Annotated in this window: 54 protein-coding genes (1 of these 54 running past the window's edge); 24 read left to right on the top strand and 30 right to left on the bottom strand. The window is 72.6% G+C overall.

Annotated elements, in window-relative coordinates:
• Positions 1-103: 103 nt before the first annotated feature.
• The 8 genes from FHY05_RS12440 to FHY05_RS12475 form a co-directional block, all read right to left on the bottom strand.
• Entirely contained in the window at positions 104-1513 is a 1410-nt protein-coding gene (locus tag FHY05_RS12440; protein WP_183944710.1) for a M20/M25/M40 family metallo-hydrolase, read from the bottom strand.
• A gap of 61 nt (positions 1514-1574) precedes the next feature.
• The gene (locus tag FHY05_RS12445) at positions 1575-2549 is read right to left on the bottom strand and encodes an aspartyl protease family protein (RefSeq protein WP_183944711.1); all 975 of its coding nucleotides are present in this window, start codon (positions 2547-2549) and stop codon (positions 1575-1577) included.
• A gap of 86 nt (positions 2550-2635) precedes the next feature.
• Entirely contained in the window at positions 2636-4318 is a 1683-nt protein-coding gene (locus FHY05_RS12450) for an ATP-binding protein (protein WP_183944712.1), read from the bottom strand.
• Positions 4319-4396: 78 nt separating this feature from the next.
• Positions 4397-5161 (bottom strand): TIGR02186 family protein, encoded by a 765-nt coding sequence (locus FHY05_RS12455; protein ID WP_183944713.1) that lies wholly within the window; start codon positions 5159-5161, stop codon positions 4397-4399.
• Positions 5158-6072, bottom strand: a complete 915-nt coding sequence (locus FHY05_RS12460) for a sulfite exporter TauE/SafE family protein (protein ID WP_183944714.1) — start codon at positions 6070-6072, stop codon at positions 5158-5160. The genes FHY05_RS12455 and FHY05_RS12460 overlap by 4 nt, the downstream gene beginning before the upstream one ends.
• A 52-nt stretch (positions 6073-6124) precedes the next feature.
• Positions 6125-6703, bottom strand: coding sequence for a hypothetical protein (locus tag FHY05_RS12465; RefSeq protein ID WP_183944715.1), 579 nt, complete (start codon positions 6701-6703; stop codon positions 6125-6127).
• Positions 6704-7146: 443 nt separating this feature from the next.
• Positions 7147-8472, bottom strand: a complete 1326-nt coding sequence (locus tag FHY05_RS12470) for a glycosyl transferase family protein (RefSeq protein WP_183944716.1) — start codon at positions 8470-8472, stop codon at positions 7147-7149.
• 322 nt (positions 8473-8794) lie between these two features.
• Positions 8795-9268 (bottom strand): outer membrane protein assembly factor BamE, encoded by a 474-nt coding sequence (locus tag FHY05_RS12475; protein ID WP_183944717.1) that lies wholly within the window; start codon positions 9266-9268, stop codon positions 8795-8797.
• Positions 9269-9400: 132 nt separating this feature from the next.
• Between FHY05_RS12475 and FHY05_RS12480 the strand changes: the two genes are divergently transcribed.
• Together FHY05_RS12480 and FHY05_RS12485 are read left to right on the top strand one after the other, a co-directional pair.
• A complete protein-coding gene (locus tag FHY05_RS12480; protein ID WP_311732469.1) occupies positions 9401-9922 on the top strand; it encodes a ubiquinol-cytochrome C chaperone family protein in 522 nt (173 codons plus the stop codon).
• On the top strand, positions 9919-10446 hold the full coding sequence (locus FHY05_RS12485; protein WP_183944718.1) for a DUF177 domain-containing protein: 528 nt from the start codon (positions 9919-9921) through the stop codon (positions 10444-10446). Before FHY05_RS12480 ends, FHY05_RS12485 begins: the two co-directional genes overlap by 4 nt.
• 12 nt (positions 10447-10458) lie before the next feature.
• Here FHY05_RS12485 and FHY05_RS12490 read toward each other — a convergent pair whose 3' ends face one another.
• Positions 10459-11925 (bottom strand): S41 family peptidase, encoded by a 1467-nt coding sequence (locus FHY05_RS12490; RefSeq protein WP_183944719.1) that lies wholly within the window; start codon positions 11923-11925, stop codon positions 10459-10461.
• Positions 11926-12054: 129 nt separating this feature from the next.
• Between FHY05_RS12490 and FHY05_RS12495 the strand changes: the two genes are divergently transcribed.
• A complete protein-coding gene (locus FHY05_RS12495) occupies positions 12055-12411 on the top strand; it encodes a hypothetical protein (RefSeq protein WP_183944720.1) in 357 nt (118 codons plus the stop codon).
• Between the two features lie 17 nt (positions 12412-12428).
• On the opposite strand, the gene FHY05_RS12500 is transcribed toward FHY05_RS12495, so the two are convergent.
• Positions 12429-13898 carry a M23 family metallopeptidase gene (locus FHY05_RS12500; RefSeq protein WP_183944721.1) on the bottom strand — a complete coding sequence of 490 codons (1470 nt, stop codon included), beginning with the start codon at positions 13896-13898 and terminating at the stop codon, positions 12429-12431.
• A gap of 202 nt (positions 13899-14100) precedes the next feature.
• Between FHY05_RS12500 and FHY05_RS12505 the strand changes: the two genes are divergently transcribed.
• The 4 genes from FHY05_RS12505 to FHY05_RS12520 all read left to right on the top strand — a co-directional run bounded on the left by FHY05_RS12505 (position 14101) and on the right by FHY05_RS12520 (position 18162).
• Positions 14101-16596 (top strand): helicase-related protein, encoded by a 2496-nt coding sequence (locus FHY05_RS12505; protein WP_183944722.1) that lies wholly within the window; start codon positions 14101-14103, stop codon positions 16594-16596.
• A gap of 14 nt (positions 16597-16610) precedes the next feature.
• Positions 16611-16901, top strand: coding sequence for an RNA-binding S4 domain-containing protein (locus FHY05_RS12510; RefSeq protein ID WP_183944927.1), 291 nt, complete (start codon positions 16611-16613; stop codon positions 16899-16901).
• A 54-nt stretch (positions 16902-16955) separates the two neighbouring features.
• Complete coding sequence (gene fdxA / locus FHY05_RS12515) at positions 16956-17297, top strand: ferredoxin FdxA (RefSeq protein ID WP_183922656.1); 342 nt, start codon at positions 16956-16958, stop codon at positions 17295-17297.
• Positions 17298-17361: 64 nt separating this feature from the next.
• Positions 17362-18162, top strand: a complete 801-nt coding sequence (locus FHY05_RS12520; protein WP_183944723.1) for a glutaminyl-peptide cyclotransferase — start codon at positions 17362-17364, stop codon at positions 18160-18162.
• A 37-nt stretch (positions 18163-18199) separates the two neighbouring features.
• Here FHY05_RS12520 and FHY05_RS12525 read toward each other — a convergent pair whose 3' ends face one another.
• The gene (locus tag FHY05_RS12525) at positions 18200-18979 is read right to left on the bottom strand and encodes a sulfite exporter TauE/SafE family protein (protein WP_311732470.1); all 780 of its coding nucleotides are present in this window, start codon (positions 18977-18979) and stop codon (positions 18200-18202) included.
• Between the two features lie 117 nt (positions 18980-19096).
• Positions 19097-20239 carry a non-hydrolyzing UDP-N-acetylglucosamine 2-epimerase gene (gene wecB, locus FHY05_RS12530; protein ID WP_183944725.1) on the bottom strand — a complete coding sequence of 381 codons (1143 nt, stop codon included), beginning with the start codon at positions 20237-20239 and terminating at the stop codon, positions 19097-19099.
• A gap of 93 nt (positions 20240-20332) precedes the next feature.
• Between wecB and gnd the strand changes: the two genes are divergently transcribed.
• Genes gnd through FHY05_RS12550 form a run of 4 tightly spaced genes read left to right on the top strand, consistent with a single transcriptional unit; the run spans position 20333 to position 23233 of the window.
• Positions 20333-21322, top strand: a complete 990-nt coding sequence (gene gnd / locus FHY05_RS12535) for a phosphogluconate dehydrogenase (NAD(+)-dependent, decarboxylating) (protein WP_183944726.1) — start codon at positions 20333-20335, stop codon at positions 21320-21322.
• Complete coding sequence (locus FHY05_RS12540) at positions 21322-22128, top strand: Cof-type HAD-IIB family hydrolase (RefSeq protein ID WP_183944727.1); 807 nt, start codon at positions 21322-21324, stop codon at positions 22126-22128. The genes gnd and FHY05_RS12540 overlap by 1 nt, the downstream gene beginning before the upstream one ends.
• Positions 22129-22881, top strand: coding sequence for an HAD-IIB family hydrolase (locus FHY05_RS12545; RefSeq protein ID WP_183944728.1), 753 nt, complete (start codon positions 22129-22131; stop codon positions 22879-22881).
• A gap of 25 nt (positions 22882-22906) precedes the next feature.
• Positions 22907-23233: a hypothetical protein gene (locus FHY05_RS12550; protein ID WP_183944729.1), complete on the top strand. Its 327-nt coding sequence runs from the start codon at positions 22907-22909 to the stop codon at positions 23231-23233.
• Positions 23234-23416: 183 nt separating this feature from the next.
• Here FHY05_RS12550 and FHY05_RS12555 read toward each other — a convergent pair whose 3' ends face one another.
• Together FHY05_RS12555 and FHY05_RS12560 are read right to left on the bottom strand one after the other, a co-directional pair.
• Complete coding sequence (locus tag FHY05_RS12555; RefSeq protein ID WP_183944730.1) at positions 23417-24211, bottom strand: 3'(2'),5'-bisphosphate nucleotidase CysQ; 795 nt, start codon at positions 24209-24211, stop codon at positions 23417-23419.
• Positions 24204-25550 (bottom strand): TldD/PmbA family protein, encoded by a 1347-nt coding sequence (locus FHY05_RS12560; RefSeq protein WP_183944731.1) that lies wholly within the window; start codon positions 25548-25550, stop codon positions 24204-24206. The genes FHY05_RS12555 and FHY05_RS12560 overlap by 8 nt, the downstream gene beginning before the upstream one ends.
• A 248-nt stretch (positions 25551-25798) precedes the next feature.
• On the opposite strand from FHY05_RS12560, the gene FHY05_RS12565 reads away from it, so the two are divergent.
• The 3 genes from FHY05_RS12565 to FHY05_RS12575 are packed head-to-tail and all read left to right on the top strand — an operon-like array spanning position 25799 to position 27344.
• On the top strand, positions 25799-26110 hold the full coding sequence (locus FHY05_RS12565; RefSeq protein ID WP_183944732.1) for a hypothetical protein: 312 nt from the start codon (positions 25799-25801) through the stop codon (positions 26108-26110).
• A 14-nt stretch (positions 26111-26124) separates the two neighbouring features.
• A complete protein-coding gene (locus tag FHY05_RS12570; protein ID WP_260181530.1) occupies positions 26125-26973 on the top strand; it encodes a hypothetical protein in 849 nt (282 codons plus the stop codon).
• Positions 26970-27344 (top strand): Rap1a/Tai family immunity protein, encoded by a 375-nt coding sequence (locus FHY05_RS12575; protein WP_183944733.1) that lies wholly within the window; start codon positions 26970-26972, stop codon positions 27342-27344. The genes FHY05_RS12570 and FHY05_RS12575 overlap by 4 nt, the downstream gene beginning before the upstream one ends.
• Positions 27345-27368: 24 nt before the next feature.
• Here FHY05_RS12575 and FHY05_RS12580 read toward each other — a convergent pair whose 3' ends face one another.
• From FHY05_RS12580 to FHY05_RS12595, 4 genes are all read right to left on the bottom strand, one after another.
• Complete coding sequence (locus tag FHY05_RS12580; RefSeq protein ID WP_183944734.1) at positions 27369-27752, bottom strand: hypothetical protein; 384 nt, start codon at positions 27750-27752, stop codon at positions 27369-27371.
• Between the two features lie 160 nt (positions 27753-27912).
• Complete coding sequence (locus tag FHY05_RS12585; RefSeq protein WP_183944735.1) at positions 27913-28869, bottom strand: phytoene/squalene synthase family protein; 957 nt, start codon at positions 28867-28869, stop codon at positions 27913-27915.
• Between the two features lie 24 nt (positions 28870-28893).
• Positions 28894-29475 (bottom strand): TIGR00730 family Rossman fold protein, encoded by a 582-nt coding sequence (locus tag FHY05_RS12590; RefSeq protein WP_183944736.1) that lies wholly within the window; start codon positions 29473-29475, stop codon positions 28894-28896.
• 60 nt (positions 29476-29535) lie between these two features.
• On the bottom strand, positions 29536-29931 hold the full coding sequence (locus FHY05_RS12595; RefSeq protein WP_183944737.1) for a hypothetical protein: 396 nt from the start codon (positions 29929-29931) through the stop codon (positions 29536-29538).
• A 106-nt stretch (positions 29932-30037) separates the two neighbouring features.
• Here FHY05_RS12595 and FHY05_RS12600 point away from each other — a divergent pair, with 106 nt between their 5' ends.
• Positions 30038-30382, top strand: a complete 345-nt coding sequence (locus FHY05_RS12600) for a hypothetical protein (RefSeq protein WP_183944738.1) — start codon at positions 30038-30040, stop codon at positions 30380-30382.
• A gap of 27 nt (positions 30383-30409) precedes the next feature.
• Here FHY05_RS12600 and FHY05_RS12605 read toward each other — a convergent pair whose 3' ends face one another.
• From FHY05_RS12605 to crtY, 3 genes are read right to left on the bottom strand one after another with little or no spacing between them, the layout of a single operon-like run.
• Positions 30410-30760, bottom strand: coding sequence for an energy transducer TonB (locus tag FHY05_RS12605; protein WP_183944739.1), 351 nt, complete (start codon positions 30758-30760; stop codon positions 30410-30412).
• Positions 30761-30769: 9 nt separating this feature from the next.
• Positions 30770-32242, bottom strand: a complete 1473-nt coding sequence (locus tag FHY05_RS12610; RefSeq protein ID WP_183944740.1) for a phytoene desaturase — start codon at positions 32240-32242, stop codon at positions 30770-30772.
• Positions 32239-33399 (bottom strand): lycopene beta-cyclase CrtY, encoded by a 1161-nt coding sequence (gene crtY, locus FHY05_RS12615; protein ID WP_183944741.1) that lies wholly within the window; start codon positions 33397-33399, stop codon positions 32239-32241. The genes FHY05_RS12610 and crtY overlap by 4 nt, the downstream gene beginning before the upstream one ends.
• 253 nt (positions 33400-33652) lie before the next feature.
• Between crtY and FHY05_RS12620 the strand changes: the two genes are divergently transcribed.
• Entirely contained in the window at positions 33653-34198 is a 546-nt protein-coding gene (locus FHY05_RS12620) for a peroxiredoxin (protein ID WP_183944744.1), read from the top strand.
• Between the two features lie 162 nt (positions 34199-34360).
• Positions 34361-35395 carry a diguanylate cyclase gene (locus tag FHY05_RS12625; protein WP_311732471.1) on the top strand — a complete coding sequence of 345 codons (1035 nt, stop codon included), beginning with the start codon at positions 34361-34363 and terminating at the stop codon, positions 35393-35395.
• A gap of 319 nt (positions 35396-35714) precedes the next feature.
• On the opposite strand, the gene FHY05_RS12630 is transcribed toward FHY05_RS12625, so the two are convergent.
• Positions 35715-36932 (bottom strand): argininosuccinate synthase, encoded by a 1218-nt coding sequence (locus FHY05_RS12630; protein WP_183944747.1) that lies wholly within the window; start codon positions 36930-36932, stop codon positions 35715-35717.
• A 117-nt stretch (positions 36933-37049) separates the two neighbouring features.
• Here FHY05_RS12630 and FHY05_RS12635 point away from each other — a divergent pair, with 117 nt between their 5' ends.
• Positions 37050-37484: an EF-hand domain-containing protein gene (locus tag FHY05_RS12635; protein ID WP_183944748.1), complete on the top strand. Its 435-nt coding sequence runs from the start codon at positions 37050-37052 to the stop codon at positions 37482-37484.
• Positions 37485-37596: 112 nt separating this feature from the next.
• Here the strand turns inward: FHY05_RS12635 and FHY05_RS12640 are convergent, their stop codons facing one another.
• On the bottom strand, positions 37597-38823 hold the full coding sequence (locus tag FHY05_RS12640) for a cyclopropane-fatty-acyl-phospholipid synthase family protein (RefSeq protein WP_183944750.1): 1227 nt from the start codon (positions 38821-38823) through the stop codon (positions 37597-37599).
• Positions 38824-38921: 98 nt separating this feature from the next.
• Between FHY05_RS12640 and thrC the strand changes: the two genes are divergently transcribed.
• The 3 genes from thrC to FHY05_RS12655 all read left to right on the top strand — a co-directional run bounded on the left by thrC (position 38922) and on the right by FHY05_RS12655 (position 42312).
• Positions 38922-40319, top strand: coding sequence for a threonine synthase (gene thrC / locus FHY05_RS12645; RefSeq protein ID WP_183944752.1), 1398 nt, complete (start codon positions 38922-38924; stop codon positions 40317-40319).
• 5 nt (positions 40320-40324) lie between these two features.
• Positions 40325-41194 (top strand): class I SAM-dependent methyltransferase, encoded by an 870-nt coding sequence (locus FHY05_RS12650; protein ID WP_183944754.1) that lies wholly within the window; start codon positions 40325-40327, stop codon positions 41192-41194.
• Between the two features lie 692 nt (positions 41195-41886).
• A complete protein-coding gene (locus FHY05_RS12655; protein ID WP_183944755.1) occupies positions 41887-42312 on the top strand; it encodes a DUF1810 domain-containing protein in 426 nt (141 codons plus the stop codon).
• Positions 42313-42319: 7 nt separating this feature from the next.
• Here FHY05_RS12655 and FHY05_RS12660 read toward each other — a convergent pair whose 3' ends face one another.
• The 4 genes from FHY05_RS12660 to FHY05_RS12675 all read right to left on the bottom strand — a co-directional run bounded on the left by FHY05_RS12660 (position 42320) and on the right by FHY05_RS12675 (position 49393).
• Positions 42320-43717: an efflux transporter outer membrane subunit gene (locus FHY05_RS12660; RefSeq protein WP_183944758.1), complete on the bottom strand. Its 1398-nt coding sequence runs from the start codon at positions 43715-43717 to the stop codon at positions 42320-42322.
• A gap of 26 nt (positions 43718-43743) precedes the next feature.
• Entirely contained in the window at positions 43744-46926 is a 3183-nt protein-coding gene (locus FHY05_RS12665) for an efflux RND transporter permease subunit (RefSeq protein ID WP_183944760.1), read from the bottom strand.
• A gap of 78 nt (positions 46927-47004) precedes the next feature.
• A complete protein-coding gene (locus FHY05_RS12670) occupies positions 47005-48261 on the bottom strand; it encodes an efflux RND transporter periplasmic adaptor subunit (RefSeq protein ID WP_183944762.1) in 1257 nt (418 codons plus the stop codon).
• Between the two features lie 604 nt (positions 48262-48865).
• Positions 48866-49393 carry a sterol desaturase family protein gene (locus FHY05_RS12675; protein WP_183944763.1) on the bottom strand — a complete coding sequence of 176 codons (528 nt, stop codon included), beginning with the start codon at positions 49391-49393 and terminating at the stop codon, positions 48866-48868.
• Positions 49394-49443: 50 nt separating this feature from the next.
• Between FHY05_RS12675 and FHY05_RS12680 the strand changes: the two genes are divergently transcribed.
• Positions 49444-51063, top strand: coding sequence for a lysine--tRNA ligase (locus tag FHY05_RS12680; protein ID WP_183944764.1), 1620 nt, complete (start codon positions 49444-49446; stop codon positions 51061-51063).
• Between the two features lie 12 nt (positions 51064-51075).
• Here the strand turns inward: FHY05_RS12680 and FHY05_RS12685 are convergent, their stop codons facing one another.
• The 3 genes from FHY05_RS12685 to hemC are packed head-to-tail and all read right to left on the bottom strand — an operon-like array spanning position 51076 to position 53530.
• Positions 51076-51906 (bottom strand): hypothetical protein, encoded by an 831-nt coding sequence (locus tag FHY05_RS12685; RefSeq protein WP_183944766.1) that lies wholly within the window; start codon positions 51904-51906, stop codon positions 51076-51078.
• A 43-nt stretch (positions 51907-51949) separates the two neighbouring features.
• Positions 51950-52609: a uroporphyrinogen-III synthase gene (locus tag FHY05_RS12690; protein WP_183944768.1), complete on the bottom strand. Its 660-nt coding sequence runs from the start codon at positions 52607-52609 to the stop codon at positions 51950-51952.
• A 6-nt stretch (positions 52610-52615) separates the two neighbouring features.
• Positions 52616-53530, bottom strand: coding sequence for a hydroxymethylbilane synthase (gene hemC, locus FHY05_RS12695; RefSeq protein ID WP_183944929.1), 915 nt, complete (start codon positions 53528-53530; stop codon positions 52616-52618).
• 137 nt (positions 53531-53667) lie between these two features.
• Here hemC and tsaD point away from each other — a divergent pair, with 137 nt between their 5' ends.
• Together tsaD and FHY05_RS12705 are read left to right on the top strand one after the other, a co-directional pair.
• Positions 53668-54693: a tRNA (adenosine(37)-N6)-threonylcarbamoyltransferase complex transferase subunit TsaD gene (gene tsaD / locus FHY05_RS12700; protein WP_183944769.1), complete on the top strand. Its 1026-nt coding sequence runs from the start codon at positions 53668-53670 to the stop codon at positions 54691-54693.
• Positions 54690-54730, top strand: the beginning of a protein-coding gene (locus FHY05_RS12705; protein WP_311732472.1) for an NAD(P)H-dependent glycerol-3-phosphate dehydrogenase. Its footprint extends 937 nt past the window's final position; the window shows 41 of its 978 coding nt (coding positions 1-41); its start codon is at positions 54690-54692; its stop codon lies beyond the right edge, outside the window. Before tsaD ends, FHY05_RS12705 begins: the two co-directional genes overlap by 4 nt.

The following is a 54730-nucleotide window of genomic DNA, read 5'->3' on the forward strand; positions in this document are numbered from 1 at the left end:
GTCCAGCGACGGAAGTGGTGTGCGATCCACCACGGCCTTCCCGGCTCGACCACGGCGATCGCCGGGGACGGTTTGTGCTAGGTAACGTGTTCTCTCGCCGCGCTCAGCCCGCGTACGTCTTGGCCAAGTCGTACAGATAGTCCCGCGCGGCGTAGAGCGACTCCACCCGGATCCGCTCGTCGAGCCCGTGGACGCCGTTGAAGTCGGGTTCGAGGAAGGTACCGGGCACGCCATAGACCGGGATGCCGATCGCCTCGAGGAACACGCCGTCGGTTGCCCCCGTCGACATCGTGGGCAACAGCGGCACGCCCGGGAAATGCTTCTTCGCCAACGCCTCCATCGGGCCGATGATCTTGGGGTCGAGCGTCGGCGGCACCGCGGTGGGGCGGATCGGCTGGTTCGCGGTGACGGTCACCTTGCTGCCCGCCAACTCGCGCAGCTTGGCGAGCGTGCCGTCGACCGTCTCGCCCGGGAAGATGCGGCAGTTGACGTTGGCGGTGGCGCGCTGCGGCAGCGCGTTCTCGGCGTGACCCGCGCTCAGCAGCGTCGTCACGCAGGTGGTGCGCAGTGTCGAGTGCATCACCTTGTCGCGGCTGACGATCGCGTCGGCGGCGCGGTCCTGCGGGTTGGCCAGCAGCCGCGTGATCGCCGCGGCCTGCTCGCCGCCGACGCGCCGCGCGGTGGCGGTGAAATAGGCGCGCGTAGTGTCGGTGAAGCGCACCGGGAACTCATAGTTCTGCACCGCCTTGATCGCGTCGGCGAGCTCGTAGATCGCGTTCTCCGGCACGGGCGTGGAGCTGTGCCCGCCCGGGTTGGTCGCCAGAAGCGTGAAGTTCTGCGCCGCCTTCTCGCCGACCTGCACCGCCAGCAGCTGGCGCTTGCCCTGCGCGTCCAGCCGTCCGCCGCCTCCTTCGTTGAGCGCGAACTCGGCCGCGATCAGCTCGGGGCGGTGCTGCGCCAGCCACTGCGCGCCGTTGAAGGCGAAGGTGGTCTCCTCGCCGCAGGTCAGCGCCAGCTTGATCGTGCGCTTGGGACGGTAGTTCTGCTGCCGGAAGCGCACCATCGCGTCGGCCCAGATCGCCGCCATCGCTTTGTCGTCGACCGCGCCGCGCGCGTAATAAAAGCCGCCCTCCTCCACGAGCTTGAACGGGTCCCGCTGCCAGTCGGCGCGCTTGGCCTCGACCACGTCGAGGTGGCCGAGCAGCAGCATCGGCTTGAGCGCCGCGTCGCTGCCGCGCAGCACGGCGACCACGCCGCCGTCCTTCGGATGCTCCGGAGTGGAGAAGAGCGTCACGTCGGCGTCGGCATAGCCCGCGCGCTTCAGCCGCGCCGCGACCTGCTCGGCCGCCTGGGTACAGCTGCCGACGTTCACCACCGTGTTGGTCTCGACCATCTCGCGATACAGGTCGTAGAAAGCCTTCTCGTCCGGCCGCGCCTGCGCCGCCGCCCCGCTCGCCGTCGTCGTCCCCGCCAGCAACCCGGCGAGCAGTGCCGCCACCCCGATCCCGCGCATCGATCCTCCCGCGTCCGTTCACCGCCAGCCTCGCAGCGAAGCGGACGCTGCGCAACCGGGCTCAGCCGCTGCGGCGCAGGTCGCGCGGCAGGAGGAGGCGCAGCTCGCGGTTGGCGAAATCGATGTGGACGCGGCGGAACAGCCGCAGCGCGTCCATCCCCAGCATCAGCGCGGGCTTGTCGTCGATGCCGAAGACGCGGAACGGTGCGGCATCGGCGAAGGCGATCGGCAGCGCGCGGATCTTGGCCGGCCCCAGCGTCATCTCGGGCAGCAGCGCATAGTCGGCGGAGATCTGCACCCCGAGCACGCTGGTCAGCACCGTGGTCTCGCCGCGTCGTCCCGCCAGCAGCCGGCGTAGTGCCAGATTGCCGAGGCTGACGCTGGTGCCGGTATCGAGCACCACCCGCACGCGCCGCCCCGCGACGGTGGCGCTGGTGACGACGAGCTGGCCGAACAGGCTGCGCGCCTGGATCACGATCTCGCCGGGTTCGCGCTTGAGCCGCTCGCGCTTGCTCGACGGCGTGACCTGCATCCGCTGCGCGTCGAAGTCGATCGTCAGCGCCTGTCCCTGCAACGTGTCGATCCCGAGCATGCCCGGTGCGCCGAGGTGACGCGCCTCGAACATGGGCGCCTCGATCCGCTCGCCGCCGACTCTCGCGACCGGCTTCGGGCTCACCGAGATCGTGGGGAGGATGGCGGTGTCGACGTCACTCGTCCCCGCCATCGCGACCACGCGCACGCGTCGCCCGGCGGCGAGGCCGAGATGCGCGGCGAGCTGGCGCGAGATCACGCTGCGCTGCGCGCCGGTGTCGATGATGAAGGGAAAGGGCCCCGCGCCGGCGATCTCGACCGGCACGGTCATGCGATCCTCGGCGGTGAGGAAGTCGAGCGCGTCGCCGGCGTCGGCGGGCAGGTCGTCCGGCAGGGTCACCGGGACGACGCCGAGCGCGGCTGTCGGCGCAGGCGAGGGCGCTCCCGCCTGCGCCGACGCGGGCAGGGCGATGCTGGCCAGCATGAGCGCGAGCCACCTCTCCATGACAGGTACGTTACGCCCGATCCGGACGCAGCGCCAGCGGAGATACCGACGGGTGGGATGGTGCGGGGCGGTGGTTGCCCCGATGCTCAGCGTCCCTGACCGCGCCAGCGCTGGATCGTGCGCGCGACGATCTGCTCCTCGCCGCCGCCCTCGCGCCATAGCTCCGAGAAGACCGGATCGTCGGAAGCGGGCCGCTTGCCGTCCTCCAGCGTGTCGAAGGCGACGCGGATCGGGATGGCGACGCCCTCGCCGCACACGATCGCCTCGCGGTTGCGCAGCGCCGGCAGCGCGTCGAGGAAGCCGCGCGCGCCCTCGGGCATCGCGGCGCGGACGAACGCCTGGTCGCGCTCGTTGTTGAGCCGCATCGAGATGATCGTGCCGCACTGCGAGAGCACCCCCTCGGCGAGGTCGGACGGGCGCTGCGTCACCAGCCCGAGCGACACGCCGTACTTGCGCCCCTCCTTAGCGATGCGGCCGAGGATGCGGCCGACCGCGGTGCGCTCCTCGCGCCCGGCGGGGACGTAGCGGTGCGCCTCCTCGCAGACGAGCAGGATCGGGCGCTGCGGCTCGGCCCGCGACCAGATCGCGAAGTCGAACACCATGCGGCTGAGCACCGCCACCACCACCGCGGTGATCTCGCTCGGCACGCCCGAGACGTCGATGATCGAGATCGGCTTGCCGTCGCCGCAGAAGCGGAAGATGCGCTGGACGAACGCCGCCATCGTGTCCGCCACCAACATGCCGGAGAACATGAAGCCGTAGCGCGGGTCGGCCTTGAGCTCGTCCAGCTTGTTCTTGAGCCGCAGATAGGGCGCGGTGTCGCCGGCGCGGTCCATCTTGCCCATCTCCTGCTGCAGGATCTGGGTGAGGTCGCTGAGCAGATAGGGGATCGGCGCGTCCACCGTCAGCCGCGCGATCTCCTGCCCGAGCCGGCTCTTGCCGCGCGCGGCGAGCAGGCATTTGGCGAGGATGTCGGCGTCGACCTGGCGCTCCGGGCCGGCGCTGGTGAGCAGCACCTCGCAATGCTCCTCGAAGTTCATCAGCCAATAGGGCATCTGCAGGTTCGAGACGTCGAACAGCGCGCCCTCGTCGGCGAAGGCGGTACTGTACTCGCCGTGCGGGTCGATCATCACGACGTGCGCCTGCGGCGCGAGGCGACACAGGCGATGGAGGATCAGCGCCGCGGCGGTCGATTTGCCGGTGCCGGTCGAGCCGAGCAGCGCGAAATGCTTGCCCAGCAGCGAGTCGACGTACAGCGAGGCGCGCACGTCGCGCGTCGGGTGGACGGTGCCGATCGCGATCGCGGCCCGACCCGAGGCGGCGTGGACCTGCTCCAGGTCCGCCCCGGTCACCGCGAACACCTCCGCGCCCGGCAGCGGGAAGGCGGTGACGCCGCGGCGGAAATGGTGGAGGTGGCCAGTCAGCCGCTCGACCTCGCCCTCGCCGATGAAGTCGACCGCCGCGATCACCTGGTCAGCCTGGCCGCGCGCCAGCCGCACCGTCCGCACCGTTGCCACCAGCCAGATCGCGCCGGCGCGCACCTTGAGCTGGCCGCCGACCTGCCCCGCGCTGGCGACCAGCGGGTCGGGGTGGCTTGCGAGCGCGGCGAGCGAGGGCGAGTCGAGCACCAGCTCGCCCTGCCCGCCCGCGATCTCGAGCACATAGCCGAGCGGCTCCGGGCCGGCGGGCGAGGGCGCCGCGAGCGGCGCGTCCGGGAAGGCCGCGGCGAGTGCCGCGCGGAACTCGCCCTGGCCGACGATGTCGTTCATACGAAGCTACTTTTCCCTGCGAGTTCGCGAAGGCCAGCGGTACGGGAGCTTCGTAAAGATAGGATGGAGGCGGGCGCCTCAGGCGCGCTGCGCGAACCGTCCCGCGGCCCAGCCGAGCAGCACCGACAGCGCCACCGCGGTGAGCCCGTAGAGGACCTCGTGGCGCTGCGCCGCGGCGGCCACAAAACGCTCCAGGCCCGATTTGCGGATGTCGATGTCGCGCACCGCCGCGGCGAGCACGCGACCGTCGCGGATCAGGAAGGTCTCGGCGGTGAAACGGCCCACGGGGACGCGCGCCGGGATCGCGACCCGCGCGCGGTAGAGCACGCCGTCGGTGATCTCGACCGCGCCCGGCGCCTCGTAGAACAGCCCGGCGCGGCGGCGCTGCTCGACCAGCCCGCGGGTGAAGCGGTCCTGCACCTCGGTCGGCGCGGCGGAGGCGGGCGAGAGCTGGAGGCTGTCGAGCCCGAGCTCGTAGATCGCGCGGGTGCGCGCGTCGACCAGCTGGCCGAGCGGGCGCGACGACGCCAGCGCGTAGAAGGACGGCGCCGAGCGATAGCGCAGCCGCCCCGCGTTGACCCAGATGCCCGCCACTTTCTCCTTCTCGCGGATGGTGATCGACTGGGTCGGCCCCTTCACCACGATGACGATGTCGGCGGGGCGCTCGCCGGTGGGGACTCGGCCGCCGGGATAGAGGATGGCGCCGAACAGCAGCAGCTCGGCGCCGGTGAAGCTGTACGCGATCTCGATGTCCCGCTGCGATACGTCGGGCACCAGTACTGGCTTGCTCTGCGCGGTGAGCAGCGGCGCGACGAGCGCCAGCGCCCAGGCGGCGCGCCTCACGACAGCTCCACCGCGTAGATCTCGTCGGGGCGCCAGCCGAGCCCGAGCGCGATCCGCGCCGCCACCAGCAGCACCATGATCGCCAGCGCGAGCCGGAGATACTCCGGCCTGGCGCGTGCGGCGAACCGCGCGCCGACCTGCGCGCCGACGACCGAGCCGACCAGCAGCAGCGCCGCGAGCACGATATCGACCGCGCGCGTGGTGGTGGCGTGGACCATCGTCGCCGCGGCGGTGACGAACAGGATCTGGAACAGGCTGGTGCCGACCACCACCGATGTCGCCATGCCGAGCAGGTAGATCATGGCGGGGACCAGCACGAACCCGCCGCCGACGCCGAGCAGGATCGTCAGGATGCCGGTGAAGAAGCCGAGCAGCAGCGGCGCCAGCGGGGAGATGTACAGCCCCGAGGCGTAGAAGCGCATGCGAAACGGCAGCGACGCGACCAGAGGGTGGTGGCGGCGGCGACGCGGCGGCGCGGCGCGACGACCGCGCGCCACCAGGATCGCGCTCACCGCCTCGCGCAGCATCAGCAGCCCGATCGACCCGAGCAGCAGGACATAGGTGATGGCGATCGTGGTATCGATCTGTCCCCAGCGCTGCAGCAGCCGGAACAGCCAGGCGCCGAACAGCGAACCGAGTACGCCGCCGATCACCAGCACCGTGCCCATGCGCGTGTCGACGCCGTTGCGGCGGACGTGCGCGAACACCCCCGAGACGCTCGCGCCCGTCACCTGAGTCGCGGCCGAGGCGGCGGCGACCGTGGGCGGGATGCCGTAGACGATCAGCAGCGGGGTCGTGAGGAAGCCGCCGCCGACCCCGAACATGCCCGAGAGGAGCCCGACGCCCGCGCCGAGCGCGATCATCACGAGCGCGTTCACCGACAGGTTCGCGATCGGCAGGTAGATGTCCATGGCGCTCCCAGCCGCTAGCCGGTTCGGCGCGCCGACGCCACCGCATCCGCCGCTAATGGTCGATCCCGAACGTGAGCGTCGCGCCCGAGCCCGGCCGCGCGTCCCCGGCGACACGCGCGCGCCACGCCAATGAGGCGCGCGCGCGGCCTAGCCGCAGCGTCGCGGTCGGGCCGAGGTCGAGCCGCTCGGCGCCGCGCTGCGCCCCACCCCAGGCGCCGAGACCGAGCCGCAGCATCGTGTCGCCATGCCGCGTCACCGGGCGTTCGAGCGTCACCGCGCCGTCGACGTAGCCGCCGCGTCGCTCGATCAGACCCGCCTGGACATAACCGTCGAGAAGCGCGTCGTGTCTCAGCGGACGATCGCTCACCCCACCTGTCGCACCCAATCCCCAGCCGCCGCCCAGTCCGACCAAGCCGACGCGCCGCTCGGCGAGCAATCGGAACGGCAGCGCGCGCGGGTGCCACTCGACCGCCGCGATCGCCTCGCGCTCGCGCGCCCGGAGCGCCGACACCAGCCGCAGCGAGACCGCGAGCCGTCCCCGGTCGTCGAGCGCCCGTGCGACGCGTACGCCCAGCTGCGCGCCGCCGAGCTGCGGTGCGGCGGTGCTCGTCGCCGTGCCGGCACGGAGCAACAGCCAGCCGGTCTGGGACCATCGCGGGATCGGTCCGGCTGCGGCCGGGAGAACGCCGACGCCGACTGGCGCCGGCGGCGCGATGAGCGTTCCGCTCCCCCGCTGAGCGGGCGGGCTGACCGGGCCCGGATCTCGCGGCGTCACGCCGTCCGCGACGACGATCAGCCTGGATGCGCCGGCCCGCCGACTCGATGCGATCGGGCGGGGCGCCGCGATCGGACGGGAGGAACCCCGAGCAAGGAGTCGCTCCGCGCTGGGCGCCAGCCGTGCTGCGATGGCGGCGTGATGGGGCGCGGGGGACTGTATATCTCGACGACCGGCGACCGCCGCCACGTTCATCGCCGGTCGCCGCGGCGGCGTCCGCTCCTGCCACAGCCACGTGGCGCGTTGGCCGACCCATAGCGCGAGCAGCAAGCCCCAGCAGCGCAACGCGCGGCCCCGTTTCACGGCAGGTCCGGGAAGCGGTGCACGGTCTTGTCCCACTGGAGCGGCGTGCCCCGCAGCGACGCGACGTGGAGCCGCAGTGCGCGCCATGCCGACAAGACCAGCACCGCGTTGGCGACCACGATCCGCGGCAGCGCCCGCAGCCCCTCGCGCCAGCCATAGGCCGCGGCGGTGAGCCGCACGCGCGCGATCAGCCGCCAGCCGAGCAGCACCGCGTTGATCGCGAGCAGCATGCGGAGGCCGAGGCGCGGCGCGGGCGGCGGGTCGCCGCGCCAGCGATGAACCACGGTACCCAGCGCGGCGAGCGCCCCCGCGGCATAGCCGGTGGCCACCGCGGCGGCGGCGAGCGGCGCGCGGCGGTCGCGCCAACGCATCCAGCGCTCGGCGACGCGGCGACTCCCCCAGCCGGTGCGATCCCAGCCGGCCAAAGCGATGCCGCCGATCCAGCGCGCCTTCTGCCGCACCGCGGCCGCCAGCGTGTCGGGGAAGTAGGCGCGGGTCGCGATCAGCGCGCCGGTGTCGTCGCGCGGCCGAATGAAGCGCACTGCCAGGCCGAGCGCGGCGGCGCGAAGCCCCAGCTCATAGTCCTCGGTGAGGCTGTCGGCCGCGAACGGCAGGCCGGTGGCGGCGGCGAGCCGCTCCAGCGCGTCGTATCGGATCGCGCAGCCGACTCCGGCGAGCGGCAGCGCGGCCCCCAGCGCGGCGCGCGCCACCAGGTCGCGCGCGTGGGTCTCCGCGAATTCGTCGGCGTAGTGGCCGGTGAGCCAGCGCCGCGCGGGATCGATCAGCGGCAGCACCGGTAGCTGCACCAGCGCCGCGCCGCTTAGCGCCTGCTCGGCCGCGTGGAGCTCGAGCGGGTGGACCATGTCCTCGGCGTCGTGGAGCACCACCGCGTCGGGGCGCCACCCCGGCTCGAGGGCGAGGGTGTGCCACAGCGCGTTGAGGCAGTCCGCCTTCGTCGTGGGACCGTCACGGCCTCCCACCACCAAGCGGACGCGGGGATCGGCGACCGAGCGCACCGCGACGGCGGTGGCGGGATCGTTCCGGTAGCAGCCGACGTAGAGGCGATAGGAGGGATGGTCGTAGCGCGCGAGCGCCGCGCGGAGCATCGCCCCGATCACCTGTGCCTCGCTCCAGGCGGGGATGAGCACCGCGAAGCGAAGCCGCCGCGTCTCCGGGCCCGTTCGGATCGTCGCGTCGGAACGCCGTGCCGCACCGGCGATCAGGTCGAGCACCAGGTCGTCCACGCCGAGGACGAGGAGCACGACGGCGGCGAACAGCGCGAACTCCACCGCGACGTGATCGAGCAGTCCGAGCGTTGTCATCGCCGCGGCGCCGCTGCCGAGGCTTGATCTATGGCAGATTTTGTCGCGGAACTGTGGCCGATCGGCAACGCTCGCGAGAAAGCGTTGACCGTCGCGAACAAAGCGGCGGGGCACGCGTTAGCCGCCGCGGTCCCTTTCCCCCTTTCGGGACCGGTGCCGACCCCAAGCCGGTACTGGCCGCGTCGCGGCGTTCGTGGCGACGCGGCCGAACCGCGGGGGAGGGCCGGCCAAGTCGCGTCGTCGCTGCACACCGGCTCGTTATAGTGCGATCACGCACTCCGGCGTTCGCGCGGCCGGCGACACTCAGCCCGGAACGGTGAGTTCAGGGGCCCGTACCGCCGCCGCCCGGGCCACCGCCGCCGCCCGCGCCGGCGGCGCCGACCGTGCCGATATTGCCGAACAGATCCTGGAAGAAGCCCCGCTTGCGCCCCAGCGTCGGCGTGGTCTTGCCGTCGGGCTTGAGCGCGACGACCTGGTCGATCCCCGACTTGCGCACCGCCGTCACGTTGCCGGCCTGGTCGAAGCTGATCTGCATCGTCAGCTGGTCGCGCGGCTTGGGCGGCGTGAAGGCGAGATTGCGGCTGTCGCGCGACACATAATACCAGTCGCCCTTGTTGAACTGGCTGGCGAAGCTGGGTGTGCCGAGCGTGGCGAGCACCGACTGGCGGTTGTCGACCCCAGGCTGGATCGAGTTCACCAGGTCGGCGTCGACGATATAACCCTGGTGCGAGCGCAGCGGCGTGCACCCGGCGGCGAGGACGCCGGCAGCCAGGGCGAGGGGGAGAAGGGGGCGCATCGATACTCCGCGGAAACCCAGCCGTTCGCCCGCGCGGCACGCGCGCGTGGACATTGCGGCCTCGCGCCTCAATATGCCGCCGTGCGGGGCGAGACAAGCGCCGCGCCCGATGGTCGAGAGGAAGAGCGTCAGGTGGGTTGGTTGAGTGGGTGGCTGCGGCGGCGCGGGCCGCGCGACGAGGCGTTGCCGCTGTACGACGCGGTGGTCGCGCGCGCGCGCCGACCGCATTGGTATCTCGACGGCGCGGTGCCGGACACGCTGGACGGTCGCTTCGACATGGTCGCCGCGGTGCTCGCGATGGTGCTGCTCCGGCTCGAACAGGCGCCCGACGGTACCGACGCCTCGGTGCGGCTCACCGAGCGGTTCGTCGACGACATGGACGCTCAGGTGCGCCAGATCGGCTTCGGCGACATGGTCGTGGGCAAGCATGTCGGCAAGATGATGGGGATGTTGGGTGGCCGGCTCGGCGCCTATCGCGACGGCATGGCCGCGCCGGACGACGGCGTGCTCGAGGCGGCGCTGGTGCGCAATCTCTACCGCGGCGTCGCACCCGGCGCCGACGCGCTGGCGCATGTGCGCGGCGAACTCAAGGCGCTGCGTCGCGGGCTCGACTCGTCGAGCGTGGCCGAGCTGATGGAAGGACGGTTGGCGTGACGGTCGAATTCTCTCGCATCGAGCGGCTCGACACGATCGGCGGCGAGGATCGCCGCGTGACGGTGACGGCCGATCCCGACGAGCGCGCCGCGCTCGCCCGCCGCTTCGACCTGGTCGCGGTCGAGCGGCTCGAGGGCGAGTTCGCGGTGCGGCGCGATCCCGTGGGCGTGCTGGTGCGCGGCACCGTCCGCGCCGCGGTGGTGCAGGCCTGCTCGGTGACCAGCGACCCGTTGCCAGCGACGATCGACGAGCCCGTCGCCTTGCGCTTCGTCGCGCCCGGCGCGGGCGAGGAGGACGAGATCGAGCTCGGCAGCGACTCGATCGATACGGTCGAGCTCGACGGAGGCGGCGTCGATCTGGGCGAGACCGCGGCGGAGACGATGGCGCTCGCGCTCGATCCGTTCCCGCGCAGCCCGCGAGCCGAGACCGTGCTGCGCGAGGCAGGCGTGCTCAGCGAGGAGGAAGCGGGGCCGTTCGGCGCGCTCGCCGGGCTCAGGGCCAAGCTCGCCGCGCCGAAGGACTGACGCCAGGGCCGATCAGAACAGGCCCGGCTGATCGCGCTGCGCGGCGTTCGGGTGTGCGACGGTGAGCGGCCGATTGGCCGGCGCGAACAGCTGAGTCGAGCGTCCCACGCTCGCGCTGGTGCCGATCGGCGTGCAGCTGCGCCCGGCGATATAGTCGAGCGCGGTGCGCAGCGAGGTCTCCGCCGGGTCGCCGAGCGCGTGCGAGACGTCGTCGTCGGCCTGGCAGCTCGCCTCGACCTTGGTGGCGAGGCCGTAGAAATAGTCGCCCTGCCGCGCCGCATTCTGCAGCGCGAGCGAGACCGCGAGCAGCCGGTCGTCGCTGCACGACGGATTGTCGAACGGTAGCTGACCGACCGGCTTGCCATAGGTGTTGCTGCCGATCAGCGCGACGTCGCCGTGCAGGTAGGGGATCAGCGCGTTGATGACATATTCGCTCGCCGAGGCGGTGGCGCCGGTGCCGATGAAGGCGACGCGGGTGGGCGCGATCGCCTGCGCCTCCTGCTGGAAGTAGCGGATCCGGTCCCGGCTCGATTTGGACGCACGATAGCTGGTGTACGCCTGCACGTCCGAGGTGGAGCGCGCACCGCCCAGCAGGTCGGTGAAGGTCTCCGCGGTGGAGAGGAGACCGCCGCCGTTGTAGCGCAGGTCGATCACCAGATCGGTCACGCCCCGCGCGCGGAAGGTGGCGAAGGCGCTGCGCAGCTGGTCGTCGGCGCTGGCGATGAAGGTGCGCAGGTTGATATAGCCGACCTTGCGACCGCCCGAGTCGAGCACCTTGGCGCCGTAGCGCGATGACACCGGCGCCAGCGAGTAATTGGCGGTGGTGAGCGTCACCACGCGCGTCCCGGCGGCATCGCTGACGCGCACCACGCGCGTGCTGCCCGGGGTCGTATCGTCGAACGCGGCGTTGAGCGCGTCATAGTCGTTCTTGGCGATCATGTCGCTGATGTCGCGGAGGTTGGTCGTGGACGTCCCGACCGCCAGGATCTCGGTGCCGCGATCGATCCCGGCGGTGAGGGCGGGCGTATCCTCGAACGCCTCGCGCACGAACAGCCGGTTGCTCGCGGTGAGCGCGAGCCGCACCCCGAGGCCGGCGGTCTTGCCCGACGCGAAATAGGCCGCGTCCGCCGCCGCCGACGTGACATAGGTGAAATACCGATCACGGTTCTGCGCGCGCGCGGGGGCGGTGAGCGCGTCGACGTAACCGTCCAGCGTCGTGTAGCTCGCCGGGTCGACGTTGCTGGCGAGCAACTCGGGATAGCGGTACCATTCGTTGAGGATCGAGAAGGCCCAGTCCTGTCGCGCGCGCAGCGTGCAACCGCCGGTGCTACCGGTCGCGCCGGTGCCGGTGCCGGTGCCGCCGCCGACCGCGGCCGATCCTCCGCCCGTGCCTACCGCGCTGCCACGATCATCGCCGCCGCCGCACCCCGCCAGCAACCCTGCCAGCGCGAGTGCGCCCACCCACCGCGGTGTACGCATCACCTACTCCTATGAACCGACGCCTTTGGTATAGTGGGGCTCGCCTCTTGTATATGGCGGCGCGGCGCGGCGCGGACGGAGATCGCCCCGGGATGGCGACATCGTGCCGCGATCTGCTAGCGTGCCGCCATGACCGCGCGCCCGCTCCTCCCGCTCGCCCTTCCCGTCCTGCTCGCGCTCGCCGGCTGCGGCGGCGGCGAGACCGCCGACCAGGCCGCCGCCGCGGCGCCGCGCGGCGACTATGTCGCCAAGATGCAGGCGCTCAACGAGAAGGAGCGCAACGTCGCGCTGTTCCGCGCGATCCGCGACGCCGGCCGCTCGTGCCAGCAGGTCGACCGCTCGGTGCCGACCGACCCAGTGGCGGGCAAGGCGGCCTGGGTCGCCACCTGCGACGACCAGTCCGCTTGGCTGATCACGCTGGACGACTCGGGCACGGCCACCGTCACCGACGCGCGCGCGATCGCGGGGCGCAGCGCGACCGGCTGAGCCGTCCGCCGGCGCGCTTATCCGATCAGCCGCGCGATCTTGGCGCGCATCGCCCGGATCGTCTCCGCGGGCAGCGTCTGCACGCTCGACAGCGACAGGGTGCGCGGGTTGACCGGCTGGCCGTTCTTCCACACCTCCCAGTGCAGGTGCGGCCCGGTCGAGATGCCGGTCGAGCCGACGTAGCCGATCACCTGGCCGCGCCGCACGCGCGCGCCCTGGCCGACGCCGAAGCGGCTCATGTGGCCGTAGCCGGTGACGAGCCCGCCGCCGTGCGCCAGCTTAATGAAATTGCCGTAGCCGCCAGCGCGCCCGGCGAACTGCACCACCCCGTCCATCGCGGCGTAGATCGGGCTGCCGTAGGGCGCGCCGATGTCGGTGCCCTTGTGCATCCGCATGAAGCCGAGCAGCGGGTGCATCCGCATCCCGAAGGTGGAGGTGATCCGACCCGCCACCGGCATCCCCATCGCGCCGCGGCGCTCGATCGTGCCGGAGGGGTCGAGCATCTGCCCGCCCTCGCCATCCTTGTCGCCCCAGCGCACCAGCCGCAGCTGACGGCGGCCGTGCGCCAGCCCGGCATATTGCAGCTGACCGACCTCGACCTCACCGGTCGCGGCGCGCGCCTGATCGGCGACGATGTCGAAGCGATCGTCGCTGGCGAGCTGGCCGATCGGCAGCTGCGCCGCGATCGCCTTGATGAACGTCTCCACCACGCGCGCCGGCACGCCCGCGGCGCGCGCCGAGCGGTAGAGCCCGGCGCCGACCGTGCCGGTGACGTGGAGCGGGGTACGGTCGATCGCGATCGACTGACGATCGAGCACCAGGCCGTCGCCGGCGCGTTGTACCACCAGGTTCAGGTCGAACGCGGCGCGAAAGGCGAGGCGCTCGAGCGGGCGCGGCTGGAACCTGGTCGGGCGGCGGCCGAGCGTCAGCGCCAGCACGGTGCCCGGCTTGAGCGAGTCGAGCGCCACCGCATCGCCCACCAGACCGGCGATCCGCCCCGCCTCGCCGCCGCCGACGCCGGCGCGCTGCAGCGCGGTGCGCAGCGTGTCGCCGTCGGCCAGCGCGGCGCTGAGCTCGATCTGCGGGCGCTCGGGCGTCTCGGCGAGCGGGCGCACCAGCGCGGTCGCCGCCATGCGCCGACCGGTGGTGGCGCCGAGCGCGAGCGGCGCGATCCCCTGGGTGCGCGCCTCCTCGAGGCTGGCGCGATCGCCCCGCGCGGCGACGTCGCCGGTGATCGCGGGCAGGCCGGGGTTGAGCTGCCACGCCCCCCAGCACAGCGCCGCGCAGGTCGCGAGACCGCGCCACCAGGTGCGGCTGCCGATGTCGTGGCCGAGATCGGGAACCCAGTCGGTGCGCGCCAGCGCCACACGGGCGCGGTCGACCGCGCCGCGCTCGGCGAGCGGCACCAGCTGGCGCCCGAACGCGCGACCGCCGCTGCGTCCGCCGGCGCCCGCGAGCTCCATCCCCTGATCGTCGCGCAAGAACACGTCGGCCGCCGCCTTCCGTCACGCGCCGGACCTACCCCCCGGCGCTTGGGTCACAGCGTTGTGGAGAAGAGGTGCTAAAGTCAAATTAACCGCGCTCCGCCGCCGCGATCGCTGCGGCGGACCGGTCGTGTCCGGCGGCGGGCCGCGGCGCAGACTGAGCGCGATTGCATCCGGTGGACACAGACCCGATGTAGTCTGGGTCATGTCGCTCACCCCTCGCCCGCACGACAGCTCGCGCGTGATCGCGGTGCTGGGTCCGACCAACACCGGCAAGACGCATCTCGCGATCGAGCGGATGTGCGCGCATGCCAGCGGCATGATCGGCTTCCCGCTGCGGCTGCTGGCGCGGGAGGTGTACGACCGGGTGGTCGCGATCAAGGGGCCGGAGCGGGTCGCGCTGATCACCGGCGAGGAACGCATCGTCCCCAAGGACGCACGCTGGTTCCTGTGCACCGCGGAGAGCCTGCCACTCGAGCGCGACGTCGCCTTCGTCGCGCTCGACGAGGCGCAGCTCGGCGCCGACCGCGAGCGCGGCCACGTCTTCACCGATCGCCTGCTGCGCGCGCGCGGGCGCGAGGAGACGATGATCCTCGGCTCCGAGGCGCTCCGCCCGGTGCTGCGCGCGCTGGTGCCCGAGGCCGAGATCATCGAGCGGCCGCGCTTCTCGACGCTGAGCTATGCCGGCGCTAAGAAGCTGTCGCGGCTGCCGCGGCGCTCCGCGATCGTCACCTTCTCGGCTGAGGAGGTCTATGCCACCGCCGAGATGCTGCGCCGGCTGCGCGGCGGCGCCGCGGTGGTGATGGGCGCGCTCAGCCCGCGGACGCGCAACGCGCAGGTGGCGATGTTCCAGGCGGGCGAGGTCGACTATCTCGTCGCCACCGACGCGATCGGCATGGGGCTCAACCTCGACGTCGGCCACGTCGCCTTCGCCGGCCTGTCCAAGTTCGACGGTCAGCAGCGCCGCCGCCTCACCGTCGCAGAGATGGCGCAGATCGCGGGCCGCGCCGGGCGCCACCAGCGCGACGGCACCTTCGGCGGGCTCACCGAGGAAGGGCCGGAGGCGTTCGAGCCCGAGGAGGTGGCGGCGATCGAGGCACATCGCTTCCCGCGCCTCGACTGGCTCTACTGGCGCGACGGCACGCCCGACCTCTCCTCGATCGACGCGCTGCTCGCCTCGCTGGCGCGTCGCCCCGAGCACGAGCGGCTGCGCGCCGCGCCCGAGGCGACCGACCTGCGCGTGCTCAGGCGGCTCGCCGACGAGGCGGGGGTGCGTGACCGCGCGCGCGGCAACGTCGCGCGGCTGTGGGCGGCGTGCGGCATCCCCGATTTCGCCAAGCTCGGCATCGACCCGCACGCGCGCTTCGTCGGGCGCGTGTTCGGCTATCTCGCGCAGGGGTACGTGCCGCACCAGTGGTTCGCCGACGAGGTGGCGCGGCTCGACCGCGTCGAGGGCGACGTCGAGACGATCGCGGGGCGGATCGCGGCGATCCGCAGCTGGGCCTATATCGCGCAGCGACCCGACTGGCTCGCCGATCCGGCGCACTGGGCGGCGCGCACGCTCGCGGTGGAGGAGCGGCTGTCCGACGCGCTCCACGAGAAGCTGACGCAGCGCTTCGTCGACAAGCGCACCACCGCGCTGGCCAAGAAGATCGGCAGCGGCGTGGGCGCGCTGCCGGTCTCGATCGACGCCGAGGGCGAGGTGACGATCGACACGCACGCGATCGGGCGGCTGGAGGGCTTCCGCTTCGTCGTCGCCCCCGACGCCACCGCCGCGGACAAGCGGCTGCTGCTCGCCACCGCGGAGAAGAGGCTCGGCGCCGAGCGGCGGCGTCGCGCCGACGCGCTGGTGGCGCGCGACGACTCGGGCTTCTTGCTCGACGACTCGGGGGTGATCCTGGCGGACGGGCTGGCGGTGGCGCGGCTCAAGCGCGGCGCGTCGCTCGCCCGGCCGCAGCTCGCGCTCGACGCGGCGCTCGACTGCCTCGATCCCGGGGTGCGCGACTCGATCATGGCGCGGTTGCGCGCCTGGCTGGCGGGAGCGATCGGCCGCGCGCTGCGCAGCGTCGCGGCGGCGGCGGAGGCGGCGCGCGCGCCCGCGGCGAGCCCGGCGCTGCGCAGCGTCGCGGCGGCGCTGGAGAGCGGTGCTGGCTTCGCCGAGCGGCTGCCGCTGCGCGCCGCGATCGAGTCGCTCAGCGCCGGCGACCGCCACTGGCTGCGGCGACAGGGCGTGACGATCGGCGCGCTCGACCTGTTCGACCCGCGGCTGCTCAAGCCCGCGGCACAGGCGTGGCGCCGCGCGCTGCTCGCCGCGGCGGGGGCGCCGCCGCCGCCGCTGCCGCGCGCCGGCGCGACGACGCTGCCGCGCGGCAGCGCTGGCGCGGTGCCGCTGATGGGCTATCGCCCGCTCGGCGCCCAGGCGGTGCGGATCGACCTGGTCGAGCGGGTCGCGCGTGCCGCGCACGACGCGCGCGCCGCCGACGGCCGCGCGCCCTTCGCGCCCGACCCCGCGCTGGCGGTGTCGATCGGGCTCGAGCCGGCGACGATCGCTCGGCTGATGGCCGAGCTCGGCTTCCGCCCCGCGTCCGTCAGCGCCGAGGGGCCACCGCTCTATGTCTGGCGCGGCCGCACCCGCGCGCGCGAGTCGCGCCCCGCGCCAGACAACGCCTTCGCCGTTCTCGCCGAGCTGGTGCGGCGGTGAGCGGGGGCGAGGCGATGCGGCTCGACCGCTATCTGTGGTTCACCCGGCTCGCCAAGACGCGCGACGTCGCGCAGGCGCTGGCGTGCGACGGCCGGCTGCGCATCGACGGGCGGGCGATCGACCGCGCGCATGCGCCGGTGCGCGTCGGCAACATCCTCACCTTCTTCCACGCCGGGCGCGTGCGCGTGCTGCGGGTGGAGGCGCTGCCGGGACGGCGCGGGCCCGCGCCCGAGGCGCAGGCCTGCTACCAGGAACTGGTCGCCGGCGCGGGTGAGAACGGGTCGCAACGCGGTGACGAGCGTTGACGCGGGCGTGATGCGGCGCAAAAGCGGCGCGCGAGAAGCGAGGATATCCCGATCATGACCTACGTCGTCACCGACGCGTGCATCCGCTGCAAGTACATGGACTGCGTGGAGGTCTGCCCGGTCGACTGTTTCTACGAGGGCGAGAACATGCTCGTCATCAATCCGTCCGAGTGTATCGACTGCGGCGTGTGCGAGCCGGAATGCCCGGCCGAGGCGATCCTGCCCGACACCGAGAGCGGGCTGGAGCAGTGGCTCGAGCTGAACAACACCTTCTCGGCGCAATGGCCCAACGTCACGCGCAAGCTCGATCAGACCCCGCCCGACGCCGATTCGTTCAAGGGCCAGGACGGCAAGTTCGACAAGTTCTTCTCGCCCGAGCCGGGCAAGGGCGACTGAGTCGCGGCGGACGGGGTGGCGAGCGCGGTTGCCCGTCACGGCGCGCGGGCGTACCGCTGCGCGTATGATCCGCCGGCCCGTCTCCGCGCTCCTCGCGCTGCTCCTCCCGCTCGCCGCCGCGGCCCCGGCCGCACGCGCGCTACAGGCGGCACCAGCCGCGGCCGAAGCCCGGCCACCGGTGGTGGTGCCGACCGTCGTCGCACGCTTCCCGCATGACCGCGAGGCCTTCACCGAGGGACTGATCTGGCACGGCGGCGCGCTCTACGAGAGTGTCGGGCTGGAGGGCCGCTCCGATGTCCGCCGCGTCGAGCTCGCCACCGGCAAGGCGGTGAGACGCGCGGTCATCCCGCCGGCGCAGTTCGGCGAGGGGCTGGCGGCGTGGAAGGACCAGCTCGTCAGCCTCACCTGGCACGACGGGATCGCGCATCGCTGGGCGGCGGCGACGCTGCGGCCGCTCGGCACGGCGCGCTACAGCGGCGAGGGCTGGGGGCTGACGAGCGATCGCACCGCGCTGATCCGCTCCGACGGCAGCGCGACGCTGACCTTCCACGATCCGGTCACGCTGGCGGTGAAGCGGACGCTCAAGGTGACCTACATGGGTCAGCCGGTCGACCAGCTCAACGAGCTCGAGTGGGTGGACGGCGCGATCCTCGCCAACGTCTGGCACCAGCCGATGATCGTGCGGATCGACCCGGCGAGCGGGCGAGTCACCCAGGTGATCGACCTGCGCGCGATCGTCGCCGAGGTCGGCGCGCGCGACCCCGAGGCGGTCGCCAACGGCATCGCCTGGGACGCCGCCGGGCGCCGCCTCTTCGTCACCGGCAAGCGCTGGCCCACCCTTTTCGAGATCCGGCTGCCGCGCTGAGGATCGCGCGCGTCGCCGCTGCGGGCGTGAGCGCGGCTCAGGCCAGCAGCCGCACGCCGACGATCAGCAGCACCAGCGCCAGCGCCGGGGTGACGACCCGCTCCGGCAGCCGGTCGGTCAGCTGCGCGCCCAGGATCACGCCGGGGATCGACCCGAGCAGCAGCGCGGCGAGCAGGTGCAGGTCGATGTTGCCGATCAGCGCGTGGCCGATCCCGCCGAGCAGCGCGACCGGCACGGCGTGGACGATGTCCGTCCCCACCAGCTTCTTGGCGGTGAGCCGGAAGGGATAGAGCAGCAGCAGCAGCGTCGCCCCCAGCGCGCCCGCACCGACCGAGGTGAGCGTGATCAGCGTGCCGAGCAGCGCCCCCGCCGCGACCGTCAGCGCGGGCTGGTAGCGCAGCAGCGCCTCGGTGCGCGCGCCCTCGCGCCGCGCGAAGCGGCGTGCCAGCGCGGCGCGGAAGGGCGTGAGCAGCGCCGAGATCACCAGCGTCGCGCCGAGCACGCGCACGATCAGCCCGCCGCTCTCCGCGCGCTCGTGGTGACTCCACAGCCACCACAGCGTGATCGCGACCGCGGGCAGGCTGCCCAGGCAGAGCCGGCGCACCACCGTCCAATCGGCATTGTCGCGGCGGTGATGCACTGCGCCGCCGACCAGCTTGGTGAGCGCGGCGAACCACAGGTCGGTGCCGACCGCGGTGGCGGGCGCCACCCCGAACAGCAGGATCAGCACCGGCGACATCAGCGACCCGCCGCCCACGCCCGTGAGCCCCACGGTCGCGCCGACGAAAAATCCCGCGAGCGTGCTCAGCCAGTCCACGTCGCGCGTGCCCCCATCGCATGTCCCGGCGTCATCGCGCCCGATGTGCGATGCCGAGGGGGCGCGCGGCAAGCGCAGAAAAGCTTGGGGCGGCCGTGGCGGCGGGCGCATCGGGGGTCAGGCGTGGGCCGCGCCCGCATGCAGCCGCGCCACGATCGCCGCGATCCGTTCGCCGGCGGCGCCGTCGCCATAGGGATTGCGGGCGCGGGCCATCGCGGCGTGCGCGGCGGGATCGTCGAGCAGCCGCTCCGCCGCCGCGACGATCCGCCCTGGATCGGTCCCGACCAGTCGCGCGCAGCCGGCCGCCACGCCCTCGGGCCGCTCGGTGGTGTCGCGCAGCACCAGCACGGGGAGGTCGAGCGCGGGCGCCTCCTCCTGCAGGCCGCCCGAGTCGGTGAGCAGCAGGCGGCTCATGCGCAGCAACCGCACCATCGCCGGATAGTCGAGCGGCGGCAGCACCGTCACCCGCCGCTCGCGCGCGAGCAGCCGCGCCAGAGCGCGCGTCCGCGGCGCCGGGTGCGCGAGCAGCGCGACGGCGACGTCGTCGCGCCGCGCGAGCGTGGACAGGGCTAGCGCCACCCGCGCCATCGCCGCCGGGTCCTTCTCGCGGCGATGCACCGTCACGGTGACGATGCGCCGCGGGCCCGCCGAGGCGGCGAACGGCGCCACCGCTGCCCCGAGCGACGGGATGGCGGCGACCTGCGCGGCCATCCCGAGCAGCGAGTCGATCCCGCTATTGCCGGTGACGTGGATCGCATGCAGTGGGACGTTCTCGGCGGCGAGCGCCGCCGCCGCCGTCGCGGTGGGCGCGAAGTGGCAGTCGGCCACCGCGGTGACCGCGCGGCGCCAGCCTTCCTCGGGGCGCGGTGCGGCGAGATCGCCGCTCCGCAGTCCCGCCTCGACGTGCGCGAGCGGGACGCCGCACAGGTTCGCCGCCATCGCCCCCGCCCAGGCGCTGGAGGTGTCGCCCTGCACCACCAGGCGCGCCGGCCGCTCCGCCTCGAGCAGCGCGGCCACCGAGTCGAGCATCGCGCCGAGCATCCGTCGATGCGGTTCGCCGGCGCGCATCAGGTCGAGGTCGATGTCGGGCACGAGCCCGAGCGCGGCGAGCGTGTGGTCGAGCAGCTCGCGGTGCTGCCCGGTCACGGCGACGCGCACCTTCAGCCGCGGCCGGCGTCGCAGGGCCGCGACCACCGGCCCCATCTTGATCGCCTCCGGTCGCGTGCCGAATAGAAGCAAGATAGGCGGCGCGCTGCGCATGTCTTCCCATTGTAGCGCGGGGTGGGGCATGCTGCGGCGCGGAACCTAGCGGCCGTGCCGCGCGATTCAGCGGCGAGCGAGGAGGGTAGCAGAATGCGACTGGTGATGATCGGCCTCGGCCGGATGGGCGGCAACATGGCGCGTCGCCTGATGCAGGCGGGGCATGAGATCGTCGCCTATGACCGCGACACCGACGCGGTCGCCAAGCTCGCCGACGCCGGCGCGATCGCCGCCGCCTCGCTCGACGAGGCGCGCGCGCGCTGCCAGGACGGCGGCGCCGCCGCGATCTGGTGGGTGATGCTGCCGCACGGCGCGGTGACCGACGGCGTGATCGAGCAGATCGCCGGCGGTGCGAGCCCGGGCGAGGTCGTGATCGACGGCGGCAATAGCTTCTACAAGGACGATATCCGCCGCGCCAAGGCGCTCGCCGAGAAGGACGTCCACTACGTCGACGTCGGCACGTCGGGCGGCGTCTGGGGGTTGGAGCGCGGCTATTGCATGATGATCGGTGGCCCCGACCAGGTCGTGCGCGACCTCGACCCGGTCTTCTCCGCGCTGGCGCCGGGCGCGGGCTCGATCGAGCGCACGCGCGGCCGCGCCGAGGGGATCGATGACCGCGCCGAGCGCGGCTACATCCACGCCGGGCCGGCGGGCGCGGGCCATTTCGTCAAGATGATCCACAACGGCATCGAATATGGCCTGATGCAGGCCTATGCCGAGGGCTTCGACGTGCTCAAGGGGAAGGCGTCGGAGAAGCTACCCGAGGACGAGCGCTACGACCTCAACCTCGCCGACATCGCCGAGGTGTGGCGCCGCGGCAGCGTGATCTCGTCCTGGCTGCTCGACCTCACCGCCCAGGCGCTGGCGAGCGACCCGCACCTGGACAAGTTCAGCGGCAACGTCGCCGACTCGGGCGAGGGCCAGTGGACGATCGAGGCGGCGATGGAGGAAGCCGTGCCGGTCAACGTCCTCACCACCGCCCTGTTCGCGCGCTATCGCAGCCGCGTCGAGCACACCTTCGGCGAGAAGGCGCTGTCGGCGATGCGCTTCGGCTTCGGCGGCCACGTCGAGATGCCGCAATAATGCCGGTCCGACTGCTGGTGTCCGACGTCGACGGCACGCTCGTCGACAAGGAGAAGCAGCTCACCGCGGCGACGATCGCCGCGGTGAAGCGACTGCAGGACGAGGGCGTCGGCTTCACGCTGATCAGCGCGCGGCCGATGTCGGGCATTCGCCCGCTGCTCGATCAACTCGGCTTCGACGGCGACGTCGCCGCCTTCAACGGCGGCATCGTCTTCCGTCGCGACGGCACGATCGTGCATCACGAGACGCTTCCCGCCGATGTCGCGAGGGAAGCGCTGACGATCGCGGCCGAGTTCGAGGTCGACACCTGGCTGTTCGCCGACGACCGCTGGTACGCCACCGACCCCGACGGCCCGCACACGACGAGCGAGCGGCGCAGCTCCGCGCAGGAGCCCGTGGTGGCCGAGGACCTCGGCGCGTTGCTCGACCGCGCCGACAAGCTCACCTTCGTCAGCGACGACGAGGCGATGCTCCACGCGCTCTACGCGCGCGTCCACACCGCGATCGGTGACCGCGCCACCGTGGCGCAGTCGCAGGTCTATTATCTCGACGTCACCGCCAAGGGCGCCAACAAGGGCGACGGCATCGCCGCGCTGAGCCGGGCGCTCGGCGTCGCGCTGGAGGACACCGCCGCGATCGGCGACCAGGCCAACGACCTGCCGATGCTGCGCCGCGCCGGCCTGCCGATCGCGATGGGCAACGCGCCCGAGGCGGTGAGACAGGCGGCGCAAGAGGTGACTCGCGCGAACGACCAGGATGGCGTAGCGCACGCCATCGAAACGATTGTTCTGCCGCGGAGACAGTGAATGAAGAAGCTCGTCGCCTTCGATCTCGACGGTACCCTCGCGCTCAGCAAACAGGCGCTCAAGGACGACATGGGTGAGACGCTGGCGGACCTGCTTACGGTCGCCGACGTCGCGGTGATCTCGGGCGGTGACTGGCCGCAGTTCGAGAAGCAGGTGGCGAGCCGCCTGCCCGAGCGCGCCGATCGCGACCGGCTGTGGCTGATGCCGACCACCGGCACCAAGCTGTACGTCCACCGCGATGGCGCGTGGAAGACAATCTACGCCGAGCTGTTCGACGACGCCGAGAAGCAGAAGATCATCGATGCGTTCGGCCAGTCGCTCGAGGCGACCGGCTTCGTCCCCGAGCAGACCTGGGGCGAGCGGATCGAGGACCGCGGCAGCCAGATCACCTTCTCCGCGCTCGGCCAGCAGGCCCCGCTCGAGGCCAAGGAGACCTGGGACCCGGATTTCGCCAAGCGCAAGGTGATCCAGGCCGACCTGCGCCAGCGGCTGCCGGGCCTCGCGATCAACATGGGCGGTGCCACCTCGATCGACATCACGCGCGAGGGCGTCGACAAGGGTTACGGCCTGCGCAAGCTGGCGGCGGAGAGCGGCATCCGGCTCGGCGAGATGCTCTTCATCGGCGACGCGATCTTCCCGGGCGGCAACGACTATCCCGCGCACGAGGCGGGGGTGGACTGCGTCCGCGTGCGCGACCCGCAGGAGACGATCAGCGTGGTGACCGCGATCGTCGCGTGCCAGAAGCAGGGCTGAGCGCGGCCTCCGCGGGACGCGCGCGATGATCGACGTGCCCGCGCTGTACGCGCGCGCCATCCAGTGGATCGGCGACGGCACCGGCACCACCGACACGGTGCTGCACATCCATGCCGGCATGGCGGTGCTGATCCTGGCGCGACTGGTGACGCGGCGCTCGCTCGGCACCTTCGTGCCGCTGTCGGTGGTGGCGCTGGCCGAGCTCGGCAACGAGGTGCTCGACCGGCTCCACTATCACTCGTGGCGCTGGTGGGACACGATCCCCGACGCGATCAACACCTTGTTCTGGCCGACCGTGATCTGCGCGGCGGTACGCTGGCGCCCGATGCACCGCCGGGACCAGCGGCGGTGAGCCAGCCTCTGTCTCATCTCAGCCGGTCCGTGCTCCCCGGTCGCGCGAAGACCAGAGCAGTGGGCTACAGAGCGGCCTTCTCCAGCTGAGCTGAACCAGCCTGCAGCGCATGTGCCGACGGGGGATGCCGTACCCGGCCCGGCGCGACGGTGAGCGACAGCCGGCGATGCGGGAGCGACCTACCTACCCGATCACCGCCCGCGCCCGCCCCGCGAGATGCTTCACCGAGGCGGCGTGGATGCCCGGCGCGGTCACCAGCACGCCATAGGCGCGCGGGTCGGGCTTGTTGAACAGGATCGGCGCGCCGAGCGCGTCGCTCACCGTCGCGCCGGCCTCGCCCGCCACCAGCACGGCCGCGGCGATGTCCCACTCGTTGCCCCAGCGCAGCGTCGCGACGAGATCGGCGCGGTCGCTCGCCACCATCGCGATGCGCAGCGCGATCGAGTTGGGCTTCTCCACCGCGACCAGCGTGCGATCGGTCTTGGGCAGCGCGTCCACCGGCACGCGCGCACCCTCGAAGTCGCGCCGGTCGCCCGCCGCGAGCTCGAAGCGCCTGCCGTCCTCGCGCGCCACGGTGGCGCCGGCGCCGGCGCGCGCGAACCAGACCTCGCCGCGCGCGGGCGCATCGAGCACGCCGATCACCGGGCGGCCGTGCTCGATCAGCGCGACCGAGACGCACCAGCCGGCGCGCCCGCGGATATAATCGCGCGTGCCGTCGATCGGGTCGACCACCCAGACCCGCTCGCGCGCGAGCCGGTCGGGGCGGTCGGCGGTCTCCTCGGAGAGCCAGCCGGCGTCGGGCAGCAGCGCGCCCAGCCGCGCGTGGAGCATGCGGTCGACGTCGATGTCGACCTCGCACACCGGGCTGCCGGGCGCTTTCTCCCACCGCGCGAAATCGGTGCGCCAGCGCGCGAACGCCATCTGCCCCGCCTCGCGCGCGATCGCCGCCACCGCGTCGGCCAGCGCGGCGTCAGCCACCCGCCACCGTCATGCCCTCGATCCGCAGCGTCGGCACGTTGACGCCGTGGCGGAAGGTGAGGTCGTTCGCCGGCGTGAGCGCGCGGAACATGTCCTTCAGGTTGCCCGCGATGGTGAACTCGATCACGGGCCGGCCGAGCGCGCCGCGCTCGATCAGGAAGCCGGCGGCGCCTCGGCTATAGTCGCCGGTGACGGGGTTGACGCCCTGGCCGATCAGCTCGGTGACGTAGATCCCCTCGACGATGTCCTCGATCAGCGTCTCCACCGGCACGTGGCCCGCCTCCATGTAGAGGTTGCTCGTGGTCACCCCCGGCGCGCCGGCGATGCCGCGCGAGGCGTGACCGGTGGGCTCGAGCCCGAGCTGACGCGCCGAGGCGCTGTCGAGCAGCCAGGTCTCGAGCATGCCGTCGCTGACGATCGCCACGGGCGAGACCGGCAGCCCCTCGCCGTCGAACGGGCGCGAGCGCAGCCCGTGCGGGCGGTGCGGGTCGTCGATCACGTTGATGCCCGCGGGCAGGATCGCGCTGCCGAGCGAGTCGAGCAGGAAGCTGGTGCGCCGGGTCACCGCGCCGCCGGAGATGGCGCCGCTGAGATGGCCGAGCAGGCTCGCGCCGACGCGCGGATCGAACACCACCGGCATCGCGCCGCTCGGCGCGCGCCCGGCGCCGACCCGCGCCGCGGCGCGCTCGCCCGCCAGCGCGCCGATCGCCTCGGGCGAATCGAGGTGCGCACGGTGGCGGGTGGCGTGGAAGGCGTGGTCGCGCTGCATCGCGCCGCCCGTCCCCGCGATCACGCTGGCGGAGAGCGTGTGGCTGGTCGCCTCATAGGCGCCGGCGAACCCGTGACTGGTGGCGAGCGCCCAGACGCTTCGCCCCCAGGCCGCGCCGGCACCCTCGCTGTTGGTGACGCCCTCGACCGCGCGCGCCGCAGCCTCCGCGCGCGCGGCGGCGTCACGCAGCGCGGCGGGATCGGGTTCGTCGCGGTCGGCGAGGTCGAGCAGCGGCGCGGCACCCCGCATCAGTCGCGACTCGGGCGCGAGCCCGGCCCAGCGATCCTCCGGCGCCTCGCGCGCCATCGCCACCGCGCGCTCGACCGTTACCGCGACCGACTCGGCCGAGAGATCGGAGGTGGAGACGCTCGCCGAGCGCTGCCCGACGAAGACGCGCAGCCCGAGGTCGGCGCCCTCCGAGCGGCCGACATCCTCGAGCGCACCGAGTCGCACCGACACCTCGCTCGAGGCATTGGCGGCGAACACCGCGTCGGCGGCGTCGGCGCCCGCCGCACGGGCGCGGCGAACGATGTCGGTGGCGCGCTCCTGCGCCTCGTCGGGGGTAAGCATGCGCGTGGTGTAGGCCTGCGGTCCAGTCGGTGGCTAGTCCACCGCCAACGCCTTGTACCGCGGAATGGATGCGGGGCCGGCCGCCGCCGCGCGCCGGCGCGGGCGGTGGCGCGCTTCGTCACGGCATCTGTCCCGCCTCGGGTCACCGCGCTGTTTACCATCTATTAACGTTTCGTTCAGGCGCCGGAACGTTCTCCTGCCCGTGCGCATTCGCGCTATCTGTCCATTTTGGTACGAGAGGTAAGTAGATGCGTTCGAACCTTCCCCGCTTCACGGCCCTGACGCTGATCGCGGTCGGCGCCGTCGGGCTCGGCGGCTGCGCCTCCAAGGGCTTCGTCCGTGACCAGATCGCCACGGTGAACCAGCGTATCGACGGCCTCGACGGTCGCCTGCGCACGGTCGAGGGGACCTCGGGCCAGGCGCTGACCCAGGCGCAGGCCGCCGCTGCCCAGGCGCAGCAGAACAGCCAGCGGATCGATCAGCTCGGCACCCGCGTCGACGCGTCGGAGCAGCAGATGCAGCAGCTCCAGCAGCAGCGCGCGCGTCGCCCGCGCGGCTGAGCCACCACGACACGATGCGCGCGCGTCGCGGGGCGGCACGGCCGACCATCATCGATATGGCCGGCCGTCCGTCCCGCGGCGCGGGTCGCCTGATCATCGCGACGCTGGCAGCGCTGGCGCTGTCGGGGTCGGCGGTGGCCGCGCCGCAGGCGTCGCCCGCGCGCAGACCGGCTACCGCCAAGGCCCTGCCGTCAAAGGCGGCGAAGAAGCCGGCCCGCAAAGCCTCGAAGGCGGCCAAGCCCGTCGCGATCCCGGCCGAGTCCGCGCCGGCGATGCCGCGATCGGAGAACGCCGAGCGAATGATCGCCTGGGTCGCCGCGTCGCGTGACAACGGCAAGCTGCCCTATGCGGTGATCGATAAGCCCGCCGCGACGCTGTATCTCTTCGCCGCCAACGGCGACTTCCTCGGCGAGACGCCGGTGCTGCTCGGCGTCGGCCTCGGCGACGATTCCACGCCCGGGGTCGGCGCCAAGAACCTCGACGATATCGGCCCGGCCGAGCGCACCACCCCCGCAGGCCGCTTCGTCACCAAGTTCGGCCGTGCCTTCGGGCGCCAGCGCGTGCTGTGGGTCGATTACGCCAACGCGGTGGCGATGCACGTCGTCACCAGCCTCCACAAGAACGAGCATCGCGTCGAGCGCCTGCTGTCGCCCTCGCCCGAGGACAATCGCATCTCGTTCGGCTGCATCAACGTCGGCGCGCGCTTCTATAACGGCAAGCTGCGCCCGCAGTTCGAGAAGCGCGGCGGCATCGTCTACATCACGCCGGACGTGAAACCGCTCGATGAGGTCTTCCCGCGCGTGCGGCTGCTGCCTTACCTCGCCGCGGCCGACGCGGCGACCGGGTCGGGCGCGGCGCGGTGAGCGCGCTGCTGCTCGCGGCGCTGTTGGCGGCGGCGGACCGCCCCGTGGTGGTGAGCTCGCTGACGACGCCCCAGCTGGTCGAGCTGTGCCGCGGCAAGGACGACGACCCCACCGCCGACTTCTGCACCGGCTATATGCTCGCCGCTTTCGACGCGCTGTCGAGCGCGCGACAGATCTGCCCCGCGCCGGACCGCAGCTCCAACGTCGCGGTCACCGCGGCGGCACGGAAGTATCTGCGGAAGCAGGGCAAGAAGTCGAGCGCGGCGCCGGCCTTCGTCGTGCGCCAGGGCCTCAAGGAAGCCTTTCCGTGCAAGGCCGCGCCGACGCCCAAACCCAAGCCGAAGGCCAAGGCGACCCGCAAGCGACGGTGACAGCGCCGGCCGGGCGAGTCCGGCTCAGCGTCGCTCGTCAGGGGCAGGTGTATCGACGCGACGGTCGGCGGGCACGTCGCGGTTGCGCAACCGCTCGCCCGCGTCGCTGAGCGCGTCTCCGGCGCGGTCGCGCGCGCGGTCGGCATGGCGGCGCACGTCGTCCTCGAGCCGGCGCGAGGCGTCGTCGATCCGGTCGGCGGCGCGGTCGAGTGAGCGCGCGGCGACGCTGTCCACCTGGTTGGCCATCGTGTCGGTCAACGAATCGACGCCGGCGGCGACATTGTCCGCGGCCGCGCCGATCTCGCCCGCGATGGCGTTGCCGGTACGGTCGGCATGTTCCTCGACGCGGTCGCCGCACGCGGCCAGGGCCAGGGCAGCCAAGGGGGCGATCAGGGCAAGTCTCGTCATCGGGCGGGGTCTCCTCTCACCTGGATCAATGACTCGCGCGCGCGTTGGTTTCGGGTGCCCCTCCACCGGCGTCCCGCTCGTGCTCCTGCGCACGCAGGAGCCCAGCGTCACTGACGATGACGCTCGTCGCACTGGGCTCCGGCGTGCGCCGGAGCACGGCTCAGCTCGACCAGCGGGGCGATGAGCGCGGCCGCGTCCACAGCCGCGGGTCGCGCGGCGTGTCGGCGATCCGCTGCCGCCGCGCCGCCTGCCACGCCGCGCGCGCGATCCAGGCGAGCTTCTCGCGCTTGCTCGTGGTGACGCGATGGTCCCACGCATGCGCGCCGCGCGCCGCGACCCGGCGCGCGATGTCGCCGTAGATCCCCGCCGCCGCCAGCACCGCCCAGGCCGAGCGGTAGGACAGCGCCTTGGTGCCCACCCTCGCGCTCGCCTCGTGCAGCTCGGCGCGCGCCGCCAGCCGCCGCGCGAGCACCACCAGCCGGTCGCGGAACGGCGGCTTCATGTGCTGGCCGGGCGGAACGTCCATCTCGGCGAGCCACTCGTCGGGCAGGTAGCAGCGCGCCACCCGATCGTCTTCCTCGATGTCGCGCGCGATGTTGGCGAGCTGGAAGGCGAGCCCGAGGTCGCAGGCGCGGTCGAGCGTCGCCTCGTCCTCGGGCGGTACCCCCATCACCACCGCCATCATACAGCCGACCGAACCGGCGACATGGTAGCAGTAGCGGTACAGGTCCGGCTCGGAGCGCGGGTGCCAGTCGTCGGCATCGAGCTGGAAGCCGTCGATCAGGTCGGTGACGAAGCGGTGCGGCAGCCGAGTCTCGCGCGCGACCACGCCGAGCGCGTCGAACGCGGGGTCGCCGGTCGGCTCGCCCGCGAGTGCGGCGGCGCTGAGCCGGCGCACCTCCGCGACCCGCGCGGGCGCGTCGGCGACGACGCGGCGATCATGGCCGTGATCCTGCCCGTCGACGAGATCGTCGCAGCGGCGGCACCAGGCGTAGAGCAGCCAGGCGCGCTCGCGCACGTCCGGCGCGAACAGCTGCGAGGCGGCGGCGAAGCTCTTCGAGCCGCGCGCGATCGAGTCGCGCGCCGTCGCCACCAGCGCGGCGCGCGAGTCGGTCACGTGCCCCCCCTCACCGAAATGCGCTCACAGGTCGCTGGCGGCCATGCGGACGATCGGCTGCGTCGGCGCGTGCGCCGCCATCGCGTCGAGCAGCTGCTCCAGCGTCTCGCCGACGATCAGCAGGTCGCGGTGCTGCGCGCGCAGGAAGCCGACCTCGCCCATCTTCGCCCAGAAGGCGACGAGCTCGTCGTAATAGCCGCGCGCGTTGAGCAGCCCGACCGGGTCGGCGTGATAGCCGAGCTGCGCCCAGCTCAGCGCCTCCCATAGCTCATCCATCGTGCCGGTGCCGCCCGGCAGCGTGACGAAGCCGTCGGCGAGGTCGGTGAAGAGCTGCTTGCGCTGGTGCATGCCGGGCACGACGTGGAGCTCGGTGAGCCCGCGATGCGCCACCTCGGCGTCGACCAGCGCCTGCGGGATCACGCCGATCACCTCGCCGCCCGCGGCCAGCGCCGAGTCGGCGATCGCGCCCATCAGCCCGAGCCGCCCGCCGCCGTAGACCACCCCGATGCCGCGCTCGGCGAGGGTATGGCCGACCTCGCGCGCGAGCTCGAGGTAGAAGGGATCGGCGGGGGTGGCGGAGCCGCAGTAGATGGCGAGGCGCTTCATGGCCGCGAGCGCTAGGGGAAGCGCGTGCCGGGGGCAATGGCGCGCGCGGCTGCTCCGCGCTCAGCGGTGCGATGCCGTCGCGGCGGGCGGGGGCGGGCAGCCGTCACCCGCGCGCGCGACGTAGCGCGGCGGACGACCGTCGTCGACGACGGGCACCAGCGTGACACTGTCCCAGCGCGCGGCGATGCCGCCTGACTCGTAGCGGACGATCCACTCGTTTCCCCGACGCTCGGCGCGGACGAAGCGATGGCGCGGCACGCCGGGGTGGCGGACGTCGATCGCGTCGTGGCGCTGCCCCGCGTCGGCGATGCCGCCGGGGGTGAGATAGCGCGACAGCTCGAGCCGCGCCGCCGCGGGCAGCGCGCGCAACGTCTCGACCGCGGGACCGCGGGCGCCGCAGCGGGGCGATGCGGGCATCGTCGCCAGCAGTGCGGCGATGAGCAGCGTGGCGGGCATCTCGATCTCCCTCGACGCGCAGCGAAGCAGATGCGGCGGCGCTCGTCACCGTGACGTCGCCAGATCGGGGCAGTCGATCTATGCTCACCCGCGGGAGAGACGCGCCATGAGAGACTGGGACGACGTCGTCGCGACCGGGCTGACGCTGCCCGGGGTGGTGCTCGGCACCAGCTACGGCAAGCCGGCCTTGCTGCTGCGCGGCAAGATGCTCGCCGCCACCACCGCGCCGGATCGCGCCAGTTTCGTCCTTCACGTCGCGTCGGTCGAGAAGGAGGTGCTGATCGAGACCGATCCCGCCACCTTCTGGGAGACCGACCATTACCGCGGCTGGCCGGCGGTGCTGGTACGCTACGGCGCCGACGCCGACGCGCGGGTCGCGCTGCTGCTCGAGCGCGCCTGGTGGGACCGCGCGTCGGTCACGCAACGCCGCGCGCGGGGCGAGCGGCCGTGAGGCAGGGCAGCCTGACGGGAGAGGGGCTCACCCCGGCGGCAGGCGCCAGTGCATGGGAAAGCTCGTTGGCGCGGGCACAGCGTTGCCGCTCGCGTCGCGCGCCGGGCGATAGCGCAGGGTGCGCGCGAAGGTGCAACTCGCCTGGTCAAGCGAGTCGGCGCCGCTGCTCTGCGACACGGCGCAAGAGGTGACCCGGCCCTTCGCGCTTACGTGCAGCGACAAGACCGTCGTGCCCTCCTGGCGACGTCGCAGCGCCTCGGCAGGGTAGGGGAACACGCCGAGCGGTCGTCCAGGGCGGCTGTCGATCTCCGGCGGCGTGGCGATCGAAGCTGGCTGCGCCTGCATCGCCGCGAGCAACGTCACGAAGGCGGCGATCATCGCCGTCGGCTACCGCGCCAGCATCAGCGCCGCGGTGGCCTTGGCGCTGCCGACCACCCCCGGGATGCCCGCGCCCGGATGCGTACCCGCGCCGACGAAATACAGGTTCGGGATCGCGTCGTCGCGGTTGTGGACGCGGAAATAGGCGCTCTGCGTCAGCACCGGCTCGAGCGAGAAGGCGCTGCCGAGGTGCGCGTTGAGGTCGGCCGCGAAGTCGGTCGGCGCGTAGCTGAATTTCGTGACGATCCGGTCATCGATGTCGGGGATCAGCCGGCGCCCGACCTCGTCGAGGATGCGCTTCTCCAGGATCGGGCGCACCGTCTCCCAGTTGCCGGTGTACTTGCCCATGTGCGGCACCGGGGCGAGCGCGTAGAAGGTCGAGCAGCCCTCGGGCGCGAGGCTCGGGTCAGTGACGGTGGGGTGGTGGAGGTAGAGCGAGAAGTCCTCGCTCAGCACGCCGTGATCGTAGATGTCGTCGAGCAGCCCCTTATAGCGCGGGCCGAAAAGGATCATGTGGTGCGGGATGCCGGGCCAGCTGCCCTTGATGCCGAAGTGCACCACGAACAGCGAGGGCGAGTAGCGCTTGCGCTCGAGCCGCGCCGCGGTCCGCTTCGCCGCCCCCGAGCCGGGCAGCAGATCCTTGTAGACGTGGAGGATGTCCGCGTTGGCGGCGAGCATGTCGGTCGGCATGCTCCAGCCGCTGGCGGTCTCCACCGCGGTGACGCGGTCGCCCAGCGTCTCGATCCGCGTCACCGCGTCGTTCAGCCGCAGCGTGCCGCCCAGCCGCTCGAACAGAGTCACCATGCCCGCGATCAGCCGGTTGGTGCCGCCGCGCGCGAACCACACGCCCCCGTCGCGCTCCAGCTTGTGGATCAGCGCGTAGATCGCGCTGGTCGTCATCGGGTTGCCGCCCACCAGCAAAGTGTGGAACGACAGCGCCTGGCGCAGCCGCTCGTCGCTCACGAACTTGGACACGATCGAGTAGACCGAGCGCCACGCCTGGTATTTGGCCAGCGCCGGCGCCGCCTTGATCATCGACGCGAAGTCGAGGAAGGCGACATGGCCGAGCTTCTCATAGCCTTCGCGGTAGACGCCGGCGGAATAGTCGAGGAAGCGCGCGTAGCCCGCGACGTCGGCGGGGTTGAGCTTGGCGATCTCGGCCCGCAGCACCTGGTCGTCGTTGGTATAGTCGAAGTTGGTGCCGTCGGGCCAGTTGAGCCGATAGAAGGGCTGCACCGCCTCCAGCGCGACGTCGCTCGCCATGGTCTGGCCGGAGAGCGCCCACAATTCCTCGAGACAGGCCGGATCGGTGATCACGGTCGGCCCGGCGTCGAAGGTGAAGCCGTCGCGCTGCCACACGTACGCGCGCCCACCGGGCTTGTCGCGTGACTCGAGCACGATCGTCTCGACCCCGGCGGACTGCAGCCGGATCGCCAGCGCCAGCCCACCGAAGCCGGCGCCGACCACCACCGCGCGCGTCATGCCGTACCCCGCAGCGCGGCGATGGCGCGGCCGAGCGGCACGGGAGGCCGCCCGCTCAGCACGCGCGCCTTGTCGAGCGCGGTCGAGCGCGCGGCGTAGAAGCGCGCCACCAGCGGCGCGGGCAGGCGGTAGAAGCGTTCCAGCACGCGGTAGCGCTGGTCGGGGTCGGCGGCCTTGAAGAGCATGAGGTCGAGCATCCGGTAGAAGCGCCGCGCCGCCCACAGCCGCGCCGCATAGACATAGGTGAGATCGTGCAGCGCCGCACCCGAGAAGTCGTGCTGCGCCGCGATCAGCTGCGCCAGCCGCACCGCGTCGGGCAGCGAGTAGCCCGTGGTGGGATGGAACAGCCCCGCCCGAACGCCCGCCTTGGCCAGCTTGCTCCCGCCGCTGCGCCAATAGGCCTCGAAATCGCCGCCATAGACCACCGGCAGCACGCCCTGCTCGCGATGGATCGTCGCGGTGACGCTCCACCCCTTGTCGGCGGCGTAGCGCTCGACCCGCGCCGCCACCGCGGCGACGTCGAGCGCGGGCGAGTCGCTGTAATAGGTGTCCTCGACGAGCAGTCGGTCGGCGGCGAAGGGCAGCAGGTAGACGAAGCGATAGCCGTCGCGCTGCGCCACGGTCGAGTCCATCACCACCGGCCGGACGACGCCGTGCGCCCCGGCGACGCGCAGCTCGTGGCCGACGAACTTCTGCCAGCCGCAGTCGAGCGCGGTGAGATCGCCCGCGCCGCGCGCGTCGATCACGCCGGCGGCGGTCAGCCGGTCGCCGTTGGCGAAGACCACCGCGGTGGGGCTGCACGCCAGCACGCGCCGCCCGGTCATCAGCGCACGCCGCGGCAAGGTGGCGCGGACGTGCGAGTCGAGCCCGGTCGAGCGGACCGAGTAATAGGCCTGGGCGAGATGGCGCGCGTGCGCCGGGAAGCGGACGTCGTAGCTCGGCCACGCATGCGCCACCAGCGGGGCGATCAGGTGGCGGTCGGCGCGCGCGACGTCGCCGGCGAAGAAGGACCAGAGATGGTTGCCGCCGATCATCTCGCCCGCCTCGATCAGTCGCACGTCGAGCAAGGGATGGCGCGCGTGAACCGCGAGCGCGATCAGCGCGCCGGCGAGACCGCCGCCGACGATCGCCAGGTCGCATCTGTGGGTCGCGGGCATGGTCCGGCGCTAACCTATCGCAGCCGCGCGGGGAAGCCCGGCGCGACAGCGGAAGGAGCGGACCAGAGGCGGTGGGGGCGGAAGGGAGCGCCGATCGGGGGACGACGGTGAAGCGGAGGCAGCACGCCCCCGCCATCCCGGACCGAGTCCGCGCTGGCGGCAAACAGTAGAGGCAGCGCCCCGCCTCCCACCCCTGTCCTACCGTCCAGGAGCGCGCTACAAGACGCGCCTTCCTCTGCTGGAGCCGACCGCCATGCGCCGCGCCGTCATCACCGCCGTCACCGTCGCCCTCTCCGCCGCGCTCGCCGTCCCGGCCGCGGCGACGCTCAAGCCCGGCGCCGCCGCGCCCGATTTCTCCACCCGCGGCGCGATCGCGGGCAAGGTGGTGCCGATCAGCCTGCGCGAGCAGCTCCGCCGCGGGCCGGTGGTGCTCTATTTCTTCCCGGCCGCCTTCACCTCGGGCTGCAACGCCGAGGCGCGCGCCTTCGCCGAGAAGGTCGACGCCTTCCGCGCCGCGGGCGCGACCGTGATCGGCATGTCGGCCGACAATGTCGAGGACCTGCAGCGCTTCTCGTCGAGCGAATGCGCGGGCAAGTTCGCGGTCGCCAGCGCCGGCCCCAAGGTGGTGGCGGGCTATGACGTCGCGCTCGGCCGCGCGGTGAAGGGCAAGAGCGTCACCAGCCGGACCAGCTACGTCATCGGCCGCGACGGCAAGGTCGTCTTCGTCCATGACGACATGAACCCCGCCGAGCATGTCGCGCTGACGCTCGCCGCGGTGCAGAAGCTCAAGCAGGGCTGATCGCGCATGACTCGGCGCGGTCAACGCCGAGTCACCATATCTTAGCGAGTCGGGCGCTAGCGTCCCCGTCCGGCGGGTCGCGGCAGGCGGCGCGTCGCCGGCGCGTGGGGGCGTGCCGGCCGGATGGGGCGGTACCGGGCGGGGCCGATCGGGGGCGGACGAGTGGCGAGCAGGGCGGTCGACGGACGGCAGGGGACGGCGGGCGACCGCCTGTTCACTCGCGTCGGCGCGTTCCTGTCGGCGCATCGGCTCAGCCCCGACCCCGCGCATTACGCCTTCGCTTATGCGGTGATCGCGCAGCCCGACGGGCTGATCGCGCGCCGCGTCGCCGAGCTGACCGACGGCGGCGTGCGGCTGACCGCGCGCGACATCGAGCAGCTCGGCGGTACCGCGCTCAGCGGCGCACCCGCCGCGCTCGCCGACGACGCCGAGATGACCGCCGACGCCGCCACGCAGGAGGCGATGATCGAGCGCGTGCTCCACCAACTCGACGGCTTCGGCGACACGGTGCGGATCGCGCATGCCGAGGCCAACGACTTCGGCCGCGACCTGGCGCGCTCGGCGGCGCAGATGCGCGACGTCGGCGCCGACGCGGGGGTGGAGGAGATCAGCCGGCTCACCGCGGCGATGATCGAGCGCGTCCAGCACGCCGAGGCCAAGCTGGAGAGCACGCGGCGCGAGACCGAGGAACTGCGCGCCGCCCTGGACGAGGCGCGGGGCTCGGCGCGCACCGATCCGCTGACCGAGCTGCCGAACCGCCGCGCCTTCGACGAGGCCTTCGCCGCGCTCGCGCCGGGCACGCGGGTGACGATCGCGATGTGCGACATCGACCATTTCAAGCGGATCAACGACAGTTTCGGCCATCCGGTGGGCGACCGCGTGATCCGCACCGTCGCGCGTACGCTCGCGGACGAGGGCGGCTGCCTGGTGGCGCGCTACGGCGGCGAGGAGTTCGCGATGCTGTTCGAGGGCGTCGCGCCGGCCGAGGCGGCGGCGCGGATCGATCGCGTGCGCGCGCATATCGGCGAGCGCCGGCTGCGCGTGCGCGAGACCGGCGAGCCGATCGGCACCGTCTCCTTCTCGGCAGGTGTGTCCGAGGGGCCCGCGAGCGAGGGGCGCGCCGCGCTGGTGGCGCGCGCCGATGCGGCGCTCTACCGCGCCAAGGAACAGGGGCGCGCGCGGACGATGGTGGCGTAGCGAGGGTTCAGCCTCATGCTTCCGACGCTGACCGCTCCGTCTCAGCCTCAGCGTCGCTGAGCGCCGATCACCCGGATCGTCCCGGGCGATCGCTTCGGCATCCTCGCCCATGGCTCACCATGATCGTCATGCCCGCCCGCTCGACGCGACCTGCGGCGTCGCTCGGCACAGGCTCGCGCCGGCAATCATGTCTCGACGAGAGCGACCGCCGCGGTCGTCGCGGCACCACGGATCCCGGGCGAGGCCCGGGATGACGGACGGCTCGGCGGAGGCAGAGAAGGGAAGGGGCGCTTGCCTCGCTCGCCCCTTCCTCACGCTTTCACCGATCGCGCCGGCCCAGCAGGCGCAGGCGCAGCGCGTTAAGCTTGATGAAGCCCGCGGCGTCGCGCTGGTCATAGGCGCCCTGGTCGTCCTCGAAGGTCACCACCTTCTCCGAGTAGAGCGAGTGCGGCGAGCGGCGCCCGGTGACCACCGCCTGGCCCTTGTACAGCTTGAGCCGCACCGTGCCGCTCACCTTGGCCTGCGAATGATCCACCGCGGCCTGGAGCATCTCGCGCTCGGGCGAGAACCAGAAGCCGTTATAGACCAGCTCGGCGTAGCGCGGCGCCAGTTCGTCCTTGAGGTGCGCGGCGCCGCGGTCGAGCGTGATCTGCTCGATCCCGCGGTGGGCCAGCGCGTAGATCGTGCCGCCCGGCGTCTCGTACATGCCGCGGCTCTTCATGCCGACGAAGCGATTCTCGACCAGGTCGAGCCGGCCGATGCCGTGCTTGCGCCCGAGCTCGTTGAGCTTGGCCAGCAGCGTCGCGGGCGAGCACGCCTCGCCGTTGAGCGCGACGCCGTCGCCGCGCTCGAAGTCGATCGTGATCGTCTCGGGGGTGTCGGGCGCGTCCTCGGGGTTGACCGTGCGCGAGTAGACGTAATCGGGCACCTCGTCCCACGGGTCCTCCAGCACCTTCCCCTCGGACGAGGTGTGGAGCAGGTTGGCGTCGGTCGAGAAGGGCGCCTCGCCGCGCTTGTCCTTGCTCACCGGGATCTGGTGAGCCTCGGCGAACTCGATCAGCCTGGAGCGGCTGGTGAGGTTCCACTCGCGCCACGGCGCGATCACCTTGATGTCGGGGTTGAGCGCATAATAGCCGAGCTCGAAGCGGACCTGGTCGTTGCCCTTGCCGGTGGCGCCGTGGCTCACCGCGTCCGCGCCGACCTGCGCCGCGATCTCGATCTGGCGCTTGGCGATCAGCGGCCGCGCGATCGAGGTGCCGAGCAGGTAGAGCCCCTCGTACAGCGCGTTGGCGCGCATCATCGGGAAGACGTAGTCGCGCACGAACTCCTCGCGCAGGTCGTCGATGAAGATATGCTCGCGCTTGATCCCCATCAGCTCGGCCTTGGCGCGCGCGGGCTCCAGCTCCTCGCCCTGGCCCAGATCGGCGGTGAAGGTCACCACCTCGCACTGATATTCGGTCTGGAGCCATTTCAGGATCACGCTGGTGTCGAGTCCTCCGGAATAAGCGAGGACGACGCGCTTGATCTGGTCGGTCATGGGGCAGGCTCCTTTCGCGCGCGGGCGCTACGCGAGCGCGCCGCGGGAGGCAACCGCGCCGGTGCCGCGCGCGACCGTTCACCGCGCGTACAAGCGCCCGCCGCCAAGCCGCCGCGCATGCTCACGACGCACACCACGCTCGCCGCCGCGCTCGTCGCGCTGCTCGCCACACCGGCGCTGACGGTCGCCGCCATGGCGCAGGAGACTCGCGCCACCGCCACCGCCAAGCTCGACTCCGAGTTCGCCGCCTCGGACACCAACAAGGACGGCTATCTCTCGCTCGCCGAGCTGGAGGGGCGGATGGCCAAGATGAAGATCCGCGGCAAGACCCTCGACGCGGTGCATGCCAAGCGCGTCGCCGCGCTGGTGATGGCGCGCGGCGACCTCGACAAGGACGGGCGGCTCAGCCGCGCCGAGTCGGACCAGCTGATGGGCGCGGTCTTCTCGGCCTACGACCTCAACCATGACGGGAAGGTCGACGCCGCCGAGGCCGCGCGCGCCCGCGCCATGGCGGATGGGGTCGCCAAGGGCGGGGCGGCGCCGAAGAAGTGACGCCGTCCGGTGCTCCTGCGAACGCAGGTGCCCAGAGTCACGCACGTCGCGCTCGCGGTCCTGGGCTCCTGCGTTCGCAGGAGCACGCCGGTGCGGCGGCCGGCGACCACTCTTAACTGCCCCGCAGCCGCCGCTCCTCTTCGATCATGTAGTCGCGCGTCAGCGGCAGGCCGAGCCGGTCGCGGCTGAACTGGATCTGGTAGTTCACCAGCGGTCCGTTGGTGAAGGAGACGATCGCCCCCGCCAGGTAGAAGGTCCACATGCGGAAGAAGCGTTCGTCGTACAGCGCGACGATCGCGTCGCGCTCGGCGACGGTCCGCTCGTACCACGCCCGCAGCGTCATGGCATAGTGCATCCGCAGCACCTCGACGTCGGTGACGAACCAGCGGATGAACTCGTTGGCCGCAAGCACCTCGGACAGGGCCGGAATATAGCCGCCGGGGAAGATGTACTTGTCGGTGAACTTGTCGGTGAAGTTGGGGCCGTCGGCGCGCCCGATCGTGTGCAGCAGCATGACGCCGTCGGGGGTGAGCAGGTCGCGGCACTTGCTCAAATAGGTGCGGAAGTTGCGCAATCCGACATGCTCGAACATGCCGACCGAGACGATCCGGTCGAACGGCCCTTCCAGCGCGCGATAGTCGATCAGCTCGAACTTGACCTTGTCGGCGACGCCCGCCTCCTCGGCGCGGCGGCGCGCGACCTTGAGCTGCTCCTCGGAGAGCGTGATGCCCAGCACCTCGGCGCCGGTCCTGGCATGGATGTACAGCGCCATGCCACCCCAGCCGCAGCCGATGTCGAGCACGCGCATCCCCGGCTTGAGCGCCAGCTTGGCGACGATATGCGCCTTCTTGTCGGCCTGCGCCTGCTCGAGCGAGTTGGTCGGATCGGTGTAATAGGCGCAGCTGTACTGTTTGTCGGCGTCGAGGAAGAGATCGTACAGCCGGTCGGACAGGTCGTAGTGATGCGCGACGTTGCGCTTCGACGCCTTGGCCTGGTTGCCGGTGAGGCGATGACGGATCTGCCCCTTGAGCGTGCGCCAGCGATTGGCGGCGAGGCGGTTGACGCCATTCTCCCAGCGGCTGTTCGACGTCGCGAGCAGCAGCAGGTCGAGGATGTCGCCCTGCTCGACGATCAGCTTGCCGTCCATGAACGACTCGCCCGCGCCGAGCGCCGGGTCGGCGACGAGCGCGCGGTACACCGAGCGGTCGGTGATACGGATCGCGACCGGCTTGAGCGCGGGATCGTCGCTGCCGAAACTGGCGGTGCTGCCGTCGGGCTTGGTGAGGGTGAGGCGCCCGCGCTTGATCGCGCGGCTGAGGAAGACGTCGATGAGTGCCATGACGGCCTCTGCTAATAAGGTTGCATCGCGCAATCCATAGCCTCGGTGAGTCGGCGAGCGTTGCGCGCGCGCGCGCCGCGCTCTAGGCGACCTTTCCCATGCGCTACGTCAGCACTCGCGGCACCGCCCCCACGCTCGACTTCGCGGGCGCGACGCTCGCCGGCCTCGCCGCCGACGGCGGGCTCTACGTTCCCGAGGCCTGGCCGACGCTGTCCGAGGAGCAGATCGCCGCGCTGGCGGGCAAGAGCTACGCCGAGACCGCGGCGGCGGTGATGGCGCCCTTCGTGGCAGGGTCGCTGAGCGAGGACGAGCTGCGCGCGCTGTGCGACACCGCTTACGGCCGGTTCGCGCATGACGCGGTGACCCCGCTCGTCCAGCTCGACCATGACCAGTGGCTGCTCGAGCTGTTCCACGGGCCGACGCTGGCCTTCAAGGACGTCGCGCTCCAGCTGCTCGGGCTGCTGTTCGAGCGCTTCCTCACCGGCACGACCGAGCATCTCACGATCATCGGCGCGACCAGCGGCGACACCGGCTCGGCCGCGATCGACGCGGTGGCGGGGCGCGCGGGCATCGACATCTTCATGCTCCACCCCGAGGGCCGGGTGAGCGAGGTGCAGCGCCGGCAGATGACCACGGTGGGCGCGCCCAACGTCCACAATATCGCGATCCGCGGCGACTTCGACACCGCGCAGGCGCTGGTGAAGGCGATGTTCAACGACGCCGCCTTCGCCGGACGTTTCCGCCTGTCCGCGGTGAACTCGATCAACTGGGCGCGGCTGATGGCGCAGGTGGTCTACTATTTCTACGCCGCGGTGCGGCTCGGCGCGCCGGCGCGCGCGGTCGCGTTCAGCGTGCCGACGGGCAATTTCGGCGACGTCTTCGCCGGCTATGTCGCCGCGCGCATGGGGCTGCCGGTGGCGAAGCTGGTGGTCGCCACCAACGTCAACGACATCCTCGCGCGCGCGCTCACCACCGGCGATTACTCGAGCCGCGAGGTGGTGCCGACCGCGACGCCCTCGATGGACATCCAGGTGTCGAGCAACTTCGAGCGGCTGCTGTACGATCTCGGCGGGCGCGACGGCGCCGCGCTGGCGACGCAGATGCGCGGCTTCGAGGCGGAGCGCGCGATGCGGCTGAGCAACACCCAGCGCGAGGGTGCGGCGGGGCTGTTCGTCGGTGAGCGAGTCGACCCCGACGGCATGGCGCTGGCGATGCGCCACGCCTGCGAGCGCGCCGGGCAGGTGATCGACCCCCACACCGCGATCGCGCTGGCGGCGGCCCGGCGCCACCTCACCCCCGACGTGCCGATGGTGACGCTCGCCACCGCGCACCCGGCGAAGTTCGGCGACGCGGTGGAGCGCGCCACCGGCGTGCGGCCGTCGCTGCCGGCGCGCGTCGGCGACCTGTTCGAACGCGAGGAGCGCTGCGTCACGCTCGACGCCACCTACGCGGCGGTGAGCGCTCACGTCGCGTCGCACGCCGTCCCGCGCGGCTGAGGGGCATGGACCTCGTCACGCTCACCGGCGAGCCCTGGGCCGATTACGGGCTGATCGATTCGGGCAACGGGCGCAAGCTGGAGCGCTACGGCCGCTTCCGCTTCATCCGCCCCGAGCCGCAGGCGCTCTGGGCGCCCGCGCGCGACGACTGGCGCGCGCACGGCGCCTTCGTGCCGGGCAGCGACGAGGAGGGCGGCGGCCGCTGGGATTTCAGCGAGCCGGTGCCGCGTGAGGGCTGGTCGCTGGCGTGGGACAAGGTGCGCTTCACCGCCCAGACCACGCCGTTTCGCCACCTCGGCTTCTTCCCCGACATGGCGCCGGTCTGGGCGTGGATGCGCGAGCGACTCGCCGGCGTCGGATCGCCCGAGTGCCTCAACCTGTTCGGCTACACCGGCGTGGGCACGCTGGCGCTGGCGAGCGAGGGCGCGCGGATGGTGCACGTCGACGCCTCGAAGAAGTCGGTCGAGGCGGCGCGCGGCAACGCGCTGCTGTCGGGGCTGAGCGACGCGCCGGTGCGCTGGATCATCGACGACGCCGCCAAGTTCGTCGCGCGCGAGGTGCGGCGCGAGCGGCGCTACGACGGGATCCTGCTCGACCCGCCCAAATACGGGCGGGGGCCGACCGGCGAGGTGTGGCGGCTGGAGGAGGACCTGCCCGGGCTGATCGCCGACTGCCGGCGGCTGCTCGACGCCGAGTCGCGCTACCTGTTCCTCACCGTCTACGCGGTGCGCATGTCGGCGCTGGCGATCGGCGAGATGCTGCGCCAGGCCTTCGCCGACCTGCCCGGCACGGTGGAGGCGGGCGAGCTGGCGGTGCGCGAGGAAGCGCGCGGGCTGGCGCTGCCGACCGCGATCTGGGCGCGCTGGTCGCGGTAGCGGGTTGGATCGCGGGGCGGCGCGCCGAGCGGACAGGCGACGGCCACCCAGCCACGCCCGCGTCTCACGAGCGCCGTGCGCAGTCCCGGCCGACGAAGGCGAGACCTCCTTCCTTCCGTCATCCTCGCGGAGGCGGGGATCCAGACGCATCGTCGGCGCGGCTCCAACACCTTCGCTGCGTGTCTGGATCACCGCCCCCACGACATTGGCAACGAGGGAGGCGCGCCCCGGGCGGAGATGGCGCCGGACACTGCCAACCTTTGGCCGATCCTACCGCATCGCACCGGTAGAATCCGCCATCCCACCGACCGGATCATCAGATAAGCGCGCTTTTCCGCCGTTTTCTCGACTTGGCACGCCCCCTGCAAAGTGGCTGGCATCGACCGGATGGCCCGGCCGACACCCACCAGGGAGACCTACCATGACCGCTCGTTTCGCCGATCTCGCCCGCCCGCTCGCCACCGTCGTCGCCGCGTTCACCGTCGCCGCGATGATGGTCGGCGCCGCCGTCCCCGTCCTGCCGATCGCCTGAGCGGAGCCGTGACGATGACCCGCCTGCCCTCGCTGCCGCACGCGCTGCTGCTCACCGCCGCCAGCTTCGCCACCACCGCGCTGCTGATCTACGTCGACGTCGCGAGTGCCGTGATCGCCTGATCACGGCACCGCGCCGCGCACCGTACGTTGCCCGCGGCATGGACCGCGCCGCCGACACCACCCTCGACCGCTTCGTCGCCGCGCAGGCGACCAGCTATGCCACCGCGCCCGCCGAGCTGCGCGCCGGTGCCAAGCGCAGCCACTGGATGTGGTATATCTTCCCCCAGATCGCCGGCCTCGGCCACAGCGACATGGCGCGGCGTTACGCGATCCGCGACCTGGCCGAGGCGCGCGCCTATCTCGCGCACCCGCTGCTCGGCGCGCGCTATGCCGAGAGCGCCGCTGCGCTGCTGGCCCACCGCGGCCGCGACGCCGCCGCGATCATGGGTGGGATCGACGCGATCAAGCTGCGCTCGTCGCTGACGCTGTTCGACCGGGCGGGCGCACCGGCCGCGGTGCGCGAGACGCTCGCCGCCTTCTTCGAATCACCCGATCCCGCGACGCTGCGGCTGCTCGAGCGCTGACCTCACGTCACGCCGCGGTCCAGCGCCCGCCGAGCGCGCGGAACAGGTCGACCTGCGCGTCGGCGACCAGCTGATCCTGCAGCGCCAGCGCGGCCTGCGCGTCGGCGAGCGTGCGCTCGGCGTCGAGCTGCGACAGGCTGTCGATCTGCCCCTCGCGGCGCTGCGCGCGCGTGATCCGCGCGGCGCGGTCGGCCTGGCCCAGCGCCTGCTGGAGCGCGGCGCGGCGCTCGAGCGAGCGCGCGTAATTGGAGAGCGCGGTCTCGGTCTCGCCCAGCGCGGTCAGGACCGTGCCGTCGAAGGTCGCGAGCGCGGCGCGCGTGTCGGCCTCGGCCCCGGCCACCCGCGCGCGCGCCTTGCCAGGGTTGACCGCCCAATTGAGCAGCGGCCCGATGAGGAAGTTGAGCGGCCCCGCGCCGAACAGATTGCCGAAGCCGGTGCTGGTCTGCCCGACCGATCCGCCCAAGGTGATGCGCGGGTAGAGGTCGGCGGTGGCCACCCCGATCCGCGCGGTGGCGGCGGCGAGGCGGCGCTCGGCGGCACGCACGTCGGGGCGGCGCGCGAGCAGCGCCGCGCCGTCGCCGACCGGGATGGCCTGCTCGATCCGCAGCGCGGTGGCGCGCTCGCCGGCCACAGGAGGCAGCTCCTGCGGGGTGCGCCCGGTCAGCGTCGCCAGCCGGAACAACGCCGCCTGGCGCTCGGCGACGAGCGAGGGGATATCGGCGCGGCGCTGGTCGCGCAGCGCGGCGATCCGCGCGGTGTCGAGCGGGGTGGTCAGCCCCGCCTCGGTGCGGCGCTCGGTGGTGCCGACCTGGCGGTCGAGCAAGGCGACGATCCGCTCCGCCACCGCGATCCGCGCCGCCGCGGCGGCGGCGTCGGCATAGGCGCGCGTGGTGTCCGCCACGACGGCGACCCGCACCGCGTCGGCGTCGGCCGCGGCCGCCGCGACGTCGCCGCGCGCCGCCTCGACCCCGCGCGAGACGCGGCCGAACAGGTCGACCTCGTAGGAGACGTCGAGCCCGCCGTCGATCAGCCAGGTCTCGCCGCTCACGCCGGGCGGGCGCTGCGCCAGCGAGAAGCGGTTGTAGGTCCCGCTGGCGCCGAGCGTCGCCTGCGGGGTGCGGTCGTTGCGGACCTCGCGGAGCGACGCGCGCGCGCGCTCGAGCCGCGCGGTGGCGACTCGCACGTCGGTGTTGGCGGCGAGCGCCGACTCGACCAGCCCGTTGAGCACGGGATCGTCGTACAGCCGCCACCAGTGATCGTCGGGCGCGGCGGCGAGCGTCGGTCCACCGGCGCCGAGGAAGGAAGCGGCCGCGCTCGCCGCGGTGGCGGGGGCGCGATAGTCGGGGCCGGCGGCGCAGGCGGCGAGCGCCAGCGTGGCGGTGGCGGCGAGCCAATGCTTGATCATCGTCTCTCTCGTTTCCGTAGCAGGAGTCACTCGGCCGGCTGGAGCGCGGCGTCGTCGTCGCGGCGCCCGGGCCGGCGGCGGGCGAGCCGCGCGCCGAGCGCGCGGCACACCACGTAGAAGGTCGGCGTGAAGATCAGCCCGAAGCCGGTCACCCCGATCATCCCGAAGAACACCGCGGTGCCCAGCGCCTGGCGCAGCTCGGCGCCGGCGCCGCTCGCGATCAGCAGCGGCACGGTGCCGAGGATGAAGGCGAAGCTGGTCATCAGGATCGGCCGCAGCCGCACCTGCGCCGCCTGCACCGCGGCCTCGACCGGGGTGAGGCCGTCGCGCTCCTCCGCCTGCTTGGCGAACTCGACCACCAGGATCGCGTTCTTGGCGGCGAGCGCGATCAGCACGACCAGCCCGATCTGCGTCAGCACGTTGTTGTCCATGCCGCGCAGGTTCACCCCCGCCATCGCGGCGAGCAGGCACATCGGCACGATCAGCACGATCGAGAGCGGCAGCAGCAGGCTCTCGTACTGCGCCGCGAGCACCAGGAAGACGAACACCACCGCCAGCGCGAAGACGATCCCGGCGGTGTTGCCCGCCGCCTTCTGCTGGAAGGCGATCCCGGTCCACTCGGCGCCATAGCCCGAGGGAAGCGTGTCGCGCGCCAGCTTCTCCATCGTCACCAGCGAGCGGCCCGAGGAATAGCCCGGCGCGGTATCGCCGTCGACCTCGACCGCGGGGTAGAGGTTGTAGCGCGTCACGCGATACGGGCCGGTCCGGTCCTGGAAGGTCGCGACCGAGCCGATCGGCACCATCGCGCCCGAGGCCGAGCGGGTCTTGAGGTTGGCGATGTCCGCCGGGGTCGAGCGGAACGGCGCGTCGGCCTGGGCGGTGACGCGATAGGTCCGCCCGATCAGGTTGAAGTCGTTCACGAAGGCGCTGCCGAGATAGACCTGGAGCGCCTCGAACACGCGCGCCGGCGGCACGCCGAGCAGGTCCGACTTGGCGCGGTCGACGTCGGCGAAGATGCGCGGCGTGGCGGTGTTGAAGAAGGTGTAGACCTGCGCCAGCCCCTCGGTCTGGTTGGCGGCGCCGATCAGCTTGCCCGCCTCCGCGCCGAGCGCCTGATAGCCCGCGCCCTGGCGGTCCTGCACCATCAGGCGATAGCCGCCGGCCGAGCCGATGCCCTGGATCAAGGGCGGCGGCACGACGAGGATGCGGGCCTCGTCGATGTCGCCGGTGACCTCGCGCGTCTTCTGCATGATGCCGGCGAAGGTGACGCCCAGTCTCTCGCGCTCGGCGAAGGACTGGAGCGGGACATAGGCCGCGGCGGTGTTGGGCGCGAGCGTCTGCGACGGGCCGTCGAAGCCAGCGAGCATGACGACGCCCTTCACCCCCGCCAGCGGCAGGATGCGCTTGGCGACCTTCTGCACCACCGCGTCGGTGCGCTCGACCGAGGCGCCCGCGGGCAGCTGCACCACGGTGAGGAAATAGCCCTGGTCCTGCGCCGGGATGAAGCCGGTCGGCGTCGCCCAGAACAGCGCCACGGTCGCGGCGATGAGCCCGGCATAGACCGCCATCATCCGCCTCGGCGCGCGCACCAGCCTGGCGGTGAGATTGGCATAGCCGACGCTCAGCCGCTCGAACGCGCGGTTGAACGAGTCACCGGCCGAGCGCAGCGCGCGGGTCACGCGATTGCCGGAATCGTGCGACTCGTGCGGACGCAGCAGCAGCGCGGCGAGCGCGGGCGAGAGCGTCAGCGACACCACCAGCGAGATCACCGTCGCGGTGGCGATCGTCACCGCGAACTGCTGGTAGAAGGCGCCCGAGAGGCCGGTGAGGAATAGGGTCGGCACGAACACCGCGCACAGCACCAGCACGATCGCGACCAGCGCGCCCGACACCTCGTCCATCGACACCTTGGCCGCCTCGAGCGGGGAGAGCCCCTGCCCGAGGTTGCGCTCGACATTCTCGACCACGACGATCGCGTCGTCGACGACGATGCCGATCGCCAGCACCAGCCCGAACAGCGAGAGCGTGTTGAGCGAGTAGCCGACCGCGGCGAGCACCGCGAAGGTGCCGACCAGCGAGACCGGGATGGCGACGATCGGGATGATCGCGGCACGCCACTTCTGGAGGAACACCAGGATGACGAGCACGACGAGCACCATCGCCTCGAACAGGGTGTGGATGACCGCGTCGACCGACTGCGCGATGAACTCGGTGGGGTTGTAGATGACGCGATACTCCAGGCCCTTGGGGAAGGACTCGGACATCGCCTCCATCTCGGCGGTCACCTTCTCGGCGGCGGCGAGCGCGTTCGAGCCGGGGCGCTGGAACACCGCCGCGATCACGGTCGGCTGGCCCGAGAGATAGGTGTTCGAATTATAGTCCTGCGCGCCGAGCTCGACGCGCGCGACGTCGCGCACCCGCACCTGGCGGCCGCTGCCATCGGTGCGGATCACCACGTCGGCGAACTGGTTGGGGTCGACCAGCCGGCCCTGGGTCTCGACGTTGAGCTGGAAGGCGTTGCCGTTGCCATAGGGCGGCTGGCCGAGCGAGCCCGCCGCGACCTGGACGTTCTGCGCGCGCAACGCCGCGACGATGTCGCCCGCGGTGAGGTCGAGCGCGGCGGCGCGGCCGGGATCGATCCACACCCGCATCGCATAGTCGCGGCTGCCGAACAGGCGGACGTCGCCGACGCCGTCGATGCGCGCGAGGCGGTCGCGCACCTGGGTCAGCGCGTAATTGGAGATATAACCGCGATCGAGCGACTTGTCGGGCGAGATCAGGTTGACGACCATGAGGAAGTCGGGGCTGGTCTTGCGCGTCACCACGCCGAGCCGCTGCACCTCCTCGGGCAGCCGCGGTACCGCCACGGCGACGCGATTCTGGACGAGCACCTGCGCCGCGTCGAGGTCGGTGCCGATCTTGAAGGTGACCGTGATCGTCAGGTTGCCGTCGCCGGTCGACTGGCTCGACTGGTACAGCATGTTGTCGACGCCGTTGATCTCCTGCTCGATCGGCGCGGCGACGGTCTCGGCCACCGTCTCGGCCGAGGCGCCGGGATAGTTGGCGGTGACGGTCACCGTGGGCGGCACGATGTCGGGATATTGCGCGACGGGGAGGCCCCAATAGGCGATCGCGCCGACGATGGTGATGATCACCGCGATGACGCCGGCGAAGATCGGGCGGGTGATGAAGAAGCGCGAGAGGCGCATGACAGGCTCCCCGAGTGCGAGGATGAATGGGGGCCGCTGGGAAGCGGCGGATCGGGGGCGGCGGCGACGCCGCCGTGATCAGGAGGTGAAGGTAGCCTCGCCGGTGATCGGCGCCGCGCCGGGCGGGGCGTCGCCGCCGCTCGCCGGCGCGATCGTGCCGGTGCGGACCTGCACCTTGGTGCCCGGCATCGCCATCTGCGTGCCGCTGATCACGACGCGGTCGCTGGGCGAGAGCCCGCTGCGCACGATGCGCAGGCCGGCGAGCACCGGGCCGAGCGTCACCGGCTTGACCGCGACGGTACCATCAGGAGCAACGGTCAGCAGCGTCTTGCGCGCCTGATCGGTCTGCACCGCGGCGTCGGGGACGAGCAGCGCGCGCGTCGTCGCGCCCGAGGCGAGCCGCATGTTGCCGAACATGCCCGGGGTCAGGAACTGGTCCGGGTTGCGCAGCACCGCGCGGCTGCGGATCGTGCCCGAGCGCGAGTCGAGCCCGTTGTCGGTGAAGTCGAGCCGGCCGTGCCAGCGGTAGTCGCCCTCGTCCTGCAGCCGCACGTCGACCTCGGGCGCGGAGACGCCCGCGGCGCGCGCGCGCTTGTTCTTGAGGAACAGCGCCTCCGAGCCGTCAAAGGCGAAATATATCGGGTCGAGCGCGTTGATCGTCGTCAGCAAGGTGCCGCTGGTGTCGCCGCCCGCGACCAGGTTGCCGGGATCGATGCGGCGGTCCGACACGCGGCCCGCGATCGGCGCGCGCACCTGGGTGAACTCCATGTCGAGCGACCGCGCGCGGACCCGCGCCTCGGCGGCGGCGAGTTGCGCGCTGGCGGCGCGGACGCGCGCGGTGAGCTGGTCGAGCTCGCCCTTGGAGACCGCGTCCTCGGCGACGAGCCGGCCGGCGCGGTCGAGGTTGGCGCGCGCGAGCAGCAGGTCGCTGCGCGCGGTGGCGACGCCCGCCTGCGCCTCGGCGAGCGCCGCGGCGAAGGGGCGCTGGTCGATGGTGAAGAGCAGCTGCCCGGCGCGGACGGTGGCCCCGTCGGTGAAATGCACCGCGCTGATCGCGCCCGAGACGCGCGGGCGCACCTCGATCGAGCGGCTCGGCTCGAAGCGGCCGACGTAATCGTCCCACTCGGCGACGGTGCGCTGGAGCGGTGGCGCGACGGTGACGGTGGGGGCCGGCGGCGCGGCGACCGCTGGCTGCTCGCGGTGGAGCAAGGTGGCGGCGCCGATCACCGCGACGAGCGGCACGCCGATCCAGGCGGCACGCCGGGCGGTGCTGGCGCGCGGGGCGGGCGCGGCCTCGACCGAGTCGGCGGGGTCGATGGTGGTGTGCATGTTCATGCGCGCGTCTCCTCGACGAGGGGAAGACGGATCAGGCAGGCGCGATCGGCCATGAAGACGTGTCCTGTGCGATGGGCGGCCGACCGCGTTCCGGCGCGCGGGGAACGCGGCGCGTCGGGCGAGGGCGGACGTGTCCGGTCGCGCGGGCGGGGGCCCGGCGAGCGGCTTGGGGAAGATCGGTACGCGACGCCGGTCCGGTCAGGACTCGGCACACTCGAGGCTGGAAAGAGGATCCATGGCGGCTCCGTCGATCGCACGGGGGCACGCGGCCACCGTCGTTTCGATACCGTCTGGTATAGAAAGTGGCCTGACGTGGGTCAACCGGCTTTTTTGTACCGCTCGGTAGTTTTCTTTGTCGACACCCAATGTGCGGCTTGTGAGCGCGATCGTTTGCGACCGGATCAGCGTCTCGCCGGCGCGTCTGTCTTGGCGACCGACGCATCGGGCTTTCCCTCGCGGTCGGCGGCCGTGTCCCGGTGATTGCCGGAACCCAGGGCCAGGCAGGACGACCGCCTGCGGTGCGTGTGACCCTGGGCTCCTGCTTGCGCAGGAGAGCAGATAAGAGGCTCGCCAAGTCCTCCCTGTAAAGGGAGGATCCACCGTATCACGCCCGCTGGTCGACGTGCCCCGGCTCCGCGCCGGTCGAGCGCCGCACCCCGGCGCGGCCGCGGCGCTTGAGCTCGGCCTTGAGCGACTCGGGCCGGGGCGCGACGAGGAAGCCGAAGCTCACCGTGCCGTGCTTGGTCTCGACCACGTGGTGGAGCCGATGCGCCTGGATGATCCGCTTCATATAGGCCGACCTGGGCAGGTAGCGCGTCGGCAGCCGCTTGTGCACGATCACGTCGTGGAAGCCGAAGTAGATCGCGCCATAGGCCGCGATTCCCGCGCCGACCCAGGTGAAGCCCGGCCACCAGCCGAGCTGTACCCCGCCCAGGATCATCACGAACGACGGCACCGCGAAGATCGCGGCGTAGAGGTCGTTGAGCTCCCAGTTGCCCGCGCGCGCGCGATGGTGGCTGGCGTGGAGGAACCAGCCCGGCCCGTGCATCACCCAGCGGTGCATCACATAGGCGAAGCCCTCCATCAGCGCGACGGTGACGAGGAACAGAAGAAGGGCGGCCCACCAGGACATGCGCGACGATATAGCCATGGCGCGCGCGTCTCGCTACGTCGCAGCGCACCATGACCGACGATCTTCGCCCAGACGCGCTTACGTCCGCCGCCCTCGAGTCCAAGGCCTGGCCGTACGAGGAGGCGCGCAAGCTGCTCAAGCGCTGGCCCGACGGCAAGCCAGCCAAGAACGGGGAGGTCGAGCCGATCCTGTTCGAGACCGGCTACGGCCCCTCGGGGCTGCCGCATATCGGCACCTTCAACGAGGTGCTGCGCACGACGATGGTGCGCAACGCCTTCCACGCGCTGTCGGACCAGAAGACGCGGCTGATCGCCTTCAGCGACGACATGGACGGGCTGCGCAAGGTGCCCGACAACGTTCCCAACGGCGCGATGCTGGCCGAGCATCTCGGCAAGCCGCTGACGCGCATCCCCGACCCGTTCGGCAAGTTCGACAGCTTCGCCGCGCACAACAACGCCATGCTGCGGCAGTTCCTCGACCGGTTCGGGTTCGAGTACGAGTTCGTGTCCTCGACCGATTACTACACCGGCGGGCGCTTCGACGAGGCGCTCAAGGGCGTGCTGCGCCACTATCAGGGCATCATGGACGTGATGCTGCCGACGCTGCGCGCCGAGCGTCGCGCCACCTACTCGCCGGTGCTGCCGGTCAGCCCCGCCACCGGGGTGGTGCTGCAGGTGCCGATCGAGGTGGTCGACGCGGAGGCGGGAACGATCGCCTTCACCGACGAGAGCGGCGAGCGGATCGTCCAGTCGGTGCTGGGCGGCCAGGCCAAGCTGCAGTGGAAGGTCGACTGGGCGATGCGCTGGGTCGCGCTCGGCGTCGATTACGAGATGGCGGGCAAGGACCTGATCGACTCGGTGGTGCAATCGTCCAAGATCGCCCGCGTGCTCGGCGGGCGCCCGCCCGAGGGCTTCAACTACGAGATGTTCCTCGACGAGAAGGGCGAGAAGATCTCCAAGTCGAAGGGTAACGGGCTCAGCCTCGACCAGTGGCTCACCTACGGCCCGGAGGAGAGCCTCGCCTTCTTCGCCTATCGCGAGCCCAAGAAGGCCAAGGCGCTGCACTTCGGCGTGATCCCGCGCGCGGTCGACGATTACTGGCAGTTCCGCGGCAACTACCCGACGCAGCCGATCGCGCAGCGGCTCGGCAACCCGGTGCACCATATCCATGACGGGAAGGTGCCCGCGGAGACGCTGCCGATCACCTTCGGGCTGCTGCTCAACCTCGTCGGCGTGATGGGGGGCGACGCCACGCGTGAGCAGGTGTGGGGCTATCTCGCCAACTACGTGCCCGACGCCTCGCCCGCGACCTATCCCGCGCTCGACCGGCTGATCGGCCATGCGCTGGCCTATGCGCGCGACTTCGTGGCGCCGACGCTGCACCGCCGCGCGCCGGTCGGGGTCGAGGTGCCCGCGCTCGAGCGGCTCGACGCCGAGCTTGCCGCGCTGCCCGAGGGGGCGAGCGCCGAGGACATACAGAACATCGTCTACGAGATCGGCAAGGCCTCGTTCGGCGAGGCGGGCGGCTTCGCCGAGCTGCGCGACTGGTTCAAGGCGCTGTACGAGACGCTGCTCGGTACCAGCCAGGGACCGCGGATGGGCAGCTTCATCGCGCTGTACGGGGTGGAGAACAGCCGCCGGCTGATCGCCGAGGCTTTGGCGCGGGGGTGAGGCTGGCCTGAGCTACCCCGCCGGCGCCGCTTCCGCCCGCGCCGCGCCCGCCGCCGCGGTGGCCGCGCCCGTGATCGCCGCCGATTCGAGCGTGTCGAGTGCGGCGCGCGCCTCGACGTAGCGCCGCGCCGCCGCGATCCAGTTGCTCGCCTCGGCCGCGCCGGGCAGCCGCTCGACCTCGGCCAGCGCGGTCTCGACGTTGCCCGTGCCGAGCTGGCGCCGCGCCCGCGCCAGCCGGTCGGAGGGCAGCGGCGAGGGCGTGCCGGCGCGGTGGATCACCACCAGACCGCGCAGCTCGCTGCCGATCCCGGCCCACCAGTCGCTCCTCTGCGCCAGCAGCGTCGGCGCCGCGGCGCTGAGCCCCTCGCGCAGATCCTCCAGCGTCACCGGCGCGCGCGAGTCGCGGATGACGCCGTTGACCTCGCGCGGGAAGGCCGCGCCGAAGCGGCGGCGCAGCTCGCCCTCGAGGTAGCCGAGTCCGACACCGCGATCGAGCGCGCGCCGCGCCGCGAAGGTGATCAGGATCGCCTCGGCGCGCCCGGCATTGCTCTCCGCCTGCGCGCTCTCGCCGTCGATCCGCGCCGCGCGCGCCTCGAGGTTGGCGAGTTGCGCCGCGAGCGCCGCCTCGCGCAGCGCCAGCGTGGCGACGTCGGGGGTGATCGGCGCCGGCGCCGCGGTCGGTGCCGCGGCGGGGGCGACGGAGCGGCCGAACAGGCCCGGCGCGTTGCGCGAGGCATAGGCCATCAGCGCCAGCCCGACCGCGAAGGCGATCAGCGCGATCACCAGCACCGGCCCCATCCGCGATCGCTGCGCGCCCTGCGCCGTGTCCATCCCGTCGCTCACTCGCGCTTCCTCGCCGCCGAGCATCCTTATCCCCGCGCGCGCGTCACGGGTCAATCGCGAGCCCGGCGGCACACTCCACCAGCGCGAGGTCGGTCGGCGCGCGCGCCGCCGCGCCCGCCTGCCAGCCGCCGCCCGCCGCGGCGAGCACCGCCTCGCTCAGCGCGGCGAGCCGAACCCGCTCGCGCGGCAGCGCGGCGGCGAGCGCGGCGAAGCGTGCCGCGGCGCGCGGCGAGTGGAGCAGCACCACCGCGTCGAGCGCGGCGGCCAGCGCCTCGGCGGGCGGCGTCACCGCCACGCTGGCGTAGACGGTCACCGCCGGCAGCGTCAGCTTGCCCGCGCGGTCGCGACCGGCGAGGTGGAGCAGCCGCGGAAAGGACCGCGCCTGCGCCACCGCGTCGGCCGCGTCGCCGCTGCCGACCAGCGCCACCGTCAGACCCGCCGCGCGCGCCGCACGCGCGGTCGCCGCGCCCACCGCCACCACCGGCAGCGACGCCAGGCGTGCCAGACCGGCACCGGCGTGGCGGACCGCGTTGGCACTGGTGATCAGCAGCGCGTCATAGTCGCGTGCGTCGGGTACCGGCCAGGCGCGCGGCTCGACCCGGAACAGCGGCAGCGCGCGCGCCTCGATCCCCGCCGCGGCGAGCGCGGCGCGGGTGTGCGCGTTGCCCGGCTCGGGGCGGAGCACCAGCGCGGCGCGCGGCATCGCGGCTCAGCCGAACAAGGCGCGGATCGCGGGCGGCGCGCGCCCGAGCAGCTCGGCGGCGAGCCGCGCGCCCAGCGCCACCGGATCGTCGCCGCGCGCCTCGCCCGCAACATGCTCGGCGCCGTCGGGGCTGAGCAGCTCGGCGCGCAGCCGCAGCGCGTCGTCGTCGTACACGGCCAGCGCGGCGACGGGGGAGTGGCAGTCGGCGGCGAGCGCGGCGAGCAGCGCGCGCTCGGCGTCGACCGCGCGGTGCGTCGCGGCGTCGTCGATCGCGGCGACGGCGTCATGCGCGGCGCCCTCGGCGCGGGTCTCGACCCCGACCGCGCCCTGCGCCGGCGCGGGCAGCATCTGGTCGAGCGGGATCGCCGCGCCGGTGTCGTGGCGCCCGAGCCGCTCGAGCCCCGCCGCCGCCAGCAGCGTGGCGTCGACCTCGCCCGCGGCGAGCTTGCCCAGCCGGGTGTCGACGTTGCCGCGGAACAGCATGGGGCGGAGATCGGGTCGCAGCCGGCGCAGCTGCGCGGCGCGGCGCGGGCTGCTGGTGCCCACCGACGCGCCCTCAGGCAGCGTCGCCACGCTGGGGGCGCCGATCAGCCGGTCGCGCACGTCGGCGCGCGGCAGCATCGCCGCGACCGCGATCGCGGCGGGACGCAGCGTCTCCACGTCCTTCATCGAATGGACGCAGGCGTCCACCTCACCGGCCAGCAGCGCGCGATCGAGCTCGCGCGTCCACAAGGCTTTGCCGCCGATCTCGGCGAGCGCGCGGTCCTGCACGCGATCACCGGTGGTGCGGATCACGACGATCTCGATCGAGTCCCAGCCGTGCGCCGCCCGCAACGCATCGCGCACCATCCCCGCCTGGGTGAGCGCCAGCGGCGAGCCGCGGGTGCCGAGCTTGAAGACGGTGGACAAGGGAGCGGTGATCCGGGCGGCAGCTTCGAAGAAGCGGTCGTTAGAGGAACCCGGCCCGGCTCCACAAGCGGATCGCGACGAGCCGCGCCCCACGCCTCCTTCGACAACCCGCCTTCGACAAGGGCGCGCGCAGGCGCTAGAGCGCGCGCATGCTGATCCTCGGGCTCGAATCCTCGTGCGACGAGACCGCCGCCGCGCTCGTCACCGGCGACCGCCAGGTGCTGGCGCATCGCCTCGCCGGACAGGAGGCGGCGCACCGGCCCTTCGGCGGCGTGGTGCCCGAGATCGCGGCGCGCGCGCACGTCGAGGCGCTCGAGCCGCTGGTCGCCGCCGCGCTGGCCGACGCGGGCGTGACGCTCGCCGACGTTGACGCGGTCGCCGCCACCGCGGGGCCGGGGCTGATCGGCGGCGTGATGGTCGGCCTCGTCACCGGCAAGGCGCTGGCGCATGCCGCGGGCAAGCCGCTGATCGCGGTCAACCATCTCGAGGGCCATGCGCTGAGCCCGCGGCTCGCCGACGCTGACCTCGCCTTTCCCTATCTGCTGCTGCTCGTCTCGGGCGGGCACTGCCAGCTGCTGCTGGTCGAGGGGGTGGCGCGCTATCGCCGCCTCGCCACCACGATCGACGACGCCGCGGGCGAGGCGTTCGACAAGACCGCCAAGATCCTCGGGCTCGGCTTCCCCGGCGGGCCCGCGGTGGAGGCGGCGGCGCGCGACGGCGACCCGCGCGCGGTGCCGCTGCCGCGACCTCTCAGGGGCTCGGCCGAGCCGCATTTCTCCTTCGCCGGGCTGAAGGCGGCGGTGGCGCGCATGGCGCCGCTCCATCCCGCGGCGGACGTGGCGGCGAGCTTCCAGGCGGCGGTGGTCGACTGCCTCGTCGATCGCACCCGCCGCGCGATGGACCGCGCGGCGGAGGTCACCGCTTTGGTGGTGGCGGGCGGGGTCGCCGCCAACGGGGCGGTGCGCGCGGCGCTGGAAGGCCTGGCGGGGGAGCGCGGACTGCGCTTCGTCGCGCCGCCGGGGTGGCTGTGCACCGACAATGCCGCGATGATCGCCTGGGCCGGCGCCGAGCGCTTCGCCGCCGGGCTGAGCGACCCGCTCGACGTCGCCGCGCGCGCGCGCTGGCCGCTCGACCCGGACGCGGAGAAGGTGCGCGGCGCGGGGGTGAAGGCGTGAGCACGATCGGCGTGATCGGCGCGGGTGCCTGGGGCAC

The organism is Sphingomonas sp. BK580 (assembly GCF_014194975.1).
Lineage (GTDB): Bacteria > Pseudomonadota > Alphaproteobacteria > Sphingomonadales > Sphingomonadaceae > Sphingomonas.

Excerpts from the sequence above, each read along its gene's own strand:
- FHY05_RS12560 (WP_183944731.1), bottom strand. The coding sequence starts at position 25,550 with ATGCTTACCCCCGACGAGGCGCAGGAGCGCGCCACCGACATCGTTCGC.
- fdxA (WP_183922656.1), top strand. The coding sequence starts at position 16,956 with ATGACCTACGTCGTCACCGACGCGTGCATCCGCTGCAAGTACATGGAC.
- FHY05_RS12595 (WP_183944737.1), bottom strand. The coding sequence starts at position 29,931 with ATGCCCGCCACGCTGCTCATCGCCGCACTGCTGGCGACGATGCCCGCA.
- FHY05_RS12590 (WP_183944736.1), bottom strand. The coding sequence starts at position 29,475 with ATGAAGCGCCTCGCCATCTACTGCGGCTCCGCCACCCCCGCCGATCCC.
- FHY05_RS12605 (WP_183944739.1), bottom strand. The coding sequence starts at position 30,760 with ATGATCGCCGCCTTCGTGACGTTGCTCGCGGCGATGCAGGCGCAGCCA.
- FHY05_RS12630 (WP_183944747.1), bottom strand. The coding sequence starts at position 36,932 with ATGACCGACCAGATCAAGCGCGTCGTCCTCGCTTATTCCGGAGGACTC.
- FHY05_RS12490 (WP_183944719.1), bottom strand. The coding sequence starts at position 11,925 with ATGCGTACACCGCGGTGGGTGGGCGCACTCGCGCTGGCAGGGTTGCTG.
- FHY05_RS12690 (WP_183944768.1), bottom strand. The coding sequence starts at position 52,609 with ATGCCGCGCGCCGCGCTGGTGCTCCGCCCCGAGCCGGGCAACGCGCAC.
- FHY05_RS12655 (WP_183944755.1), top strand. The coding sequence starts at position 41,887 with ATGGACCGCGCCGCCGACACCACCCTCGACCGCTTCGTCGCCGCGCAG.
- FHY05_RS12580 (WP_183944734.1), bottom strand. The coding sequence starts at position 27,752 with ATGACGAGACTTGCCCTGATCGCCCCCTTGGCTGCCCTGGCCCTGGCC.
- crtY (WP_183944741.1), bottom strand. The coding sequence starts at position 33,399 with ATGCCCGCGACCCACAGATGCGACCTGGCGATCGTCGGCGGCGGTCTC.
- FHY05_RS12450 (WP_183944712.1), bottom strand. The coding sequence starts at position 4,318 with ATGAACGACATCGTCGGCCAGGGCGAGTTCCGCGCGGCACTCGCCGCG.
- FHY05_RS12460 (WP_183944714.1), bottom strand. The coding sequence starts at position 6,072 with ATGGACATCTACCTGCCGATCGCGAACCTGTCGGTGAACGCGCTCGTG.
- FHY05_RS12565 (WP_183944732.1), top strand. The coding sequence starts at position 25,799 with ATGCGTTCGAACCTTCCCCGCTTCACGGCCCTGACGCTGATCGCGGTC.
- FHY05_RS12620 (WP_183944744.1), top strand. The coding sequence starts at position 33,653 with ATGCGCCGCGCCGTCATCACCGCCGTCACCGTCGCCCTCTCCGCCGCG.
- FHY05_RS12495 (WP_183944720.1), top strand. The coding sequence starts at position 12,055 with ATGACCGCGCGCCCGCTCCTCCCGCTCGCCCTTCCCGTCCTGCTCGCG.
- FHY05_RS12545 (WP_183944728.1), top strand. The coding sequence starts at position 22,129 with ATGAAGAAGCTCGTCGCCTTCGATCTCGACGGTACCCTCGCGCTCAGC.
- FHY05_RS12510 (WP_183944927.1), top strand. The coding sequence starts at position 16,611 with ATGCGGCTCGACCGCTATCTGTGGTTCACCCGGCTCGCCAAGACGCGC.
- FHY05_RS12675 (WP_183944763.1), bottom strand. The coding sequence starts at position 49,393 with ATGTCCTGGTGGGCCGCCCTTCTTCTGTTCCTCGTCACCGTCGCGCTG.
- FHY05_RS12640 (WP_183944750.1), bottom strand. The coding sequence starts at position 38,823 with ATGGCACTCATCGACGTCTTCCTCAGCCGCGCGATCAAGCGCGGGCGC.
- FHY05_RS12670 (WP_183944762.1), bottom strand. The coding sequence starts at position 48,261 with ATGAACATGCACACCACCATCGACCCCGCCGACTCGGTCGAGGCCGCG.
- tsaD (WP_183944769.1), top strand. The coding sequence starts at position 53,668 with ATGCTGATCCTCGGGCTCGAATCCTCGTGCGACGAGACCGCCGCCGCG.
- FHY05_RS12600 (WP_183944738.1), top strand. The coding sequence starts at position 30,038 with ATGAGAGACTGGGACGACGTCGTCGCGACCGGGCTGACGCTGCCCGGG.
- gnd (WP_183944726.1), top strand. The coding sequence starts at position 20,333 with ATGCGACTGGTGATGATCGGCCTCGGCCGGATGGGCGGCAACATGGCG.
- FHY05_RS12550 (WP_183944729.1), top strand. The coding sequence starts at position 22,907 with ATGATCGACGTGCCCGCGCTGTACGCGCGCGCCATCCAGTGGATCGGC.
- FHY05_RS12475 (WP_183944717.1), bottom strand. The coding sequence starts at position 9,268 with ATGCGCCCCCTTCTCCCCCTCGCCCTGGCTGCCGGCGTCCTCGCCGCC.
- wecB (WP_183944725.1), bottom strand. The coding sequence starts at position 20,239 with ATGCGCAGCGCGCCGCCTATCTTGCTTCTATTCGGCACGCGACCGGAG.
- FHY05_RS12665 (WP_183944760.1), bottom strand. The coding sequence starts at position 46,926 with ATGCGCCTCTCGCGCTTCTTCATCACCCGCCCGATCTTCGCCGGCGTC.
- FHY05_RS12540 (WP_183944727.1), top strand. The coding sequence starts at position 21,322 with ATGCCGGTCCGACTGCTGGTGTCCGACGTCGACGGCACGCTCGTCGAC.
- FHY05_RS12440 (WP_183944710.1), bottom strand. The coding sequence starts at position 1,513 with ATGCGCGGGATCGGGGTGGCGGCACTGCTCGCCGGGTTGCTGGCGGGG.
- FHY05_RS12635 (WP_183944748.1), top strand. The coding sequence starts at position 37,050 with ATGCTCACGACGCACACCACGCTCGCCGCCGCGCTCGTCGCGCTGCTC.
- FHY05_RS12570 (WP_260181530.1), top strand. The coding sequence starts at position 26,125 with ATGCGCGCGCGTCGCGGGGCGGCACGGCCGACCATCATCGATATGGCC.
- thrC (WP_183944752.1), top strand. The coding sequence starts at position 38,922 with ATGCGCTACGTCAGCACTCGCGGCACCGCCCCCACGCTCGACTTCGCG.
- FHY05_RS12445 (WP_183944711.1), bottom strand. The coding sequence starts at position 2,549 with ATGGAGAGGTGGCTCGCGCTCATGCTGGCCAGCATCGCCCTGCCCGCG.
- FHY05_RS12505 (WP_183944722.1), top strand. The coding sequence starts at position 14,101 with ATGTCGCTCACCCCTCGCCCGCACGACAGCTCGCGCGTGATCGCGGTG.
- FHY05_RS12680 (WP_183944764.1), top strand. The coding sequence starts at position 49,444 with ATGACCGACGATCTTCGCCCAGACGCGCTTACGTCCGCCGCCCTCGAG.
- FHY05_RS12660 (WP_183944758.1), bottom strand. The coding sequence starts at position 43,717 with ATGATCAAGCATTGGCTCGCCGCCACCGCCACGCTGGCGCTCGCCGCC.
- FHY05_RS12470 (WP_183944716.1), bottom strand. The coding sequence starts at position 8,472 with ATGACAACGCTCGGACTGCTCGATCACGTCGCGGTGGAGTTCGCGCTG.
- FHY05_RS12610 (WP_183944740.1), bottom strand. The coding sequence starts at position 32,242 with ATGACGCGCGCGGTGGTGGTCGGCGCCGGCTTCGGTGGGCTGGCGCTG.
- FHY05_RS12520 (WP_183944723.1), top strand. The coding sequence starts at position 17,362 with ATGATCCGCCGGCCCGTCTCCGCGCTCCTCGCGCTGCTCCTCCCGCTC.
- FHY05_RS12650 (WP_183944754.1), top strand. The coding sequence starts at position 40,325 with ATGGACCTCGTCACGCTCACCGGCGAGCCCTGGGCCGATTACGGGCTG.